Source organism: Phenylobacterium sp. (genome assembly GCF_013911965.1).
Taxonomy (GTDB): Bacteria; Pseudomonadota; Alphaproteobacteria; order Caulobacterales; family Caulobacteraceae; genus Phenylobacterium.
Genome location: NZ_JACESE010000011.1, coordinates 55,677 through 109,369 on the forward strand (window position 1 = coordinate 55,677; position 53,693 = coordinate 109,369).

Below are 53,693 nucleotides of genomic sequence, written 5' to 3' on the forward strand. Positions count from 1 at the left end.
CTGGCGGTTCTCGCGAGCTGTCCGGCCTCGAGCTGCGCCCGCAGGTCGCCGAACAGCGCCACGCCGCTCACCCGGGTGCCGTGGCCCCACTCGTCGGCTGTGCCTAGGCTCGCCGGCGCACCAATGGCTCCCACGATCGCGTCGGCCAGCAGCGGGTGATCATTCACCCCGCTGTCGATGACGCCGATGACGGGCGCGTCGTCCGGCAAGGGGGCGAGGGCCGGAAGCTCTTCCAGCGTGAGGTTCAACGCCTCGCCGATGGCCACGTCCGGCTCAGGCGGGAGATCGAGAGCCGCAACCTCCTCCACATCGAGCAGCGTCCTGACGACCGCCCCGTCGGCGCGCAGCCTCAACATCGTGATCGATGGGCCGACATAGCGGTCCAGGACCTCCCCTTCCCGCCTCTCGATATAGTCGGCGATCTGGTCGAGCTTGCGCGTTCGCGCCTCACGGCGCCCGAAGTCCCAGAGCTCCAGGTCCAGGACGAACTCGCGACCATCGGCGAAGTCTGCAGGCGCGGAGAAGCCCTCCTCGCGCAGGCGGATCCCGATGCGGTCCCGAGGGGTCACCGCGGCGATCTCTTCGACCCGATTGATGAACCCGCTGTACGCTGGTGAGGCCTGCCCGTCTGGGACGCCCCGCGCATAGGCGGCGAGGCGCTCGCGGAAGCCGCGCAGGTCATCTTCGGAAGCGAACAGGACGAGCGTCTTGTCCTCATCGGTGGAGAGCACCGTCAGGCCGAGCCGCTCCCAGTCTTCCTCCAGCGTCATGCCGTTCATGCGCACACGCAGGATCAGGGACGGATCGACGAACTCCGGTCGACGGCGGCGCTGCTGTTCTTCGACCGCCGCCGTGAGCTCGGCCTCGAGCCGGCCGCTGTGGTGACCCGGATCCCGCGCGGGCGCGCCGCCGCCGCCAGGCCGCTTGCGGCGCTCCAGCTGCTCAGGCAGGCGGACGAGCCGCAAGTGGTCGTGTCGCGGCATGCCGGGTTGTTCAGTCCGAGGCCTTCAGGCGAGCCCTTCCGGATCGGCGGCGAACCTCATCGGCGATGGCGCGGCGGAGGTCCTGCTCGCGGACAGTCTTGCGCCGATGGATGACGGCCGACTTGATGGCCTGGACGCAGACGCGCTCGATCTCGGCATAGGAATAGCCTTCGAGCTTGCCGGCTTGGGCGAGCGGGTCGAAGTCGAGGGCCACGTTCTTGAACTTCAGCTTCAGGAACCGCTCGATCATCTGCCGGTCGGGCTTGTCGAACCAGATCACCTCGTCGAAGCGGCGCCAGATCGCCGGGTCGAGCGACTGGTCGAGGTTTGTCGCGGCGATCATGAAGCCCTTGGGACGAATGCGGTCGATGAACAGCAGCAGGCTGTTGACCACGCGCCGCAGCTCATTGTGCTCGCTGGTGTCGTCGCGCGACCGCGCCAGGGCGTCGAACTCGTCGAGGAACAGGACGCAGGGCTGTTTCCGAGCGAACTCGAAGATCTTGCGGATATTGGCCGCCGTCTCGCCAAGGTAGGACGAGATCAGCCGATCGATCTTGACCACGTAGAGGGGTAGCCCGAGCTCGGCTGCGAACACCTCCGCGCAGAGGGTCTTGCCGCACCCGGGAGGCCCGCAGAACAGCAGCTTCGAGCGAACCTCGAGGCCGCGCCGACGGATTTCGTCCCCTCGGCGGAACTCGTGGATCAGGTCGACGAACACGCGCACGTTCTCATCGCTGAGCACGATGTCGTTCTTATTGTGCTCCGGCTCGACCCGCTCGACGAAGTCGCTGGCGGCGTCCGGGAACGGGATCAGGGGCGCCAGGGCCCTCGGGGCGGGCGTCCCAGGCTGGGCGTTATCCAGGGTCTTGCGAAGCGAGCGGGCGAGCACGCGGTTGTTCTTTTGTTCCTCTTCGAGGATGATCTGCTCGGCGACGGCCCGGAACTCGTCGTCCCGGCCGTAGCTCGCCAGCAGTTTCTTCATCAGCTCGCCGCGCGCCATGACGATTCGTCTTCGATGCCCCGCGGGACGTTAGTGGAATTCCGAGGCCCCGACCATTCGGCGCCAGGGCTTAAGATGGCGTCAACCATGCCGCTGCGCGAGGGGGCGGATGGCCGCGACCGTACGCCCGTCGAGCGATAGCGCCGCAAACGCCGAAGGGACTACGCCCTGGGCCGCGGGGCTACTTGCGCCGCCAGACGCCGTCGACGTCCCTGTAGTAGTCACCCGGCTTGAGCTTGGTGTCTCGCAGCGCCTTGGCCGCGGCGACGCCGGCGACCTCGGGCGTCACGCCGTTGCGCTTGGCCGTTTCCTCATAGACACGCCGCCGCCCGGCGTTGATCTCCTCGACGGCGGCTTGCAGCGCCGCATCGGCCGGCGTCGTGACGAAGCCGAGAAAGCCATCCGCCTGTTCGCCGACTTTCCCTGCGGCTTTCGCCGCGTCGACCAACACCTTGGCCGACGGCGCCTGCGCCAAGGCGAACCCCGGTCCGAGGCCGGCGACAACGGCGATCGACGCGACCGCAGCCCGTCTCGTCGGGCAGTAGCGACCTTCCATCGTCCACCCCGGCGCTAGTGCGAGAGCAGCAGGGGAATGGGCGAATCGTCCAGCATCTCGCGGCTGACCCCGCCCAGGATGAACTCCCGAATCCGCGAATGGCCGTAGAGGCCCATGACGATCAGATCCGCCTGGGCGACGTGGGCGGCGTGCTGCAGGATCACCTCGCTGGCCGGGCGGCCGCCCTCGGGCAGGCGCTGGAGGTTCACGGACCGGCAGCCGTGGCGCTGCAGGAGGGCCTGAAGCGTCTGCTCGGCGTCACGGGCGGCCGCTGGATGGTCCACGATCACCGCCGAGACCTGATCGGCCTTGCTCAGCAGAGGCAGGGCGTCTCTCAGGGCCCGGGCCGACTCCCGGCTGCCGTTCCAGGCTACGAGGATGTTGCGGCCAACACGGGTGGCGTTGCTGGTGTCTGGAACGGCGATGACGGGTCCGCCGGCGTTCAGCGCCACCGTGTCGGCCGGGGCGAAGACGCCTTCGCGGGTGTTCTCGGGCGGCCCGGGCATGATGAGGAGGTCAGCCCCCCGCGCGGCTTCGATGAGCTCGTTGGGCGCGCCGCCATCCAGTTCACGCCAGGCGATCGCTTTCCCGCTCGCTGCGCCTTCCAGCGTGGCCTTCGCAGCCTTGGCGTTCGCCAGCACAGTCCGATTGTGGGCCTCGGTGAGGTCTTTCATCACCGAGGCTGGCGGGGTGACTTCCGCGCTGGCCCCGAGATAGACCGAGGGCGCGGCGGGGGAGAGGAATACGCTCGCAAGGTCGGCGTCGAAACGGCTCGCCAGGTCGGCGGCGATCGCCGCGCGCCGCCCAGCCCCTTCGTCCACGCCCGCTTGCACCAGTATCTGCTTCAAGCTCATCTAAGTCTGCTCCCAACCATCCGTCGGTCCCGCCTGCGCCGGCTCCGACGTAAGAGGAGGAGCGCGGGGCGCGACCCATCTTGACCTTGGTCAAGAAAGGGCGGGCGGGGGCCCGTTCAATCCCCTCAGCGCGATCTGGAGTTGACCCGGGCGCGTCACGCCGGATGCGGCGGCGAGCCCTCCAACTTGACGCCGGTCAAGCTGCGCCCTCCGGGAGCGGCGACAGTCGGGCGCGTTTTCGTGACCCCGCGCCCAGCCAGCTGGGCCGGCCTCAGGAGGAGAACATGCGCTCGAAGCGAGTTTGGATCGTACTTGGCGTCATCCTGGTCTTGGTCGTGGTTGCACTGCTGGTCTGGAGGCCATGGCGTGACAGTCCCGCAGCTCCGGCGGCGACGGGCGCGCCAGCGGCGGCGCCGGCCGGCTCCCGCGCGGGCCCTTACGAGCGCCAGCGCGCCGAGGCCGAGACCGCGGCCGAGGGCGCCTTGGATGCGGAGGCCATCGCCGTCCTCGCCGAGACCGACCGCGCCATAGCGCGCATTGCGGCCGGAGACCGCCCCGGCGCGCTTGCCGCCCTGGAGGCGGCGGCGGGCAAGGCGCAGATCCTGGTCGGCCGCAATCCGGCCAATGCGCTGATCCCCGCCTCCGCGGAGGTCCATGTGATCGACTCCGCGCCCGCGGACGAGGATCGGATCGAGCGGATGCGGCGTAGCCTCCAGTTGTCGGTGATCGCCGACGACTTGCCCAAGGCGCGGCTGATCCTCGACTCGCTGAGAAGCGAAATCCGCGTCCGCACCTACCACATCCCGCTCGGGACCTATCCGGCCGCCCTGGCCCAGGCCGCCGCGTTGCTCGACCAGCAGAAGAACGCCGAGGCCGCCGACGTGCTGGCTCGGGCGCGCTCGACCCTGGTGATGATCGACGAAGTGACGCCCCTCCCCCTGGTCGTCGCTCAGACTGCCGTGGACGCGGCGAAGGCCGACAAGGATGCGCAACGCCGGGCGCAGCATCTCACGGCGGCGCGCGAGGCCTTGGAACGGACGGAAGATCTTGGCTACGGCGACAAGGACACCCGCAAAGCGCTGCTGGCGGAGATCCGAAGCCTGGAGGGCGGGGCCAAGTCCGGGTCGGACATCGAGGCGGCGCTCGAACGGATGCAGACCCGCCTCAAAGACGTGGTGGCGAGGCTGAAGGGCGAGCAGAAGCAGGCGGAGTCCTAGAAGACGCGCGGCGAGCTTCGGGGCCCGCTCCTCGCCCCGGAGCTCGCTGGCGGCGGGCTCGCGCCCCGCCGTTCACGTGGTCGCATCGCGCCGTTCGCCACGTCTGGCGCGCCGGAGCGAGCGCCCTAACTCAACACCGAAGAAGCGGCAGGAGAGAGTCTCATGAACCTCGAGAAATTCACCGACCGCGCTAAGGGCATGCTGCAGGCCGCCCAGAGCGTGGCTGTCCGCCTCAACCATCAGCGGATCGCGCCGGAGCACATCCTGAAGGCCCTGCTCGAGGACCCGGAAGGCATGGCCGCCGGCCTGATCCGCTCGGCAGGCGGCACTCCGGAGCTGGCTGGACGCGAGGTCGACGCGGCCCTCGCGAAGATCCCCGCCGTCACCGGCGCGGGCGCCTCCCAGCCGCCAGGCCTCGACAATGAAGCGATCCGGCTCCTCGACCAGGCCGAACAGGTCGCACAGAAAGCCGGCGACAGCTTCGTCACCGTGGAGCGCCTGTTGCTGGCGATGGCCATCGCGGCAAGTTCCCCGGCCGGACGGGTCCTGTCGGCGGCCGGCGTGAAGCCGGAGGCGCTGTCCAAGGCGATCGATGCGCTGCGCGGCGGCCGGCTGGCGGACACCGCCAGCGCCGAAGACCGCTACGAGGCGCTGAAGAAGTACGCCCGCGACCTCACCGAGGCGGCCCGCGCCGGCAAGCTCGACCCGGTGATCGGCCGGGACGAGGAGATCCGGCGCACGGTGCAGATCCTGGCGCGGCGGACCAAGAACAACCCGGTGCTGATCGGCGATCCAGGGGTGGGCAAGACCGCGATCGTGGAAGGCCTCGCCATCCGGATCGCCAACGGGGACGTGCCGGACACCCTGCGTGACCGCAAGCTGATGGCCCTCGACATGGGCGCACTGATCGCCGGCGCGAAATACCGCGGTGAGTTCGAGGAGCGCCTGAAGGGCGTCCTAGACGAGGTCAAGGGGGCCGAAGGCGGCATCATCCTCTTCATCGACGAGATGCACACCTTGATCGGCGCCGGCAAATCGGAAGGGGCGATGGACGCCGGCAACCTGCTGAAGCCCGCCCTGGCCCGGGGCGAGCTGCACTGCATCGGCGCCACGACGCTGGACGAATACCGCAAGCACGTCGAGAAAGACGCCGCCCTGCAGCGCCGCTTCCAGCCGGTCTATGTGGACGAGCCCACGGTCGAGGACACCATCTCGATCCTGCGCGGGCTGAAGGAGAAGTACGAGCTGCACCACGGGGTGCGGATCACCGATGCGGCCATCGTCGCCGCCGCGACCCTCAGCCATCGCTACATCAGCGACCGCTTCCTGCCGGACAAGGCGATCGACCTCATGGACGAGGCCGCGTCGCGCCTGCGGATGGAGGTGGAGTCCAAACCTGAGGAGATCGAGGCCCTCGATCGGCGCATCATCCAGCTGAAGATCGAGCGCGAAGCTCTCAAGAAGGAAACCGACGCCGCCTCCAGGGACCGGCTCGCCACCCTCGAAAAGGAGCTCGCCGAGATCGAGGAGGAAGCCGCCGCCCTCACCCAGCGCTGGCAGGCCGAGAAGGAAAAGATCCAGGCCGAAGCCAAGCTCAAGGAACAGCTCGACCAAGCGCGCCTCGAGCTCGAGCAGGCGCAGCGGCGCAGCGACCTCGGCCGGGCGGGCGAGCTCAGCTACGGGGTGATCCCGCAGCTGGAGCGGCAGCTCGCCGACGCCCAGGCCGCGAGCCAAGGCGCCATGCTGCGCGAAGAGGTCACCGCGCAGGACATCGCGGGCGTGGTCTCCCGCTGGACCGGCATCCCGGTGGACAAGATGCTGGAAGGCGAGCGCGAGAAGCTCATCCACATGGAAGACGCGCTCGGCAAACGGGTGATCGGGCAGTCGCACGCGATTTCCGCCGTCAGCAAGGCGGTCCGCCGCGCCCGCGCGGGCTTGAAGGACCCGCAGCGGCCGCTCGGCTCGTTCCTGTTCCTCGGCCCGACGGGCGTGGGCAAGACCGAGCTCACCAAGGCGCTGGCCGGCTTCCTGTTCGACGACGACACGGCCATGGTCCGCATCGACATGTCGGAGTTCATGGAGAAGCACGCCGTCGCCCGCCTGATCGGCGCGCCGCCCGGCTATGTCGGCTACGAGGAAGGCGGCGTGCTGACCGAAGCCGTGCGGCGTCGGCCGTACCAGGTCGTGCTCTTCGACGAGGTGGAGAAGGCGCACAACGACGTCTTCAATGTCCTCTTGCAGGTGCTCGACGATGGGCGGCTGACCGACGGCCAGGGCCACACGGTCGATTTCTCCAACACCCTCATCATCCTGACCTCCAACCTCGGCAGCCATTTCCTGTCGAACCTGCCGGAGGGCCAGGACGTCGAGAGCGTCGAGCCTCAGGTGATGGAGGTCGTGCGCGCGCACTTCAGGCCAGAGTTCCTGAACCGTCTGGACGAGATCATCCTCTTCCACCGGCTGGCCGCCGAGCACATGGGACCGATCGTCGACATCCAGGTGGAGCGGCTGCAGAAGCTGCTGGCGGACCGGAAGATCACCCTCGAGCTCACCGACGAGGCGCGCGCCTGGCTCGGCCGCGTGGGCTACGATCCGGTCTACGGTGCGCGTCCGCTCAAGCGGGCGGTGCAGCGCTACCTGCAGGATCCGCTCGCCGACATGATCCTGAAGGGCGAGGTGCGAGACGGCGCGAGCGTTCGGGTGACGCAGGGCGACGGCGAGCTGACCTTGACGCCGAACGGCCCGGAGTTGGCCCAGCAAGCCGCCTGACCCGGGGCCGCCGCACTCGGCCGATGGGTGCGGCGGCCGCCGTCGGGCTCGAGACCAAGCTGCCGCCGCTCAGGCCGCGCGCAGTTCGAACCGCTCGGGACGGACCGCCCTGAAGAGGGCCTCCGCGTCTTGGGCCGGATCGAGCCAGGCGCTCCATTCTTCCGGCTCCAGGATCACCGGCGCGCGGTCGTGGTACTGCGAGAGCCAGCCCGCCGAAGGGCCGGTCAGGATGGTGAAGCTGCGGATCTCGCCGGCGTCAGGGGTGGCGCAGCGATCCCAGAGGCCCGCGAACCAGATCGCCCGGCCGTCGGCGCGGGCGAAACGGTGCTTCACCTTGGCGCCCTTCTCCCCGGTCCACTCGTACCAGGCGCTGGCGGGCACGATGCAGCGGCGCTTGGCGAAGGCGTCGCGGAAAGTGCTGGCGCTGTGGCAGGTCTCGACCTTGCAGTTGAACGTCGTCAGCTTGAAGCCGTCGTCAGCCCCTTTGACGGTGTCCTTCAGCGGCTTGCCGTTGCGCCAGAACGGGACCAGGCCCCAGCGCATCTTCTCGAGCTGCCAGCCCTCGCCGTCCCAGCGCGCGGTGAGCTGCGGCGTCGTCGGGCGCACGTCCGGATCGGGCTGGAGGTTCAGGGGCTCGGTCTTCACCGTTCCGAAGCCCGAGAGCTGCTCATGAATGTCTCGCCAGTAGAGGTGCGAGGTGTCGAACCTTCCGCACATCAGCGTCTCCATGCGTCGCGGGGCAAGCCGTCCCCTTGGTCTCCGATCGCCGGCCGGCTAGCCGCCATCCCGTAGTCGAACGCCTGGACCCGCGCCGGTCGCCGCGTCCGCGGTGATGAAGGCCACGCCGGCCGCCTCCAGCGCCCGTTGGACAGCGTCCACGTTCGCCGCAGCGCTTCGGCCGGGCCCTTGGCGACCCTCCATTCTGACGATGGTCGGCAGCGAGAGCCCGGACGCTGCGGCCAAGGCCGGCTGGCTCCAGCCGAGCAGAGCCCGGGCCGCGCGGATCTGCGCAGCCGTCAGCATGGCGTGATCAGAATATTATCTCCCGTGAGCATTTTAATTTGACAGCCTGCCGCCCGGAGTATGATCATAAACTAATCTCTCGTGATTAGCAGGTTCAGGTCATGGGCTCACGTCGTCAGGCGGAGAGCGGCGGCGCGTCCGTGCGCGCGGTGTCGCGCCGCACGCTCCTGGCGGGCGCTTCGGCCGTCGCCGTCCCGGTCGCCGCACCGATCGCCGGCCCAGCGGGCCTCCCGCCGGCCGCGCCCGAACTTCGGAGCCCGACCGGCGGCCATCTCGTCCGGAGCTGGTTGCGCATCGACGCCCAGATCGAGCGCCTGCAGACGCGCTGGGCCCGACTCGAGGCCTGGCTGGTGCGAGAGCATCGATGGTGCGAGTTGTCGCCGGCCGAACAGCAGGCGCTGCCCTGGGCGCGGGAGCTGCGCGATATCGACGGTTGTCTGGAGGTCCTCTTCGAGAAGCGGGACGCCCTTATCGGGCGCCTGCCCGTCGACGGGGCGGCGGACCTGACAGAGCTGGCCGAGCGGCTCGAGGTGGTGGAGCGCCTCATCGTCGCCGACGAGCACCCTGAGGCGAACGCACTCGTCAGGGGGGTGAGAAGCGACCTTCAGGCCTGGACTGCGAGCGGCATGCCCTCGTCGGGGCTGAAGGACGTCTCGGGACAGGTCTGACGCGCGAAGCCGCACCATTTGCGCTGGGCGTCGCGTCGGCCGTCTGGAGCTGGCGCAGCCTGCGCGCGGCGCCGAGCAGGCCCGGATCGGGATGGGTCACCAGGAAGGTGGGGATTTTCTGCGGGTAGGCGGTGAGCCGCCCCTTGCCTTCGAACGCCGTCCGAAAGGCGCCGGTGTTCAGCCACTCATAGATCTTCGGGGCGATGCCGCCGGAGAGATAGACCCCGCCCGACGCGCCGAAGGTGAGCGCAAGGTCGCCGGCGACCTGTCCATAGATCCTGACGAACCGCTCCAGCGCCTCGCACGCTGCAGCGTTCCCCTCCCCGGCCGCGGCCACCACTTGCGCGGGCTGGGTGGCTGCCGGGCGGGCGCCGCTGGCCTCGCAGAAGCGCTCATAGATCGCGACCAGCCCCGGTCCTGAAAGGACCCGCTCGATCGATACCCGGCCATGACGCGCCTTCAGGCCAGAGGTCCAGCTCCACCTCGTCCGTCGGCGCGAAGCCGGTGTGGCCGGCCTCGGACGCGATGGGGATGTCGCCGTCACGGCCGGGGACCAAGACGGCCGCGCCGAAGCCGGTGCCGGCGCCGATCACCGCGACCACCCCAGGCTGGCGCGAGCGCGGCGGACCCAGCGGCCGCAAGTCCTGGTCCGCCAACTCCGGCACGGCCAGAGCCTGGGCCACGAAGTCGTTGATGAGCTCCAGGGTCCTGAACCCAAAGGTCTCGCGGAGCGCGCGCGCATCCACCTCCCAATCGAGGTTCGTGAACCGAGCCCGCCCGTCCGCCACCTGACCGGCGACGCCAAGCACGGCGGCCGACGGGAAGCCCGGGACGGCGGCGTCTTCGCGGTAGCGCCCGAGGACGGCTTCGACCGATGTAAACTCGGTGGCGCGGTAGGCCCGCCGCGCGTGCACGCGCCCGCTGCGGTCCACCAAGGCGAGCCGCGCGTTGGTGCCGCCGAGATCGGCTATCAGGCCCGAATAGGCATGGTCGAACTCACGCGCCGCCGACACCTAGTTCGCCTGGATGCTCACCAGCCTCCCTTCCGACTCGCACCAGGCCGCGAGCCCGATGGCGATCTGGATCGCCTCCGCCTTGTCGGACACACGACCGAGCACGCCGCGGTTATGCTTGATCAGCCAGGAACGCCCCTCCGGCGCCACCTCGAACAGCGTGACGTCCGGCTGGCCTGCGCTCCTCGCGGGGTTTTCGGCCGGCCGGTCTGAGGACTCCACCGCGGCGTCGCTCGCCGCCGCGGTGTCGGTTGCCTGCAGCATGGTCATCATCGGCTCCATCCCCACGGATGCTGCCGCGGTCGCCCGGCTTGGACTTGATGGAGATCAAGTGCAGCGATGCGACGAGCTCGCGAAGCTTTCACCGGGACGAGCCTCCGCCCGCCGAACGCAGGATCGCGTGCTTGACCGTGTCCGGCTGGGCTTCCACGGCGCGCGCCAGCCGCCGGAGCTCCTGGCGCAGCCCATAGACCTGGTCCATCAGCGAGAGCACGATCGGCACGGCGTCAGCGCCGATCTTCATGTCCCGCTGCAGGTGCAGGATGAGCCGGGCCCGCGCGACGTCGATCTCGCTGAAGCTTGCGCCCCGCTCGCCCCGCGCAGGCAGCACCCAGCCGGCCTGCACCCACTGCCTGAGCCGGCGGCGGCTGAGACCCTGGATCAGCCTGATCACTTCGGTTTCGCCCAACATCACGCTGCTCCCTTCATCGGCCGGCGCGGGTCGTAGCGGTGCTGCTCGCGCCAGCGCCGCATGAAGTCTTCCAGTTCCGGATCGATGCGTTCAGGCAGAACGACGCTGAGGTGGACCAGCTCGTCGCCCTTGGTCCGGCCCTGGACGCCCTTCCCCCGGAGCCGCAGCGTTCGCCCGCTGCTGGCGCCGGCGGGCACCGTCATGGTCACGTTTCCGGTGGGCGTCGGCACCTCCACCTTGCCGCCCAGCACCGCCTCGTCGATCGAGATCGGGAGGTCGACGTGGATGTCCCGGCCCTCCCGCCGGAACACTGGGTGCTCGCCGATCTCCATTTCGATCAAGGCGTCTCCCGGCTCGCCGCCGTTCAGGCCCGGCGCGCCCTTGCCGCGGACCCGCAGCACCTGGCCGTCCTCGACGCCGGCCGGGATTTCGATGTCCATCGGTGATCCGTCGGGAAGGGTAAGGGTGCGACGTGCGCCGCGCACGGCGTCGAGGAAATCGACCCGCAGGTGGTAGCGGATGTCGCCCCCGCGCATCCGGACATTGCGGAACCGGTCTCCGCCGCCCCGCGTGAAGAACTGCGAGAAGATGTCGTCGCTGTCGGCGAAGTCGTCGAAGCCCGCGCGGCTCGCGTAGGGGTGGTCTGCGGCGGCGTCGGCGTACTCGCGATAGTAGCGGTGCTGCGGCCGCTCCATGCCCTGGGCGTCGATCTCGCCGCGGTCGAACCGGCGGCGCTTTTCTTCGTCGCCCAGCAGGTCATAGGCCTGGGATACCTGCTTGAATTTCTCTTCCGCCGAGCGATCCCCCGGGTTGAGGTCCGGGTGATGCTTCTTGGCGAGCTTGCGATAGGCCTTCTGAATATCGTCCTGCGAAGCCTGACGGTTCAGGCCCAGGACCTTGTATGGATCGTCACTCAAGTCCCATCCCCTGAAGCCAAGTCTCAAGAGGGCGCCGACTTCAGAAATAGAGCGGCCGGACGCCTGCGCCAGGGCGCCGATCACCAGGACCGATCCACCGCGTTTCGCACGGCCTGAGGAACGGCCGGCGCCTTTGGGACGTTGCAATATAATGCACGGGGCAGGAGGTGGTCTTCTTCCCGGGAGTCCGTGGAGGAAGGACGCTCATGGTTGCCTCGACGGCCGCAGCCCGGGCGCTTGCCGCCGATCGCTCAGACGGCCCCTCGTCCGTCGCCATCCCGCTGTGGCCGGAATCCCGAAGCTTCAGCGCAGATCCCCTGGGCGCTAGCGCGCGCGACGTGGTCGGCTGGCGCGTGCGACGCTGTCGAGGGCAGACGGTGTACCAGGAAGGCGAGGCCGCCACGACGTTCTACCGTGTGGAGGCGGGCTGCGTGCGCCTCCTACTCTACTCGAGCGACGGCCGCAGGCAGATCGTCGGCTTCTGCTTCCCAGGCGACCTGTTCGGCTTCGCGCTCGACGTCCGGGACTGCACCGCCGAGGCGAGCACGGACCTCGAACTCATGGCCTATTCGAGCGCCGCCTTCGTCCGTTCGACGAAGGGACAGCCTGATCCGCTGATGCAGGTCGCCCAGCGCTGCCTGGGCCACTATCGCGCTTTCGCCCAGCACGTGCTCTGCATCCGCAGCCTGCCCGCCGCCGAGAGGATCGCCGCCTGTTTGGACGCCTTTTCGCAGCGGCTGGTGGCGGGCGCGGCGCCCTGCCCCCTCCCCCTGAGCCAGATCGAGCTCAGCGACTTCCTCGGCCTGTCGCCCGAGACCACAAGCCGAGAGGTGCGCAAGCTCTGCGAGGCGGGGCGGCTGGCGCGGGCGGGTCGCAAGCTGCTCCTGCTTCCAGCCGGCCGGAGCGGCGCCTCGAACCCTGCCTCGGCCGAGGCGCGCCCTATATCCTGATCGTCAGACACTATCCTTGGGAGCGAACGATGCCCGACATCGAAAAACCCGAGATCGAAATCCTCAAGAGCTTCGAAGCGCCCATCGGCGCGATCCCTGAGCGTCCCGTGGATGCGCCACGGGATCTGCCGCTCGACGAACTGGTCGTCGTCGCGGAGGAGGCCTATCGCGCCCTCGACGCCTGACGGCCGCGTCTGCGGACAGGGCTGGACGCCGGCGCCGTCAGCCAAGTAGCGGCTATCGAGACGGCGGGTCTACAGCGCCAGGATCGCCTCCACCCCGAAGTAGCCGAGACTGGCCATCACCGATGGCCAGAGTATGCAGGTCGCGGCGTTCGCCAGCAGGAAACGGGAGCGGCGCATGGCGCTCCAGCCGGCCGCGAACGGCGCGACCGAGGCCGCCGGGCCAAGGAAGCGGCCGACGATGATCGCCGCGGGGCCGTAGCGCGCGAAGAGGCCCTCCGTCACCTGGCCGACCTGATCCCCCAGTCGGCTGGGGAGACGCAGGTTTCGCCGGCGCGCGGCGGCTCCCAATTCGAACGAGGTCCAGTTGCCCGCAAAGGCGCCGGCGGCCGCCCAGGCGAGCAGGGTCGGCGGCGCATGCCCTGCGGCCATCACCCCGCCGATGGCCACCAGCACCGGGGTCGCAGGCACGACGGCGCCCACCACCACGAGCGATTCCAGGAGCGCGGCGATCGCCAGTGCGGGTCCGGCCCAGCCGACCCCCGCCCGCAGCCACTGCTCGATGTCGATGAGCACGTCCTCCATGGGAGCTCTCCGCCCTAAGAGCTAGGGCGGCGGCGGCGCCTTTCCAGACCTCTTGACCGAGCCGCGGCTTGACCCATTTCGCATCTGCGAAATCGAGGTGAACCGTGGCTTTCGATGCTTCCTCTCAAGAGGCGGCCGACAAGGTCGCCGACTCTCAGTCGCCGACCTGGCCGGAAGCGCTGCGGCAGGCGCTGGCCTGCGCGACCGGCGGTGTGGATCCCGCGCCTACTATGGCGGCCTTCTGCAATTGGGCGCAGCAGGTCTGCCGACATCCCGAGCGCCTTGGCGAACTCGGCGCGACGCTGGCCAGCGGCGCAGCCGCCATTGCGACCGCCCCGTCGGCGCGCAGCCAGTGGGCGTTCCAGCCCGATCGCGACGACAAGCGGTTCGCTGGCGCCGGATGGGAGGCGCCGCCTTTCTCAGCCCTGGCCCAGACACAGCTCCTTCTCGAGCGCCTCTGGCGGACTGGATGCGCGCCTTTGCCCGGCCTTGCCGAACAGGATCGCCGCCGCGTCGAGCACCTGGGCCTGCTGAGCCTTGGGGCGATGTCCCCCAGCAACCAACCGTGGGCCAGCCCAGAGGTGCTGGCCGCCGCGGCGCGGAGCGGCGGCCGCACGCTCCTGGATGGCGCCGCGCTCTGGCTCGAGGACGCCGGCAGGCTTCTGGAGGGCAAGCCGCTCGCCGGCGAGGATGTGCTGAAGGTCGGAAAAGACCTGGCGGCCACGCCGGGCAAGGTCGTCTTCCGCAACCGCATCATGGAGCTCATCCAGTACGATCCGGTCACCGCGAGCGTGCGGCCGGAGCCGGTCCTGCTCGTGCCGGCGTGGATCATGAAGTTCTACATTCTGGATTTGACGCCGGAGACGTCCCTCGTCCGTCACCTCCTCGAGCAAGGCTTCTCCGTCTTCGCCATCTCGTGGCGCAACCCCAGCGCCGACGACCGCGAGCTCGCCCTGGACGACTACCGGCGCGAGGGCGTGGAGACCGCCATCGCGCTTGCCCGATCGATCTGCGGCGCGCCCGTACATGCGGTCGGCTACTGCCTGGGCGGGACGCTGCTGGCCATCGAGGCCGCCCGGCGCGGCCGGCTCGGCGATCTGGCGCTGGCTTCCGTGAGCCTGCTGGCCGCGCAGACCGACTTCGAGGAGGCCGGCGACTACCGCAAGCTCCTCACCCAAGCTGACGTGGCCGCCTTGGAGGCCGCGATGCAGGCGCACGGCGTGCTCCAGGGCTGGCAGATGGCGCTGTCCTTCTACGGCCTGCGCGCCAACGACATGCTGTGGCCGCGGATCGTGAACCGCTATCTCAAGGGTGAGGCGGCCGCGGCGGGTCCCCTGGAGACCTGGCTGGCGGACACGACCCGCATGCCGGCGCGCATGCACGCCGAATATCTGCGCGGCTGCTATCTGGAGAACCGCCTCGCGCGCGGCGAGATGATCGTCGACGGCGGCCAAATCGGCCTGAAGGATCTTCGGGCGCCCTTGTTCGTGCTGGGCGCCGAGCTCGACCACATTGCGCCCTGGCGCTCGGTGCATCGCCTCGAGCTCCACGCTTCGGGCGAGCGCACCTTCGTCCTCACCGGCGGCGGACACAACACCAGCGTCGTCAGCCCGCCGGGCAAGCCGAAGGCCTACTACCGCATCGTGACCGCCGCGGCCGGATCGCCCTACATGCCGCCTCAGGCGGTGGAGAGCGCGCCGCGGCAGGAGGGCTCCTGGTGGCCGGCCTGGACCGGCTGGCTCGCCGATCGGTCCGAGCCTGCGACCCGCCCGCCCGCCAAGGCCAGGCCGCTCGGCGGCCTCGCCGAGGTGGAGGCCGCGCCCGGGCGGTATGTCATGGAGCGCTGACCATGGGCCGCGTGGCGCTCGTGACCGGCGCCGGCCGGGGCATCGGCCGCGCCATCTGCGAACGGCTGGCGGCCGAGGGGCATCGCGTGGCCGGCCTCAACGTCCGGCCAGCCGGAGACCCCAGGCCCGATCTGGCCATGCCGCTGGTGGCCTGCGACGTCACCGATCGGGAGGCCTGCGCCCGCGCCGTCGCCCAGGTGGAGGCGCAGCTGGGACCGGTCGACATCCTGGTCAACAACGCCGGCGTCACCCGTGACGCCATGCTGCACAAGATGGAGCCGGACGCCTGGGACGCCGTGCTCGCGGTGGACCTGACCGGCCTCTACAACGTCACGCGTCAAGTGCTCCCCGGAATGAGGGACCGCGGCTACGGCCGGATCGTCAACATCGCGTCGGTCAACGGGCAGAAGGGCCAGATCGGCCAGACCAACTATGCGGCGGCCAAGGCCGGCGTCCTCGGCTTCACCAAGGCCCTGGCCCTGGAATGCGCGCGCAAGGGCGTCACGGCGAACGCCGTCTCCCCCGGCTACACGGACACGGAGATGGTGGCGGCCGTGCCGAAGGCCGTCCTCGAGGAGATCGTGGCGCAGATCCCCGTGGGACGCCTGGCGCGGCCGGAAGAGATCGCCCGCTGCGTCGCCTTCCTTGCGGCCGACGAGTCAGGGTTCATCACCGGAGAGACGCTGAACGTGAACGGCGGGCAATACCTCGCCTGAAGCGTGGTCTTGTGCGTCCGCGGGCCCGTCCTAGATTCAAAAAGCTGGAGGAAGACCTCTTCAATCTAGGGACCTTCAGCAATGAGCGATCTTTATCGAAGCCAATACGGATCGATACCCGCTCAGCGCGCCGACATGGCCGTGGATGCGGGCCTTCGATCCTTCATGATCGGGGTCTACAACAAGGTGGCCCTGGGCCTGGTCGTCTCGGCCGCCCTCGCCTACTTGACGTCGAGCGTTGCGCCGATCCGCGACCTTATGTTCGTGGTGGGCGCCGATAGCCGTCTGGCCGGCATGACGCCGCTGGGCTGGATCGTCGCCTTCGCCCCGCTGGGCATCCTGCTGGTTTCGGGGTTTGCGATGCGAAACCCCACCAGCGGCTCGGCGAGCGCCCTTTACTGGACCATCGTGGCCTTGATCGGGGCCTCCCTGGGCGTGGTGGGGCTGATGTACACCGGCGCCTCCATCGCCTCGATGTTCTTGATCACCGCCACCGCCTTCGGGGCGCTGAGCCTCGTGGGCTACACGACCAAGAAGGACCTCACCGGTTTCGGCTCCTTCCTGATCGTCGGCGTGATCGGCCTGATCATCGCGAGCCTGGTGAACCTGTTCCTGCGATCGGAAGCCGTGCAGTTCGCGGTCAGCGTAATTGGCGTGTTCGTGTTCGCGGGCCTGATCGCCTACGACACCCAGCGCCTCAAGCTGAGCTACTACGAACTCGGCGGGAACGAGGCCGCGCGCGGGGTGGCCACCAGCTACGGCGCGCTCAGCCTCTACATCAACTTCATCAACCTCTTCCAATTCCTACTGTCCCTGTTCGGCCAGCGGCGGGACTGAGGTGACCCATAACCGGCACGGAAAGGAGGTGAGACCGGATGGCTGAGACCAAGACCCGCTCGACGACGTCGGGCATGTCGAAGGAGGAGGAGATCCTGGCCTACAGCGCGATCGCCGTCCTCATCGCCGCCATAGGCTTCGTCGTCGGAGCGATCTTCATGGGCGCCTGACCAGGCGCCCTTCTTTTTGCACGCTCGGACGCCGGGCCACGCCCAACAAAAATAAGGCCCCGGGAGAGGGCGGAACTGGCGAGAACCGCTCTCCCGGGGCTGTCCGGAGCGCTGAACGGCGCCCCGCCCGATCAGTGGACCGTCTGGCCCGTGCTGATCGGGATTCGCTTGGCCTGAGCCTCGGCCTTGGGCGACTTCGGCGCGGTGATGGTCAGCACGCCATTGTCGAAGCTGGCGGTGATCTTCTCCTCGTCGAGCTCGCCCAGGGACAGGCGGCGCTCGAAGCGGCCGTAGTAGCGTTCGCTGTACTGCCGCTCCTTGTCCTCGGTCTCCGCCTTCTTCTCGCCGCGGATGGTCAGCACGCCGTCCTGCAGCGAGACCTCGACGTCCTTCTCGTCAAGGCCCGGCAGCTCGGCGCTGATCCGGTAGGCGCCGTCCTTGTCCTGCACCTCGATGCTCGGCCAGCTCACGGCCGAGCTCTGGGCGGTGAGGTCCTTGAAGACGGAATCGAAGAGCCGGTTCATCTGGTCGCGCAGACCCACCAGCGGACCGAATCCGCCGAAGGCGGGCCCGAGCCAGTCCTGACGCGACTGAGGGGCGGGACTGCGGTCGTTCGCCCCTTGCGTGGCGAGATCCTTACGATCCATCGCTTGCCTCCTTGCTGGGACAATTCGCGAGGAGTCCGCGGCGCGGGGAGCGGGCGTCCGCCGGCTGGGGGACGTAAGCTTCGGCGCCCGCCTGACCGGCTGTCCATGACACCGGACCGTGCCGCGTCGCCACGTGCGGCGCGCCGGCCAGGTCCCCGGCCGACGAACTCCTCGGCCGCCACATCGGCGGCATAGGGTGAACTAGGTCAAAGCCCTGGCCGCACAAGGGCCAATCTCGCTTCTTGGGTTCAGCCGGCGAAGACCGGGAGCGGCAGACCGGGCGTCTCGACGCGGAGCTGCAGCAGGCGGCCGTCGAAGGGGCCCGCCAACGCTGCGTCCAGGCCGTGCCGGGCGGTCGTCACGTAGAGGGTTTTCATGTCCTCGCCCCCGAACGCGCAGCTGGAGGGCTGGCGCGCCGGCACGTCGATGATCCTGTCCGCTCGGCCGTCGGGCGCATAGCGGATCAGGCAAGCGGCGCCCCAGCGCGCGTTCCACAGGAAGCCGTCCGCGTCCATGGCCGAGCCGTCCGGAACGCCTGGGCCGCCCTCGACGAACACCTCCTGGTCGTGCAGCGTCGGTCCTTCCGGATCGTAGCGGAAGCGCCAGATCAGCTTGCGGCGGCTGTCGGCGAAATGGAGCCGCTCGCCCTCGGGGCTCCAGGCCAGGGTGTTGGCGACGCCGATGTCGCCCAGAAGGCGACGGCTGCGGCCGTCCGGCCCCACGACAAAGAGGCCGCCGGTGAACCGGGTGACCGGGCGTGGGGCGCCGTCAGGAGCGATGTTGTTCTGCATGGTCCCGAGCCAGAGGCGGCCTTGCGGGTCGCAGCGGCACTCGTTGGACCGGTTCTCCGGATCGGCGTCGGCGCGGCAGAACAGCCGCAGCGTTTCCTGCTCGGGATCGAAGCGATAGACGCCGTCCTGCATCGCCAGCATCAGCGCGCCGGAGCGCGCGGGGACGGCGGCCGAGACGAGCTTGGGCGTCGCCCACTGCCGGGTCAGTCCTGTCTTCGAATCCAGCGCGTGAACCTGCCGGCCGACGATGTCGACCCACAGGAGCCGGCCTGCGCCCGCGTCCCAAAAGGGCCCCTCCCCGAGGATGCAAGATGGCGCCTGCTGGATGGCCGTGACCTGGACCGTCATCGGAAGGCCCGATGAAGGCTAGGAGGCGAGCCGGATCTGGTCGCGCTCAGGGGGGAAGTAAGGCAGCAGCTCGACCTCATCTGGCCGTACGCGCGAAGCGGTCAGGTGCGAGAGGAGCTCGGCCCCGCGTTGCAGCAGCTGCGCGCGATCGGTGCTCTCCGGCAGGATGATGCCGGAGACGTCCTGCGAGCCCCGAAGCTTGGCGACCACAAAGCGGCGGTTCATGCCCGGAAAATGCGCTGGCCGCAAAACTGTTGCAGAGCGCCATAGCGGCGCTTCAAGCTGTGGCGCCGACGCCATCCTCGAGCGCGCGGCGCACCCGCTGGGCGAGCTCCGCTTCCGAGAACGGCTTGGTGAGAACCTGTTCGGCGGCAAGGTGCTGGATCGCGCTGTGGTCGGCGAAACCTGTGGCCATGAGGATCGGCAGCTGGGGCCGCTTGGCGGCGGCGAGCTTGGCGAGCTCGACGCCGTTCATGCCCGGCATGGCGAAATCGACGATCAGAAGGTCGAGCTTGCGGCGGCTGTCGAGGATCTCGAGCGCCGCGCCGCCGCTGCCGGCCTGGACGACGCGGTAGCCGAGCTGCTCCAGCATGTGCGCCGTGGTCTCGCGGACGAGCTCGTCGTCGTCGACGATCATCACCGTCCCGCCCTTGCCGGTGGCCCTGAGCCCGTCGGCCAGGAGGGACGCCGAGGCGTCCTGCTGCACGCCCTTGGCGCGGGGCAGGAACACCTTCACCGTCGTGCCCTTGCCCGGCTCGGTCTCGATGGAGACGCCGCCGCCCGACTGCTTAGCGAAGCCGAGCACCTGGCTGAGCCCCAGGCCGGAGCCCTTACCGACCCCCTTGGTGGTGAAGAAGGGTTCGAACACGCGTTCCAACACCTCCGGCGGCATGCCGGACCCGGTGTCGCTGACGGCCACCATCACATAGTCGCCGGGCTCGGGCTCTTCGGGCCGCGCGCGCGCGCCGCTGATGGTGACGTTGCGGGTCAGCACGGTCAGGCGCCCCCCTACGTCCATGGCGTCACGGGCGTTGATCGCCAGGTTGAGGACGATCATCTCGATCTGGGTCGGGTCGACCAGAGCCGGCCAGAGCGATGTCCCGAGCTTCAACTCGAGCGCCATGCTGCCGCCGATCGCGCCCTGCAGCAGCCCTTGCATGCCCTCCAGCGCCTCGTTGAGGTTCACCGACTGGGGCGCGAGCTTCTGCCGGCGCGAGAAGGCGAGCAGTTGCTTGGTGAGCGTGGCGCCGCGCTGGGCGGCCTGCCGCATCATCTGGATACGCGACTGGACCCTGGCGGGGTCGCCGCCCTTCTCAACCATGCTGAGCCCGCCGACGATGACCTGCAGCAGGTTGTTGAAGTCGTGGGCGATGCCGGCGGTGAGCTGGCCGACCGCCTCCAGCCGCTGCATCTTCAGCAGGGTCGCTTCCATCTTCTCGCGCTCGGCGATCTCCGTCAGGAGCTGGCGGTTCGCCGCGGCGAGCTCAGCGGTTCGTTCCTCGACGCGCCGCTCCAGCTGCTCGGCCGAGAGCTTCACGTCCGTCACGTCTGTCGCCGAGGCCACGTGGCCGATGTAGGCGCCGTCGCTTCCCCGCGGCGCCGCCTCGCAGTGCAGCCAGCGGAGCTGTCCGTCGCGGTCGAGAACCCGGTATTCGAAGCTCGCGCTCTCCCGGGCCACGCAGGCCTCCCGCCAGGCGGCCTGCACCGCCTCTCGGTCGTCCTCGACGACAACGCTCAGCCACCCTGCCCCCGCGAAGGTGTCGGCCGGCCGCCCGAAGACGTCGGCATGCCGCCGGTTGGCGTAGATCACCTGGCCGTCGGCGTCGGACATCCAGATCAGGGCTGGCGCGCTGTCGGCGAGGTTGCGGAACCGGCCTTCCGTTTCGCGCAGGGCCTCGCTGGCCCGCAGGCGCTCGAGTAGATAGGCCTCAGCCTCGCGCTGGCGCAGCCGCGCGCGCAGGGCCGCGCTGGCCGCGCTCACCAGGCTGGTCGGGTGCAGCGGCCGCTCGAGGATGGTCACGTTGCCAAGGCGGTTGAAGCGGGCCTCGACCTGCGGGGTGACGCCGCTGTCGCGGTTTCGCAGCAGGATGATGGGGTAGTCCGACCAGGGCGGCTGGCTCTTCAGCCAGGCGAACAGCGGCTCCGGATCGGCCCGTTCGAAGGCCTCCTCAGCGACCAGCAAGCCCCCGGTGTCCGTGTAGCCGCCCGGAGGATCGAAGCTGTCGATGACGCGCGCCGGCAGGCCGCCTTTGCGGAGCAGCTCGACTCCGACCCGGCCGTCGCGGCCGATCGGGCAGAAGACCAGCAGCGGATCCTGGACCGGATCAGGCCTCATCCGCTTTCGGCTCCAGGAGGGTCGAGGTCGGGCCCGAGAACGCCGGGACGCCCGTCAGCACGCCGTGGAACTGCTCCAGGGCGGGTCCGACGCGCAAGCCCTCCGAACCGATGCGGAACTCGCGAATGGTCTCCTCGTGTGGTCCCGTACGCTTCTTCATCACCGACAAGGCCCGTCTGATCCGGCCGCCGGCCTCGAAGAAGCGCAGCAGCAGCACCGTGTCGCTGATGTAGGTAAGGTCGACGGGGCTTTGCATAGGCCCGACGAGGCCGTGTTGGGCCAGCACCAGCAGGGTGACCACGCCCTTCTGGCCGAGGTAGCTCAGAAGCTCGTGCATATGGAGGATGAGATAGCTCTCCTCCGGCATGGCGTTCTGGTAGCCGGTGAGCGAGTCCAGGACGACCATCTGCGCGCCGGCCTCGACGTGCTGGCGGATCATCCCCATCATCTCGCCCGGCGACAGCTCGGCGGGATCGATATGCTCCAGCGCCAGGCGGCCCTCGGCGGCGGCGGCCTCGAGGTCGATGGAGAGGCCCTGGGCGCGGGCGAGCAGGACGCGGCGCGTCTCGTCGAAGGAGACCACAAGGACGCGCTCTCCGCGCTCAAGCGCGGCCGCCACGACGTGCAGGGTGAGAGAGGACTTGCCGGTCCCGGACGGGCCCATGACCAGGGTGCTGGTGCCGCGCGACAGGCCGCCGCCGAGCAGCGCGTCCAGCTCCACGATCCCGGTCGTCACCGGCGGCGTCGCCGCGGCGTCCTTGTCGTGCTCGGCGGCGATGAGACGCGGAAACACCCGCAGGCCGCCCTTGCGGATGACGAAGTCGTGGAAGCCGCCCTTGTACTCCCGGCCGCGCAGCTTGGAGATCTGCAGTCGCCGACGGTCGCCGCCGAACTGCAGGGCCGTCTGATGCAGCCGCACGACGCCATGGACCATGCTGTGCAGGCTGGTCTCCTCGGCCTGCTGCGTCAGATCGTCGAGAAACAGCGTCGTGCAGTTCTGGAGCGACAGGAAGTTCTTCAGCGCCAGCACTTGGCGGCGGTAGCGCAACGAGCCCTGAGACAGGAGCCGGATCTCCGAGACGCTGTCGAAGATCACCCGGTCGGGCTTCACTCGCTCGACCTCCTTGCGCACCATCGCCACGGTCTCGCCCAGCTCCAGGTCCGAGGCGTAGACCAGCGTCTGTTCCTGCTCGGGATCGAGCGTCAGCTCTGGCGGAACCAGTTCGAAGATGTCGATCCCGTCCAGGCTCCAGCCATGGGTCCGCGCCGAGCGCATCAGCTCGCGCTTGGTCTCCGACAGGGTGACATAGAGGCCCCGCTCGCCGCGCTCGCGGCCGTCGAGCAAGAACTGCAGGCCCAAGGTCGTCTTGCCGGTGCCGGGCGCGCCTTCGACGAGGTGCACGCTCCCGCGGGAAAATCCCCCCGCCAGGATCTCGTCTAGTCCGGCGATCCCCGAGGGCACCGGGCGATCGTCTTCGAGCTCCTGCGAAACAGCATCCATCATTCCTGAACCCCTACGGGGTGCAGGCGTGGCCCCCGATACGATTTAGCGGCTGAACTTCCGTGCACTATAGACCACATGGGAATAGGCCGCGCCAGCCGGCGCGACCTCCCGAAATCCTGCTACCGCGTTGTTTCCGCCTGCGGAAGCGCCTCACCCAGCAGAGGTTGGATGGCCCCGAGAGGCACGTCCTCGCGGGTCCGCCGGATGTCGATCTCGTGCACGTGCACGTTGTCGGCGCCGACATCGCGCATGATCTTCAGCGCCTGGGTTTCCTCGTCCGGGGTGTCGACCCGCACGAACACCACCAGGCCGCCGCTCGTCAGGTCATCCTCCAGGCGCGCAGCGTCACGCGGGTTGACCACCTTGTCGCGGATGATGCGGGCCAGGGCGCCGGCCGCCGCGCCGCCGCCAATCGCGGCCGCCACAGCCGCCGCCAGCGCGCCGCCCGAGGCGACGATCGGCAGGGCCGCGCCGAAGCTGCCGACGGTCAGCAGGGTGCCGAAGACGAGCGGCGTGGCGACGAACACGTCGTCGCGGGTGACCAACGCCCGGCGCGGCACGTCCGGCAGGTCCGCCACCTCGTCAGGCCGGCGATAGACCTTCTTCAGCTTGTGGAAGACCGCCGAGAAGGAGCCCATGAGGCTGATGTCGGTGCGGTCCACCCCGTGGGTGGTCAGCTGGTTCACCAGCTCCTCCAGCTCCTCGAGGCTGTCCACCACGCCGACCGCCTCGCGCACGTGGGTCGCAAGGATGGCGGGGTCCTTCACGCCGGGCTCGGCGAAGGACCGCGGCTCCTCCGGCGCGCGAACGGACGGGTCCGGCGCGGACGACGGCGCGGCCTGAGGTTCTGCGGGTCGCTCTTCGACGCGCAGCTGGTTCTGGAGGTCCTTCACCCCCTTCAGACGGCGAACGACGCGCGCCGCGGCGAGGCGCTGGGCCGGGCTGTCGACCGTCCCGTCCAGGGTCAGCACGCCGTCCTTCACGCGAACGAAAACCCGCTCGGCGACGCCGAGGTCCTCGGCTTCCAGCGCCTTCAGCGCCGCGCGGGCGATGTCCGGGTCGCTGCGGCGGTCGAGCAGCGGCAGGCGAACCTCGATCTCATTGGCGACGCCGCGCGCGCCGGCCTTGCGCACGGCGTGCTCGGCGATGCAGGCGTCCGAATAGCGCCTTACGAAGCCGCTCAGGGTGGCGACGGAATCCTTCACAGCGACCCCGAGATCGCACGCGTCGTCGCCGAGGGCCGCAGCGATCTCCGCCTCGGCCCGCTGTTTCAACTCCACATCCGAGATCATGGCCTTTCCTCGCTTCCGATTTCAGGTCTCATGGCGGCGATTTAGGGCGGGCGCCGACGAGGGGAAGACGTGCGAAACCGAACCTGCGCCTTGGTCGTTTGCTGGGCCGACGCGGCGGCGCAGGCGCGCGTCGCCTCAACCTTGATCGACCACGAGACGGAGCATGTCGCCTCGGGCTTGGCGGATATTGACCTTGGCGCTCGCCTTGCTGGCGGCCGCGCTGGGCGGCGCGCTGATCGCCACCCACTGGCCGTCGAACGGACGGGTCAATACGGCCGTGGCGCCGCTCGCCCGGGGCGGGGCGCCGGACAGCTTCTCGCCCGTCATCGAGCGGGTCGCGCCCGCCGTGGTGTCGATCTACGCCGAGGGCGCTCCCTCGCCGCCGATGCTGGTTCTGCCGGACCTGCCCTTCCTGAGCCCGGAGCTCGTCCCCCCCACCCGGCGGATGTCCTCCGGGTCGGGCTTCTTCATCACCGAGGACGGCTATGTGCTCACCAATCATCACGTGGTGGAGGGCGCCGAACGGATCGAAGTCGTCCTGCACAACGAGCGCCGCCTGCGGGCGCGGCTGATCGGCAGCGATCCCGCCACCGACCTGGCCGTCCTGAAGGTGTCGGGCGGACGCTTCAGCTATGTCGACCTGAAGCGGGCCGGCTCGCCGAAGGTGGGCGACTGGGTGATCGCCATCGGCAATCCCTTCGGCTTGGGCGCGACGGCCACCGCCGGCATCGTCTCGGCCTACGGACGGGACCTGGGCTCCTCCTTCGTGGACTATGTGCAGATCGACGCGCCCATAAACCGCGGCAACTCGGGCGGCCCGAGCTTCGATGCGCAAGGCCAGCTCGTGGGCGTCAACACCGCCATCCTCTCTCCGTCCGGCGGCAACGTCGGCATCGGCTTCGCCATCCCGGCCGACACCGCCCGCTCCATCGCCGAGCGGCTGATCGCGCGGCGACCGATCGAACGGGGCTACATGGGCGCGGCCCTGCAGGACATCAGCCCCGACGCGGCCGCGGCGCTGGGCCTGTCCGAACCCAAGGGCGCGCTGGTGGCGAGCGTCACGCCCGGCGGGCCCGCGGCGGTCGCCGGCCTCAAGCCGGGCGACGCCATCCTCAAGGTCGACGGCCGCGACATGGAGGATGCCGAAGCCGTCACCCGCGCCGTCACCGGCAAGCGGCCGGGCGACCGCATCGCGCTCGAGCTGTTCCGCACCGGTCAGCGCCTGCGCCTGGAGCTCACCCTGGTCGCCCGGCCGCCGGAGGACATGCTGCAGCGCCTGGCCGAATAGCGCGCCTTGCGCGCCCCCTGCCCCGCTCTAAATCGCCTCTCGAGAGATTGTTGTGTCGAGACGGGATGTTAGGCGTGTCGAGGGTCAACCGAGCTGAACAGCAGGTCGCGGAGGTCGCCCGGCCGATGGCTGCAGCGGCCTTCGCCGACGCGCTCATCGACCCGGCCTCGTCCTTCACCCGACCGGCCGACGTGATCGCGCACCCGGGCCTGCGCGACGACCAGAAGCGCATCATCCTGCTCGCCTGGGCCAACGACGCCTTGGGCCTGGAGTGGGCCGACGCGCGCGACCTCACCGACTTCGAGGCCGTCTCGCACCTCGATGCGCTGATCGACGCCCTCGAACAATTCGATCCGAACGCCGCCGCCGACTACCGCGCCGTGCGCAAGCAGGTGCGCAGCCCCTCGGCGCGGCGGGAGCGTAAGAAGAGATGATCTGGACCGCCGAATTCCTCGACAAGCCCCTCTGGCTCTGGGCGATCTTCGTGACCGTGGTCATCGGGCTGCTCGCCTTCGACCTCGGCGTGCTGCACCGCAAGAGCCGCGAGATCCCCCTCAAGGAGAGCCTCCTCCTCAGCGGCGCCTACATCCTGGTGGCCGTGGCCTTCGGCGTCTGGACCTGGGCGACGCTCGGGTCGGACGCCGGCGCGGCCTTCTTCAGCGGCTATCTGCTGGAGAAGAGCCTCTCCCTCGACAACGTCTTCGTCATCTCGGCCATCTTCGGCATGTTGCTGGTCCCGCGCGAGCTCCAGCACCGCGTGCTGTTCTGGGGGATCCTGAGCGTCCTCGTCCTGAGAGCGCTGCTGATCGGGCTCGGCGCTGCGCTCGTGCACGAGTTCGCCTGGGTGCTGCCGGTGTTCGGGGCCTTCCTGCTCTATGCGGGCTGGCGCCTCAGCCGCCCGCACAGCGCGGCCGCCGACGCGCTCAACAATCCCCTCTATCGGTTCATGATCGGACGCCTGCCGGTGACGAAGGAGTTGCACGGCAGCCGCTTCTTCGTACGGGCCGACACCGGCCGGTTGACGGCCACGCCGCTCTTCCTGGCCCTGGTGCTGGTCGAGCTCAGCGATGTGATGTTCGCGATCGACAGCGTGCCGGCGATCTTCGCCATCACCACGGACCCCTACGTGGTCTACACCTCGAACATCTTCGCGGTGCTGGGCCTGCGGGCGCTCTATTTCGCCTTGGCCGACGTGATCAACCGGTTCGAGCACCTCAAGGCCGCCATGGGCCTGCTGCTGGCCCTGGCCGGCGCGAAGATCTTCTACAACGTCATCTTCGGGAAGATCGACCCGATGATCTCGCTGGCGGTCACCCTGAGCGTGCTGATCGGCGGAGTGTCCTACTCGCTCTGGCGCACCCGCAAGGCCGCCAAGCCGGACGCGGCGGCGCCGGCGTCGGAGCGGCTGGCCCAGTGACGCGAGGATCTGCGGCGGGCGGCTTCGAAGACGATTGCGGGCGGCCCGCCGCGCCCTAGATCAGACTCTGAGCGGCGAGAGCCGCGAGGCCCGACAAGGGCCATCCATACCCATGTGCTCACGGAGGATGTGGCTATGGCAAAGCTGAACCCATGGACCCGCGCCGGCTGGCGCCGCGTCCGCCTGGCCCTGCGGCGGCTCGGCCGCGAGCTTGGCCGATCGCTGGAGCGGATGGACCAGAACGGCGGGTTCATGACCCCGTAACCGCCCGCCGCGGCGGCGCCGACCAAGGGCCGCCGCGGCGGCAATCTTGGAGGACAAGCATGCTGACTCAAGAGACGCCCAAGACGAGCTCGCCGGCGGCTCCGGCGCCCGCGGCCGGGGCCAACCAGGTCGCGCTGGCGCTCGGCAAGCTGCTCGCCGACACGCACGCGCTCTACCTGAAAACCCACGGTTACCATTGGAACGTCCGCGGGCCGCAGTTCCCGGCGCTGCATCATCTGTTCGAGGAACAGTACAAGTCGCTTTGGGCCTCCCTCGACGAGATCGCCGAGCGGATCCGCGCGCTGGGCGCGCTTGCGCCCCAGGGCTACGCCTCGATGGCGAACCTGACCGGGGTCAAGGACGGCGATCCGCACTGGAGCGCTCAGGAGATGCTGCGCGACCTGCTGACCGACCACGAGCAGGTGTGCGGCACGGTCAAGGCGGCGATCCAGGCGGCGGAGGCGGCTGGCGACGCCGCGACGGTCGACCTGCTGAACGACCGGCTGGCCGCCCACGAAAAGCACGCCTGGATGCTGCGCGCGACCCTCGCGCCCAACTGATCTGCGGCGTTGCGCGCCGGTCTGCGCGCCCTAAATCGCCTATTGCCGGGCGCCGCCATGGGCCCGGCAGACGGTCGCGGGACCCATCCCCGCGACCCTCTCGTCACCATGTTGCTTTTCGGAGGATGTGGTCATGAGAAACCTGTTCCGCGATGTCCGGCGCTGGCTGTCGGCCGAAGGCACAGACCTGCGTCGGCGGGAGGCCGAGGCCATCCACGCCCTGGAGACCGCGGCCTTCCCGAAGCTGGAGCGGACTGTCGATCGCGTCGGCATGATCGGCCTGCTTACGTTGGGCCTGCTCGCCGCCGCGGCGATGCTGATCGCTCCCAACTTCAAGTAGCCAAGGCAGCCGCGCGCCCGCCCGGGCCGCGGCTGTTCCCTTATCCTCACCCGCTGTTGCGCAGGCCTGAGGCGATCCCGTTCAGGGTCATCAGCAGGGCTTCCTTGAGCTTGGGGTCCTCCTCGCCCGCACGGCGGCGGCGGATCAGCTCGATCTGCAGGTGGTTGAGCGGATCGATATACGGGAGCCGTCCCTTGATCGCCTCGGCGAGCTGGGGCTCGCGCTCCAGCAGCTGCGATTGGCCGGTGATCTGCAACAGCCTGTCGACCGTGCGATCCCACTCCCCACGGATGCGCCCGAACACGTGGTCGCGAAGATCGGCGTCCGGCACGAGATCGGCGTAGCGCGCGCCGATCGCCAGGTCGGCCTTGGCCAGCACCATCTCCATGTTGCGCAAGGTGGCGCGGAAGAACGGCCATTCGGCCCACCACGCCTTGAGCCGCGCCAGATCGGCCTGCGCCGTGGCCGCGCCGAACCCATACCAGCCGGGCAGCATCACGCGCGCCTGCGACCAGGAGAACACCCAGGGTATCGCCCGCAGGCCCTCGATGGTCCGCGTGGCCTGGCGCGACACCGGGCGGCTGGCGATGTTGAGTTCGCCCAGTTCGGCGATCGGCGTGGCCGCAAAGAAGAAGTCGGCGAAGCCCTCGGTCTCGTAGACGAGCGCGCGGTACGCCTGTCGCGAGGCCTCGGCGATGGCGTCCATGGCCTCAGCGTCGGCGGCGGGCGTATCCCGAGCGGCGGGCTTCAAGGAGGCGCTGATCACGCCGCAGGCCAGGGCTTCTAAGCTGCGGCGGGCGAGCGCAGCGTCGCCATACTTGTTCGCGATCACCTCGCCCTGCTCGGTCAACCGCATGCGGCCGCGCAGCACCCCCGGCGGCTGGGCGAGGATGGCCTCGAAGCTCGAGCCGCCGCCACGGCCAACCGCTCCGCCCCGGCCGTGGAAGAGCTGCAGGCGGACCCCCTTGGCGTCGGCCAGGGCGGACAGCGCGGCGGAGGTGCGGTGGAGCTGCCAACTGGAGGTCAGATAACTGCCGTCCTTGCTGGAGTCGGAATAGCCGATCATCACCTCCTGGCGCGGCTCGGCGCGCAGCAGCGACGCCACGGCCTGGGTCTCCAGATAGGCGGCCAGCACCTCGGGCGCGGCCCGCAGGTCGGTGATGGTTTCGAAGAGCGGCTCCACACGCAGAGCCGCCGACGGTCCGCCCGGATCGAAGAGGCCGACCTCCTTCATCAGGACGTAGGGCTCCAGCAGGTCGGACACCGAACCGGCGTTGGAGACGATGTAGGCGCCGAGCGCCTCGGCGCCGAAGCGGGCCCTCGCGTCGGCGGCGGCCTTGAAGACGGCGTGCTCGCGCAGGGTCTCTTCGGAATAGCGGGCGAGCGGGGAGAACAGCGGACGCCGATGCGACAGTTCCTCCAGGAGGAGCCGTTGGCGGCCGCGCTCGTCGAGGGCGAGGTAATCGCGGCAGGCCCCCGCCTCGGCCAGGAGCTCGGCCACCACCCGTTCGTGCACCGCCGCGTTCTGGCGAAGGTCGAGGCTGGCCAGGTGGAAGCCGAACACACGCACCGCGCGGATGAGGTTCGGCAGCGGGCCGTGGGCGAAGGCCTGGGCGTGCGTCTTCAGAAGCGACGCCTGCAGGATCTCCAGATCGGCGATGAGTTCGTCCGGCGCGGCGTACGCCCGGGCTGCGGCGGCCGCCGGCCGGGGCGGCGCGCGCCCGGTGAGCGCCTGGAAGGTGGCCGCGAGCCGGGCGTACACGGCGGTCAGCGCGCGGCGGTAGGGCTCTCCGGCGCTGGTGGCAAGGACGTCCCCGAGGCTCTCGGCCAGGGCGGTCAGCTCGGGCGGCGGCGGAGCGAGGTCCTCGGACAGCGAAAGGCTCACGCCCAGCCGGCGGACCTCCTCGAGGTAGTGGCCGAGCACCGCCTCGGCCTGGCGGGCGAGCGCGCGCAGCAGCACCTCGCCGGTGACATAGGGGTTGCCGTCGCGGTCGCCGCCGACCCAGCTGCCCAGGCGCAGGAAGCTCGCCAGCCCGGCTCCCAGCCGCCGCTCCCAAGCCTCGTAGAGCTGAGGCACGGCCGAGAGCAGGCTCGTGCGCATCACCGCCACGGCGTTCTCGACCTCGTCCAGCGGCGACGGCCTGGCGCTTCGCAGCAGCCGCGTGCCCCAAAGCAGCGCGACTTCGCGCAGCAAGGCTTCCGACAGCGCGGCCTCCCCGGGTCCGCAGTCAGGACGCGCCAGCGCCTGCAGCGTCTCGCGCAGGACGCGGGCGTGTTCGAGGACGCTGCGGCGGCGCACCTCGCTCGGGTGGGCGGTGAAGACCGGAACGACAAGGCTCTCCTCGAGCAAGGCGCGCACCTGATCCTTGTCGATCCCGGCCTCGGAGAGGCGCGCCAGCACGTCGTCGAGGCGCACGGCGTCCTCGCCCAGGCTCGCGCACCGCACCTGCATCGCGTCCTCGGCCGCGTTGGCCGCCTGGAGGAAGCAAGCGAAGCCGTGCACGACCTTGAAGGCTTCGTCGGCGCTCAGACCGTCGAGCAGCGCCGGCAGCTCCCCGGCCGCGCCCTGGAAGTGGCGGGCCACGGCGAGCCGACGCACCGCTTCGATGCGCGCGAAGGCGGCCGGGTCCTCCTCGCGGATGATCTGACCGAGCAGCGCCCCCACCTCCTGGGTGGCCGATCGAACGTCGCCCGGCGGGGTTGCGCTCATGGTCCGTAGGCTCCGACGGCCGCGGAGAACCTTCACGGCAAGGCCGTGTTTGTTTTCCCGGAGGCTTTCAGGATGGACCGATGACGCTCTTCATGTTCGCCACGGGGATCGAGAATTCCTACCCCACCATCCACCAGGGCCGCACGCGGGTCGACGAGATGGACGCCTGCCGCCACTACGCGCGCTGGCAGGAGGACTTCGCCCTCGTCCAGGATCTCGGCATCCACTTCCTGCGCTACGGGCCGCCGCTGCACCGGGTCTGGCTGGGGGACGGGCGATACGACTGGGAATTCACCGACCTGGCGTTCGCCGAGCTGAGACGGCGCGACATCGTCCCGATCGCCGACCTCTGCCACTTCGGCGTGCCGGATTGGATCGGCAACTTCCAGAACCCCGACTTCCCCGCCCTCTTCGCCCGTTACGCCGGCGACTTCGCACGGCGCTTTCCCTGGGTGCAGCTCTACACCCCGATCAACGAGATGTTCATCTGCGCCACCTTCTCGGCCAGGTACGGCTGGTGGAACGAGCAGATGACGACCGACCGCGGCTTCGTCACCGCCCTCAAGCACATCGCCCGGGCCAATGTGTTGGCCATGCAGGCGATCCTGGACGTGCGTCCCGACGCGCTCTTCGTACAGAGCGAGTCCTCCGAATACTTCCATGCCGACAGTCCCGCGGCCATCGGCCCGGCGGAGTTCATGAACGCCGTGCGCTTCCTGGCGCTCGACCTGAACTACGGGATCCGGGTCAATTCCGAGATGTACCGCTACCTGATGGACAACGGGATGACGGCGGCGGAGTACGACTTCTTCATGCACGCGCGGCTGAAGTCGCACTGCATCCTCGGCAATGACTACTACGTCACCAACGAGCACCGGATCTGGCCGGACGGCCACACCCGCGCCGCCGGGGAGGTGTTCGGCTACGACGAGATCACGCGGCAGTACTACGCCCGCTATCACCTGCCGGTGATGCACACCGAGACCAACTACCTTCAGGGCGAACGGGGCGACGAGGCGGTCCTGTGGCTCTGGAAGGAGTGGGCCAACGTCCTGCGCATCCGCAACGACGGCGTGCCGATCGTCGGCTTCACCTGGTATTCGCTGACCGATCAGGTCGATTGGGACACGGCGCTTCGCGAAAAGAACGGGCGGGTGAACGCGCTTGGGCTCTATGACCTCGACCGGCGAATCCGGCCCGTAGGCCAGGCCTACAAGGAGCTGATCGCCGCCTGGCGCGACGTCCTTCCCACCCAGAGCATCTGCCTGCAGGTCCCGGTCATCCTGCCCAGCGAGTTCGAGGAGGGCTTCGTGCAGCGCCGGATGGCCGAAGCGCGCGAGCGCCGGCTCGCGCGGGGTTCGGCCGGGACGCTTCCTGGCGCGGGTCGAAGCGACTGAAAGGAAGCTCCTGGTCACGGCGGCGGCCTGACGGCCTCAGAGCATCGGCCGGCCGCCGGTGACGGCCACCGTTGCGCCCGAGACGTAGCTCGCCTCGTCCGAGGCCAGGAGCACATAGACCGGTGCGACTTCCTTGGGCTGGCCCGGCCGCTTCATCGGGGTGTTGGCCCCGAACTGCCTCACCTTCTCGGGCGGCATGGTGGCCGGGATCAGCGGGGTCCAGATCGGACCCGGCGCGACGCAGTTCACCCGCACCCCCTTCTCGGCGAGCATCTGCGCCAGACCTGCGGTGAAGTTCTGGATGGCGCCCTTGGTGGTCGCATAAGGCAGCAGGGAGGGATTGGGATCGTCCGCGTTGATGGAGGTGGTGTTGATGATCGCCGACCCCGGCTTCAGGTGCGGCAGGGCCGCCTTGGCCAGGTGGAACATGGCGTGGATGTTGACCTGGAAGGTCCGCGCCCAGGCCTCCTCGCTGATCTCGTCGAGGCTCTTGTAGGTCGCCTGCTCGGCGGCGTTGTCGACCAGCACGTCGAGCCGACCGAATTCGCTGACGGTCTTCTCCACCAAGGCGCGGCAATGCGCCGGGTCGGCAAGGTCGCCGGGCAGCAAGAGGCAGCGACGTCCCGCCGTCTCCACCCAGCGCCGGGTCTCCTCGGCGTCGTCGTGCTCGTTGAGATAGCCGATCGCGACGTCTGCGCCCTCCCGCGCGAACGCGATGGCCACGGCCCGCCCAATGCCGCTGTCCCCGCCGGTGATCAGGGCTGCCTTGCCTGCCAGGCGGCCCGATCCCTTGTAGGACTGCTCGCCGTGGTCGGGCTTGGGCTCCATCTGTGACGTCGTCCCCGGCGGGGTTTGGCTCTGGTCGGGGAACGGCGGCTGGGGCTCGGTCATCTTGGCCTCCGAGTGGAACGGACCAGCGCAAAACGTAGGGCTGGGCGACGGGGTTTCGCGGAACTCCACTTGGCCTGCACTGTCTAGACGGTGCACTGTGGTGCACCATCGGAGCCCGCCGCAAGCAACGTCACCGCACGAGTACTTCCTTTTGCGGAACTTTGCCGCTTCGCCGACGTTTCGCGCGCGAGGGGCCGGCCGGGCTGACATGGCGCAGCTGGCGCGCCGCCCTTTCGGCTGAACTTTAAGAGGATGAAGGGGCTGGGCCCCTGGGCCCGGCGGAGGAACGGAGGCTGGAATGACGTTTCGACCCCTCGGGGACCGGATCCTCGTCCGGCGCGTCGAAGAAGACGCCAAAACGCCGGGCGGGATCATCATCCCCGACACCGCAAAGGAAAAACCGCAGCAGGGCGAGGTGCTCGCCGTCGGCCCCGGCGCCCGGGACAAGGACGGCCGGCGTCTCGAACCCGAACTGAAGGCCGGGCAGAAGGTGCTGTTCGGCAAGTGGTCCGGCTCGGAGGTCCGCATCGACGGCGAAGACCTCCTGATCATGAAGGAAAGCGACGTCCTGGGCGTCCTGGACGCCGCCTGACGCAGGAGTGCTGAACATGGCAGCGAAAGAGATCCACTTCTCCACCGACGCCCGCGACCGCATGCTGCGCGGCGTCAACATCCTGGCGAACGCCGTGCGGGTGACCCTGGGCCCCAAGGGCCGCAACGTGGTCATCGAGAAGTCCTTCGGCGCGCCGCGCACCACCAAGGACGGCGTCAGCGTCGCCAAGGAGATCGAGCTGGAGGACAAGTTCGAGAACCTCGGCGCCCAGCTGCTGCGCGAGGTCGCCTCCAAGACCAACGACCAGGCCGGCGACGGCACGACTACGGCCACCGTCCTCGCGCAGGCCATCGTCCAGGAAGGCCTGAAGTCGGTGGCGGCCGGCATGAACCCGATGGACCTGAAGCGCGGCGTCGACAAGGCCGTCGCCGCCGTCGTGGAGGAGATCCGTTCCACCTCCAAGAAGGTGTCCTCCAACGAGGAGATCGCCCAGATCGGCACCATCTCGGCCAACGGCGAGCGCGAGATCGGCGCCATGATCGCCCAGGCCATGGAGCGGGTGGGCAACGAGGGGGTGATCACGGTCGAGGAAGCCAAGGGCCTCGAGATGGAGCTCGAGGTGGTCGAGGGCATGCAGTTCGATCGGGGCTATGTCTCCCCCTACTTCGTCACCAATCCCGACCGGATGGAGACCGTGCTCGAAGACGCCCTGGTGCTGATCTTCGAGAAGAAGCTGACGACCCTGCAGCCGCTCATCCCGCTGCTCGAGCAGGTGGTGCAATCCGGCAAACCGCTCCTGGTCATCGCCGAGGACATCGAAGGCGAAGTGCTGGCCACCCTCGTGGTCAACAAGCTGCGTGGCGGCCTGCGCGTCGCCGCCGTGAAGGCGCCCGGCTTCGGCGATCGTCGCAAGGCGATGCTGGAGGACATCGCGATCCTGACCGGCGGCCAGTTCATCAGCGAGGACCTCGGCGTCAAGCTGGAGAACGTGACCATCGACCAGCTCGGCCGCGCCAAGAAGGTCATCATCACCAAGGACGACACCACCATCGTCGAAGGCGCCGGCGACAAGGCCGACATCCAGGGCCGTATCGGCCAGATCCGGCGTCAGATCGAGGAGACGACTTCCGACTACGACCGCGAGAAGCTGCAGGAACGGCTGGCCAAGCTCGCCGGCGGCGTCGCCGTGGTGCGGGTCGGCGGCTCGACCGAGGTGGAGGTCAAGGAGAAGAAGGACCGCGTCGACGACGCCATGCACGCCACGCGAGCGGCTGTCGAGGAAGGGATCGTCCCGGGCGGCGGGGTAGCGCTCCTGCGCGCCAGCAAGGTGCTGGAGGGCCTGAACGGCGCCAACGACGACCAGAACGCCGGCATCGCCATCGTGCGGCGTGCGCTGCAGGCGCCGATCCGCCAGATCGCGGAAAACGCCGGCGTCGAGGGCTCCATCGTCGTCGGCAAGATTCTGGAGAACGCCTCGCCGACCTTCGGCTTCAACGCCCAGACAGAGGAATATGTCGACCTGGTGCAGGCCGGCGTGATCGATCCCGCCAAGGTCGTGCGCACCGCCCTTCAGGACGCCGCCTCCGTGGCCGGACTGCTGATCACGACCGAGGCTGCGGTGGCCGAGGCGCCGAAGAAGCCCGAGGCCGGCGCGAACGCCGCCATGGCGGCTTAAGCAAACCCACTAGCACGACGCCGGCCGCCCCTCTCAGCGGCCGGCGTTCTTTCTCTGACACTATATATACGTGTCGCTGCGAGCGCCTTCTGCGCGGGGCGCTCAGGGCGAACGCGCCACCGCCTCCAGGCCTTGTTCCGGCTGAGGCGGCAGCAGGATGCCGGCCTCGCTGAGATCGGCCAGCATGGTGCGGGCGATCTCGCTCTCCCCCATCACCACCCGGTCCGCGCCGCTCGCCAGGAGACGGTCGGTCTGCTCCTCCGAATGGGCCCTGGCCACGATGCGAAGCTGAGGATTGAGGGCGCGGGCGCGGGTGACGATCTCGCCGCTCTCGAATCCGTCGGGGATCGCCAGGACGAGGCAGACGGCGGTCTTGGCGCCGGCCGCCAGTAGCACCTCCTCACGCGTCGCGTTCCCCAGGATCGCAATCTCAGCGTTGCGACGCAGGGCTTCGACCCGCTCGATGTCGGTCTCGATGACCGCCGCCTTCACGCCGTCCCGGTCGAGGGCCTCCTTGATCCGCCGGCCGACGCGGCCGTAGCCCACCACGATCACATGTCCGGCCAGTTCGCTCTGGTGAGGGGCGGCGATATCGATCTTGAGCGGCTGGTCGCCCAGGTCCCGAATCGGGGTGCGCCCGAGCCGCCTCGCCCGCATTTCCGTGGCCAGCGAGAAGACCGCGGGGTTGAGCAGGATCGAGCCGATGGCGCCTGCCAGCACAAGGTCGCGCGCCTCCTCCGGCAGCAGGCCGAGGTTCTGGGACATGGAGGTGAGGATGAAGGAGAACTCGCCGATCTGGGCGAGGCTCGCGGCGATGAGCACCGCCGTGTCCTGCGGGTGGCGGAAGGCGCGCACGATCAGGAAGGCGGCGACCGACTTGCCCACGACGATGGTGAGCACCGTCGCCAGCACTGCAAGCGGCCGCTCGAGCAGGGTCCGGGGGTCGAACAGCATGCCGACCGAGACGAAGAACAGCACCGCAAAGGCGTCGCGGAGCGGAAGGATGTTGTCGCCCGCCTTATGGCTGAGTTCCGACTCCTTGAGGATCATGCCGGCGGCGAAGGCCCCGAGGGCGAAGGAGACGTCGAACAGCTTGGCGGCGCCATAGGCGACGCCCACCGCCATGCTGAGGACGGTCAGGGTGAAGAGTTCACGCGACCCGAGGCTGGCGACCTTGGCCAGCGACCAGGGGATCACTCGGCGGCCGACGAGGATCATCAGGGCGACGAAGGCGGCCAGCTTGCCGAAGGTCGCGGCGAGCGACAGCCCCACGCCGCCATGCTCGGCGAACACGTCGGGGCGGCCGCCCGGCAAGGCCCCGGCGATCACGGGAAGGAACACCAGGGCGGCCACCATGACCAGGTCCTCGATGACCAGCCAGCCGACCGCGATGTGGCCGCTTCGGGTGTCCAGCAGCTGGCGCTCCTCGAGCGCGCGGACGAGGACGACCGTGCTCGCCACCGAAAGGGCGAGGCCGAATGTGAGGCCGCTGGCGAGCGGCCAGCCCATCCCCAGCGCCAGTCCTGCGCCGAGCAGGGTCGCGACGACAATCTGAGCGATCGCGCCCGGCAGCGCGATGCTCTGGACCTTGACGAGATCGCGATAGGAGAAGTGCAGCCCCACCCCGAACATCAGCAGGATGACGCCGATCTCGGCTAGTTCGGAGGCCAGCTCCGGATTGGCCGTGAAGCCGGGGGTGGACGGGCCCAGCGCGACGCCGGCCAGCAGATATCCCAGGATCGGCGGCAGGCGCAGCCGGCCGGCGATGAGTCCCAACACCGACGCCCCGACGAAAGCCAGGGTAAGGGTGGCGATCAGGGGCGTCTCGTGCAGCATGCGGACCCGTCCTCGGCTGGGCGCGCCGGCGGTCGGATCTGGTGTCCGCCGCCGGCGACGCCGTGTCGCCTCAGCTCGTCAGCCGCAGCGGCACGAACAGGCTCCGCCCCTCACGCCACACGCGCACCAGCACCGAAGGCCGGCCTTGGCGCCGCGCCGCATCGATCGCCTCGCGGACATCGGCCGGCGCTGCGACGCTGCGCTCGCCCACACGGTCGATCACGTCGCCGGCGCGGAGCCCCTTCTCAGCGGCGTCCGAGCCTGGCGAGACCGCGTCGATGACGACGCCGCGCGCCGTCGCCGGCAGCCGGTATTGCGTGCGGGCCGCCTGGTCGAGCGGGCGCAGGGTCAGGCCGAGGCTCGCCGCGTCCGCCGGATTGACCACGCCGGGCGCATCATCGGCGGGCCGGCGCCCGGCCCGCAGCTCCAGGGTCTGGCGACGGCCTTCGCGCCAGATCTCCAGCCGCAGCCGGTCGCCCTCGCGGGCGGCGCCGACGCGCCGGGTCAGGTCGGACGACGAGGTCAGCTCCTGGCCGTTCAGGCTGAGGATCGCATCGCCCGCGCGCAGGCCGGCCAGGTCGCCGGGCCCGCCCGGGGTCACCTCGGCCACCAGGGCGCCCTTGCGGCCTGGAATGCCGAGGCTCTCGGCGATCTCCGGCGTGAGGTTCTGCACCATGGCGCCGATGTAGCCGCGGACGATCGAACCGCCGGAGATGAGCTGCTTGGTGATGCGGTCGGCGATCTCGGCGGGAATGGCGAAGCCGATGCCGACCGAGCCGCCCGAGGGCGAGAAGATGGCCGTGTTGACGCCGATCACCCGGCCGTAGACGTCGAAGGTCGGACCGCCGGAGTTGCCTCGGTTGATGGGGGCGTCGATTTGCAGGTAGTCCACATAGGCCTCGCCGATGTCGCGGCCATAGGCCGAGACGATGCCCGAGGTGGCGGTGCCGCCGAGGCCGAAGGGATTGCCCATGGCGATCACCCAGTCGCCGACCCGCGGCCGCGCGTTGGTCTCGAACGTCACATAGGGGAAGTTCGAGCCCTCGACCTTCAGCACCGCCAGGTCCGTCAGCGGATCGCGGCCAATCACGCGCGCCTCGAGCTCGCGCCCCTCGTTGGTGCGCACGCTCACCTTGGTGGCGTTCTCCACCACATGGTTGTTGGTGACGATGTAGCCGGTCGGCGTGATGAAGAAGCCCGAGCCCGACACCCGCGCATTCGGCAGCGACGGCGTCCCGTTGTTGCCGTCCGGCGCCCCGGGGAATCCGAAGAAGAACGGGAAGCCGGGGAACAGCTGCGGCAGGTTCGGGCGGGCCGGAGCGCTGCGGGTCACGTCGATGGAGACCACGGCGGGCGCGACGCGCTGGACGATATCGGCAAAGCTCGACGGGACGCCGGCCGGCAGATTGCGCGCCGGTTGGGCCGCGGCCGCCGGGGCGGTCAGCGGACCCACGCCGCCTGCGGCCAGCGCGGCGGCGAGGGCGACAGAACAAAGCAGGCGCGATTGGCGCTTAAGCATGTCTCTCCTCTCCTCGGACTAAGAAAAGGAGACCGGCGGGAGCGGCCCCGCCGGTCTCCGGTTCAGGCCGCGCGGGGCGGCTCCCAGCGGTAGCAGTCGGCGTCCGCCGCCTCGTGGGCGTCGAGACGGGCGAGCGCCGAGCGCACCTCAGCCAGCCGCGAGACGTGCTCGCGGACCGGGGCTTCGCCCGCTTCCACCTCGAGCAGGTACTCGTCCCATTCCCAGGAGCGCAGGATGGCGCGCTTCTGCTCCGGCGAGAGCGAGGAATCGGCGAGCACGGCGTCGGGCGAGGCGTAGACCGCCTCCGGGCTGAGATAGAGCCGGTCGGCCTCGGCCGCGCCGAGGCGGTCGGAGGGCGGCTGCGGACGGTTCTCGTTGTCGGCGCTGAGGGGCCGCTCGGCGCCCCTGCCCTCGCCATACGGCGGCGCGCCGGCGCCGCCCTGGATCTCGAAGGCCAGGCCCTGGCGCTGGCAGTAGCCGATCGCCGCCTCCGCCGTCGGGAACGACAGGCGCACCTGCTGGAGGGTGTCGGTGGATTCGGTCCAGCCCATCAGCGGCTCGATCCGCGGCGCGCTACGCGGCTTGAACGTCAGGGTCCAGCCCCTGGCCGTGGCGAGGCCGCTGCTCATGGCCGACCGCTCGTTCGGCCGGATCACGGCCACGGCGTCGGCGGGCAGGGCCGAGGCGTGACGGCGGGCGGCGACCGACGGGGTCGTGGTCCCAAGGTTGAAATCTGTCGAATCGAACATGGCTCAACTCCGATCAGTTCTGGGCGCGCCCTGCCTCCCGATCGGGCGACAGCGTTGCGAACGCCCCTTCGAACTCGTCGGCCGCCGCAGGATCGAACCGGGCCAGGGCGCCCAGCACGGCCTCGCAGGCCGCGGTCTGCGCGGTCCCGTCGCGGGCTTCGCGCAGAAGGTCCCGGGCCCAGCTCCAAAGGATCAGGCGCTTCTCCTCGCGGGACAGCCAGGCGTGGTTGGCCACCACGTCGGGCGAGGCGAAGGCCGTTCTCGGATCCAGCAGAGCGTCGACGAAGGGGCGACCGACGATGGCGATCCCGGCGGGCGCGGACACGCCCTGGCTTTGGGTTGTCATGGCGTAGCTCCGGAAAGGATTCCGCGCCGCCCGCGCCTGGCGCGGACGGCGCGGCGCTCAGTTAGCCCTTGCTGATCGGGATCCTCCGGACGCCCTCCTGCTGGGCCTTGGACTTCGGAAGGGTGACCGTCAGGACGCCCTTCTTGAAGTTGGCCTTGATCGCATCCTCGTCGATGGCGACAGGCACCGGCACCACCCGCTCGAAGCGGCCATAGTAGTGCTCGCTGTAGTGCCGATCCTTGTCCTCGACATCGGAGCGCTTCTCGCCCCGCAGGACCAGGACGCCGTCTTCGAACACCACGTCGACGTCGTTTTCATCCATGCCCGGCAGCTCGGCCGAAACGCGGATGGTCTTGGCGTCCTCGGCCACCTCGACGCTGGGCCAACTGGCGGAGCGGCCCAGGATGGAGCCCCCGAAGTCGCGGAAGACGTCGTCGAAGAGGCGGTTCACCTCTCGATGAAGGGTGAGGAACGGATGGGTTTCCTCGTCGCGACGAGAGGTCGTGGTGAGCGCGCCCTCGTGCGGACGATGGTCATGCTCATGCCGTCCCCAAGGGATCAGATCACGAAGTTGCATCGTCAGCTCTCCTCTACGAGGCGGCCTGACGCCGCGAACCTGCGCGGCGCCGGCCGCCGGCCATCACGGTCGCTCAGTGGGTCTTCTGCTCCGTCTCGCCGGAGCCGATGGCGGACTGGCCCGAACCGGTGATCTCGATCCTCTTCGGCTTCAGGGCCTCCGGGATCTCCCGCACCAGCTCGAGGGTCAGCAGGCCGTTCTCCAGGCGCGCGTTCTGCACGCGCACATGGTCGGCGAGCTCGAAGGTCCGACGGAACGGCTGCTGGGCGATGCCGCGATAGACGACCTCGCCGTCCTCCTGCACCTCCTGCGGCCGGCCGCTGACGGTCAGCCGGTTGGGTTCGGAGACGATCTCCAGATCGCCGTCGCGGAAGCCCGGCACCGCCAGAACGATGCGGTAGTGATCGCCGTCGGCCTGCACGACATTGTAGGGAGGCCAGTTCAGGCCAGGGACCGAGCCGCTCATCGCACGGTCCATCAGGCTCAGCGCGCTGTCGACGCTCGGCATGGGCCGATAGCCGGACATCGGCGTCATAGTGTTCATCCTCATGGTCCAAGTCCTCCGTTGAGCAACATGGGTTTGAGGAGCGCCGGACACCGCCGGCGCCCGCCGCCGGACCTTCATCAGCGTCCGGCAAGACTTGAGGTAGGGCGCTCGCCACGCCCTGCAAGACCAATTTTCTGCATGTTTTCAGAGGCGCGCGGCGGCGCGCGAGCGCACGCGGGGGTCCTACGGACGCCCGCGAAAAACGCGCCTCAGAACAGCGGCCCTTCGAACTCCAGGAGCTTCGAGGGCCGGATCTTCAACGCCATGGCGGTGTGCCAGATGGTCAGGATGGTCGGGTTGCGGCGGCCCAACTCGAGTCCGCTGACATAGGCCCGGTCCACGCCCATCAGCTCGGCGAGCGCTTCCTGCGAAAGGCCTGCCTCGCCGCGGTATCGCCTGACGTTGGATCCTACGATTGTGCGAACGTCCATGCCGACCTACCAACATGAACGAGGATTTTGATGCTACGCACTTAATTGCACGGTGAAGGCCTGGTTCCCACCTCGTTCAGGAACCCGGCGCGTCTTGTCCGGCGGCTCATCAGGCGCTCAGCACCGCCCGAGCAGTCGGGCTCGCCGCCTCGGCGTATTCGCGCAGGATGTACGGCCAGCCGTCGGGCGAAGCCATGCCCCCGCGCAGCAAGTCTGCGCCCGCGCCGTGACGAGCGAAACCGCGATGCTCGACCTCCACGCGCGTCAGCTTGGAGCCCAGCGGGAGGAAGCGAACCTCGACCTCGCTCGCGCGCTCCGGCGGCTCCTGCCCCCGGTCGGCCGAAACCGCCCAGCTCAGCACCAGGCGCCGGTCAGGCTCGAACGCGCGCACTTCCCCCCAGTCAAGGCGACGGCCGCGCCGGTCGACCTCATACCAGCGACCGCCGGCGCGAGGCTCTATGGCGACGCCGGCGAGGTCGTCACGCGAGAAGGTGTAGGCCCTGGGCCACCAATCGCCGATCCGCTCGGCGAACACTCGAAAGGAATGCTGAACGGGCGCGCTGAGGGTGACGCCCGCCTTCACAGGTTCGTCCGTCATGGTGATGCTCCGAAGCGCCGCCGCGCCCCCTCCGGCGCTGCGGCCTGAGTGAACGCAGACGCCGGGCCTCCAGTTTCCGTCTCACGCGGCGGAAGACCTACGAGCCTCGCCGTCCGGCGCGCCGGCGAGCTCCGCAAGCTCGGCTTCATCCAAGGTCTCCTTTTCGAGCAGCAGCCGGGCGCCGCGCTCGAGCGCGCCGCGGCGGCTTTCGAGAATCTCCACCGTGCGCGCGAACGCCGCCTCGACGAGGGCGCGCACCTCCTCGTCGATCGCGTCGGAGGTCGCCTCGCCGAAGTCCTTGTCCCGCAGGAAGGGCGCCGGCGCGTCGCCGGTGGCGAGGAACGAGCGCGGCTCCCGGTCGTAGGAGACCGGGCCCAGCCGATTCGACATGCCGTAGCGCGTGACCATGCTGCGGGCGATGTCGGTGACCTTGCGCAGGTCGTCGGCCGCTCCGGTCGAGAGATGGCCGTAGATGATCCACTCCGCGGCGCGGCCGCCGAGCAGGGCGCACATCTTGTTCTCGAGCTCCTCGCGGGTCATCAGGAACCGGTCCTCGGTCGGGCGCTGGATGGTGTATCCGAGCGCCCCCACCCCGCGCGGAATGATCGAGACCTTATGCACCTGCTCGACGCCAGGCAGCGCGAGGCCGACGAGGGCGTGACCCATCTCATGATGGGCCACCACCTCCCGTTCCTTCGGATTGAGGATGCGGTTGCGCTTCTCCAGGCCGGCGATGATCCGCTCCACCGCCTCATTGAAGTCGGTCATGGTGATCGCGGCCGCGCGGCGGCGGGTGGCCAGCAGGGCCGCCTCATTGACCAGGTTGGCGAGGTCGGCCCCCGTGAAGCCTGGGGTGAGGGCCGCCACCTTTTCGAGGTCCACTTCCGGCGCGAGCTTCACCTTGCGGGTATGCACCTTCAGGACCTCCACCCGGCCCTTCTTGTCGGGCCGGTCCACCAGGACCTGGCGATCGAACCGGCCGGCGCGCAGAAGCGCCGGATCGAGGATCTCGGGCCGGTTGGTGGCGGCGAGCAGCACCAGGCCGGTGCTGGAGTCGAAGCCGTCCATCTCGACCAGCAGCTGATTGAGCGTCTGCTCCTTTTCGTCGTGGCCGCCGTAGGCGTAGAGGCCGCGCGCCCGGCCGAGCGCGTCCAGCTCGTCGATGAAGATGATGGCGGGCGCCTTCTGGCGCGCCTGCTCGAAGAGGTCGCGGACCCGCGCGGCGCCCACGCCCACGAACATCTCCACGAACTCCGAGCCGGAGATGGAGAAGAAGGGAACCTTGGCCTCGCCGGCGACGGCCTTGGCCAGCAGCGTCTTGCCGGTGCCGGGCGGCCCCACCAGCAGCACGCCCTTGGGCATGCGGCCGCCCAGGCGGCCATACTCCTGAGGATTCTTCAGGAAGTCGATGATCTCGCGCAGCTCGTCCTTGGCTTCGTCGACCCCAGCGACGTCGGCGAAGGTGACGCCGGTGTTGGCCTCGACATAAATCTTCGCCCGGCTGCGGCCCACCTGCATGAGGCCGCCCGCGCCGGCCGCCTTCTGCCCCAGGTACATCCACAGGCCGAAGAAGAGCAGCACCGGGATCACCCAGGAGAGCAGGTCCCGGAGGAAGGTGTTCTCAATCTGGCCGGTATAGGTGACGCCGTGCTGCTGGAGTTCGCGCGCGAGCTCCGGCTCGACCCGTGTGGTGACGAAGGCCTTCTTGCCTTCGAGGGGCTCTTTCAGGCGACCCTGCACGAAGCGGTCGGAGACCCCGACCTCGGCCACCTTGCCGTCCCGCAGCAGCTGCTGGAACTGGCTGTAGGGGATTTGCGCGACCTGGGTTGCGGCCGCGATGTAGTGCTGGATCGCGATCACGCCGAAGAAGGCGATGATCCAGTAGATGACGTGGAAGCGGGTCTGCTTGTTCATGGACGCCTCGCGCGATCAGGAGCGGGCCCCAAGGCGCGCCTCAGGGCTTCGCGCCCTTTGGGAGCGCGGCCACCTCCGTGGGGCTCAGTTTGCGCACGTTGCGGACCATGCATTTCTGCGGACCGATGGCGGAGGGCGTCACGATCTCAGCGTCCAAGCCCGAGCAGATGGTGGAGCCGCCGCGGGATATCAGGGCGATCTTCTGCGTCCAGTCCACGTCGGGACAAGGCCCGAAGAGCTCCAGCTGATAGTAGTCCTTGACGCCCACTCGCAGGTTCACCGTGCGGTCGCCCTGCGCGGCGAAGCTGTTCACCTGATGGTTCCAGAAGCATTGCCGCGGCTGACTCGGCTTGTCGGCTGAGACGGCCGGCGCGGCGCCGACCCCGATCAACAGGGCCGTCGCGGCGGCCAAGACCCTTGTCCTCATTTCAAAGATCCTCCTTCCAAAGGATCCCCCGACGCGGGCGATATAGAGCGGGGCGCCCGGCGCGGAAGACGGCGCGGCGGCCGGCCCGCTCAGGCGGAAACCAGAGCGCCGTGGCGGGCATATCGCCGGACCTCGTGCTCGGCGGTGATCGCGGGATGCTCGCGGGCGGCGCGCCAGAGGTCTGAGGATCCGATGCTGCCGTGGGGACCATGGCGGCCGATGGTCAACGCCGTCCGGTGCGCCTCCGCGCTCGTCCATTCGGCAAGATTGTAGACGGACGCGCCGTCGCGGCCGGCGAAGAAGTTGGCCGTCAGCAGACCTTCCGGCGGCGTCGCATCGCCGTCGAGGGCCCGCAGCACCGTGGACACCCAGTCCCGCTGGGCGGCGGGATCCGGGGCCTTCAGCGGCTGGCGAACGACCACCAGGCAGCCGGGCGCTTCGCTCCGCTCCGCCCGCCACGAGGCGATCCGTTGCGCATCGGCGGACCAGGCCAGCTCGGCGTTGTGGACATGCGGCGCTTCGGGACAAGGCTCCCAGGCGATCGCCAGCAAGGCGGGCGCATCGAGGTCGTCGAAGAGCTGCAGCCGAGAGTCTGTTCCGATGACATTCCGCGCCGCCGCCGAGCGGTTGGCGGCGTTCGGGAACACCCAGCGCCAGATGCGAACGGTTTCGGCATCGCTGGCGCCGATGAGGCCGGTCATCTCGATCCTCCTTGAGATAGCGCGAGCCGCGCAGGGGCCCGCGATACGGCGCCTTGCAGCGCCCTTGACAGCCATCAGCTAGGGCGCGGCAAACGCGGTGCAACACGGCCCGTCTTGAAGGCCGGCCGGCGCGCGATACCTCGTCCTTCAGCCGCGCTTTTGCGGCGGCCGAAAAACATCTCGAGAGGTGAGACGATGAAGCGTCTGGCTGCGGCCCTGGCCGCGGTGCTGGCGTTCGGCGCCTCCGTGGCGTCGGCGCACCCGCACCGGGAGGGCTACTGGGTCTATCACGGCCGGCACTGGCCGGTTTACCGCGAAGTCTATGTCCCGCCGCCCGGCTGGATCGAGCGGCGCTGGATCGTCGGCGAGCGACTGCCGCCGGCCTACTACGGCCCACCCTATGTGATCGTGGACTGGCGCGCGCGGCATCTGCGCAAGCCGCCGCGGGGCCACCACTGGGTTCGGGTCGGCGACGACGTCGTGCTGGCGGCGATCGCCAGCGGCCTGATCACCGAGGTGATCCGGGGCGTCTACGCCCGCTAGCCGCCTCCGAGGCGCCGCAGGCGAGCGCCTGCGGCGCCTGTCGTGCTTTGTTGGATGGAGTGATGCGATGACCGACAGAATTGAGACCCTCGTCATCCTGGCCGACGGCGTTCAGGCCCGCGGCCTTGCCGAGCGCCGGCGCCACGGCCCCCTGGCCGAGCTTGCGAGCTGGTCGCTCAAGGCCGACGAGCACGACCGGCACTGGGCGCGCACGCATGGGGGGACGGTGAACGACCGCATGGGCTACGGCCGCGACAATGTCCTGGAGGCGCCGCCGGCCGAGGCGGCCGAGAAGCGCTTCCTCGAAGGCGTGGCCGAACGGCTCAACCGCAGCGCCGCGGCCGGCCAGTTCGAGAAGCTCGTGCTGATGGCGCCGCCCCGCGCCCTGGGCGTGCTTCGCCATGCGCTCAAGCCCGCCGTCGCGCGGCGGATCGAGGTGACGGACGACCACGAGCGCATCAAAGCAAGCGCTGAGGACGTGCGGCTGATCCTGCGCGATCTTCGCATCCCGGAGCGCTGACCGAGCGCCTCTGTATGGAGATGAGGCGGCGCTCAACGGCGGCCTCGCCGCCCCTGTTCCGACGCTCGCGCGGTCTTGGAACCGGCCTCGGAACAGAGTCGTTCAACGCGCGCCTCCCAAGGCAGAGGATCCTTCTTGAGCAAGCCGGCGCAGGCTGCGTAGCAAAGCGCCTGCGCCGGAACATGCCGCCTCCCCTCCCCCGCCTGTCCTCTCCAGAATTGGGATTGTGCGGGCCCCGCCTCGACCTAAATCCAGCTCAAGGCCGCGGCGCCTCTGCTGGGTCGCGGCCCGTCGCCAAGTCGGCGTCAGATCCACGTTGCTTCGAGGAGGACTGGAGATGAGAGCCCTGAACCTTTCGCCGCTCTACGGTTCCATGGTCGGAGCCGAGCGCCTGGTCGGCGCTTTGGAGAACGCCCTGCGCATGCCGGACGAGACGAGCTATCCGCCCTACGACATCGAGAAGCTTGCCGACGACCAGTACCGCATCTCTTTCGCCGTGGCCGGCTTCGGCCCCGACGAGCTCGAGATCGTCGCCGAGCCCAACCAGCTGACCGTCAGCGGCCGCAAGGCGAGCTCGGACGAGCCGCGACAGTATCTGCACCGCGGCATCGCCACTCGGGCGTTCGACCGGCGGTTTGAATTGGCTGACTACGTCGTGGTCAGCCGGGCGACCTACGACAACGGCATGCTGAACATCGAGCTGAAGCGCGAACTGCCCGAGGCGGTGAAGCCCCGCCGGATCGGCATCCGCACGCCGGAGGTGGTCTCGAACGCGAGGCCGCAGCCCGCCGGCGAGGCCGCCGCATCCGGCGCGCCGGCCAACGACGCGTCCCAGGAGAAACCGAAGCGCGCCCGGCGCAAGGCCGCCTGACCTTCCCGGCGGGCAGCGGGCCGGCGCCGCCGAGCCCGCTCCTGCGCCGGGGCCTGACATGTGTCGAACCATGCGATCCGTCACACCCGACGACATCCGCCGCGAACACGACGCGGCGATCGCCTCCCTCACAAGCGACCAGCGGCACAGCCTCTGGCGGCAACGTCACGCGCGCCAGATGATGAATTTCAACGGCCTCAGCGAACGCCAGAACCTCGAGGTGCTTTTCGAACGGGAGGCCGCGCAACGCAACGCCGACGCCGAACTCCTGGACGCCGAAACGCGCGAGCGCCAAGCCAACGACAATGCGGTCCTCGGGCGCCAGAGCGCAGGAGGGGCCGGGTCGTGAGACGCGTGGAGATCGCCGCCCACGACCAGCCCGACGGCGGCGCGGCGTGGCTGATGATCCGCCGCTACCGACGTCAGAGCGGCTATGACTACTACGTCACCGCGTCACCAGGGCTGGAGGCGCGCCTGCCGCGGCCTTTGCCGATCGGCGGCCTCGGCTTTGCGACCTATGAGGCCGCCCACCTCTTCAGCCAGGGCCTCGCGGCCGCTCAGGCTGTGGACACGCTCTATGTGACCTTCTCGCCGCCGGAACACGCCGGCCACTGGCCCGCGCTGGCTCTCAGCCCGATCCATCCCTGCGAGGCCGACAACCTCTTCGAGGCGGACGCCGAGGCGGAGACCGAGGCCGTACAGCCGCCGCCCGGCGAATGGCTCGATGCGCTGCTGGAGCGCTGCGCCGGGAAGCCGCCTGTCCCCACAGCGGTCGCGCACCCCTGCGATGCGGCCGCGCTGGGCGCCGCCATGGAGGCGGCCCAGCGAGGCTTCATCACCCCGCTGCTGGTGGGACCCGAGGCCAAGATCCGCCGCGCCGCCGAGGCGGCCGGCGTGGATTTGCGCGGGGTGCAGATCATCCCGGAGCCGCATAGCCATGCGGCGGCGGCCCAGGCCGTCGCCCTGGTCCGGGCCGGCCAGGCCCAGCTGCTGATGAAGGGGTCGCTGCATACGGACGAGCTGATGCACGCGGTCCTCGACACCGCGCGCGGCCTGCGCACGGAACGGCGCGTGAGCCATGTCTATATCGTCGAGGCGCCCGCCTATCCGCGGCCGTTGCTCATCACCGACGCGGCGATCAACATCAGCCCCTCGCTCGAGGACAAGCGCGACATCCTGCAGAACGCCATCGACCTGGCGCATGTGATGGGCATCCGCACGCCCCGGGTGGCGGTGCTCTCCGCAGTGGAGACCGTCAACGCCAAGATCCAGTCCACCCTCGACGCCGCCGCGCTCTGCAAGATGGCGGACCGCGGTCAAATCTCCGGCGCGCTGATCGACGGGCCGCTCGCCTTCGACAACGCCATCAGCCCGCAAGCGGCGCAGGACAAGGGCATCCGTTCGGCGGTCGCCGGGCGCGCCGACATCCTCGTCACACCCGACCTGGTCTCCGGCAACGTGCTGGCCAAGCAGCTCACCTTCCTGGCCGCCGCCGAGGCGGCCGGCGTGGCGCTCGGCGCGCGAGTCCCCATCATCCTCACCAGCCGCGCCGATGCGGAGCGCACACGGGTCGCCTCCTGCGCGGTGGCGGCGCTGATGGCGAGTGAAGGAGCCCAGCCGTGAGCGAGCTGATCCTGTCCCTCAACGCCGGGTCCTCAAGCCTGAAGTTCGGCCTCTATCGGCGCGACGTCGGCGAACTGGTGGAAACGATGCGTGGCCTCGCCGAGGGCCTTGGCGGCCAGGCGCGGCTGTCGGTGCAGAACGCCGGCGGGGAGACCCTGCTCAAAGAGTGCTGGTCGGCCGCGGGCGACGCGCTGGAGCACGCCTCAGCCCTGGCGCGCGTCCTTGCCTGGCTGGACGGCCAAACCGAGGGCGAGCCAATCGCGATCGTCGCGCACCGCATCGTGCATGGCGGCGATCACGCCTCGGCGGAGGTCTTCTCAGCGGACCTCGATGCCGAGCTGCAGGCCCTGGCGCCGCTTGCGCCCCTGCATCAACCGATCGGACTGGCGCTCTACCGCCAGGCGCGGGCGCGCCTGCCCGCCGCGACCCACGTCGCCTGCTTCGACACCGCCTTCCACAGCCGCATGCCCGAGACCGCGCGGCGCTTCGCCCTGCCGCGCGACCTCACCGCGCAGGGTGTTCGCCGCTACGGGTTCCACGGCCTGTCCTACGCCCACACGCTGCGCCGGCTGCGCAGCGTCGATCCGGACCTCGCCGCCTGCCGCCTCGTGGCCGCCCACCTGGGCGCGGGCGCGAGCCTTTGCGCGCTGGAGCACGAGACGAGCCAGGACACGACGATGGGCTTCAGCGCGCTCGACGGCCTGATGATGGCCACCCGGTGCGGCAGCCTGGATCCCGGCGTCGTCCTCCATCTGCTCGAGCGCAACAAGATGAGCCCTGGCGAGGTCGAGGACCTGCTCTACCGGCGGTCCGGCCTGCTCGGCGTCTCGGGCCTGAGCGGCGATCTGCGCGAACTGGTGGCCGCCGACAGCGAGGACGCCAAGGCCGCCGTCGACCTCTTCGTCTATCGAACGGTCCAGGGGATCGGCGCCATGGCGGCCACACTCGGCGGTATGGACGGCCTGGTCTTCACCGGCGGCGTGGGCGAGCATAACGCCGAGGTGCGGGGGCGAATCTGCCGGCGTCTTGCCTGGCTGGGGGTGGACATCGACCCCAGAGCCAACGCCGGCGCCGGCGAGGGCCGCATCGACGCCCCGACCAGCTGCGTCTCGGTGTGGGTGATCCCCGCCAACGAAGAAGCCGAGATGGCGCACGAGGCGGCCGACCTTGTCTGGCCCCGGGCGCGGCCCAACGATCCGCCGAGCTCTGGCCCCTCCGGCGATCACGTCGACGCCTTGCTGGATGAGGCGCTGGAGGAGACCTTCCCGGCCAGCGACCCGCCGTCCCTCGTGCGGCCGCACGATCCGGACGACCTGGAGCCGGCGGCCGCGGCGGACCGCGAGTAGCGGCGACACTCAGTAAGGTCGTCCCCGCGCTGTCGACGCAATTGAGTTCAGAGCCGGGCGAGGCGGCCGCCGTCCACGGCCAGGGCTGCGCCCGTGACGAAGGCGGCGTCATTCGAGCACAGGAAGGCGACGGCGCCGGCCACATCCTCGGGGCAGCCCACCTCGGCGGGGTCCAATCGCTCCGCCCCGCTCTTCAGATTGGGATTGTCGCGCAGCATGGCCGTGTCGACGGCGCCCGGCACGACGGCGTTGGCGCGCAAGCCCTTCGGCTTGCCTTCGATCGCCGCCGATCGGGTCAGCGACAGCAGCGCCGCCTTGGCGGCGGCGTAGGGCGCCACCAGCGGCGTGGTCTCGAAGGCGTGCACGCTGGCGACGTTGACGATCGCGCCGCCCGGCCGCATCGCGCGGAAGGCCTCGCGGGTGAGCCGCACCGCGCCGAGCAGGTCGACGTCCAGGACGGCGCGCCACTCCTCGTCGCTGATCTCCTCGAAGGGCTTGAAGGTCATCACCCCGGCGTTGTTCACGACCAGGTCGAGACCGCCCCAGGCCTCCTTCGCCTGGCGTACGGCCGCGGCGACCGAGGCCGGGTCGCGGACGTCGCAGATCGTGGCGGCCGCGCGGCTCCCCGGCTCGCGAAGGAGCTCGGCCGCCACGGCCTCGGCGCGCTCGAGGTGCGGGCCGGTGACGAGGACGGCGGCCCCTTCCTTCGCCAGTCTCAGGCAGATCGCCCGACCGATGCCGCCCGCCGCACCGGTGACGAGGGCCACCTTGTCGGCCAGCCTGCCAGGCTTGGCCATGAGCGTCAGGCGTTCCCGAGCTGGCGCTGCGCGGCGTCGATGAGGCGGACCGCCCGGTCAGGCGACAGGTTCATGACCGACGAGATCTCGACGACGCTCAGCCGGTGCTCGACGCTGAGGACGAGGGCCTGCCGCTCCTCGTTGGTGAGCTGGTAGGTCCGGTCATCGCTGAGGTCGTCAGCCTGGACGTCCTCGGCCGGGATGATGTCCTCCCAGCGCGTGATGTCGTCGGGCTGATACCATTCCCAGAATTCCTCGTCTGTCGCCTCGGCCGCCGCCGCTTCATCCTCCACCGGCGCCTCGAGGGAGACGCCGGCGAGCCGGCGGGCGCGCCGCTCGCTGCGGACGATCGATTCCAGCACCTTGAACATCAGGCCGAGCAGCCAGGGCCGGACATCCAGGTTCTGGGGCTTGCGGGCCCGATCCCGCCAGCCCCGCGCCAAGGTCTCGCCCACCAGCTCGTCGGCGGAGAGGTCCTGCGGGCGCAGGTCGCCGACCGCGCGCCGGTAGCGCAGCTCGCGGGCGGCGGCGGCCATCAGCTCCGGCAGGTAAGGCTCGATCAGATGCCGAAAGCCGTCCTTGTCGCCGGCGAGGACCTTGCGCCAGGCTTCGTCGCGCGCCGGCGCCATCTCCTGGGCGGGCAGCGCGCTCATGGTCGCACCGTCTCCGGCGCCGGAAGGCTGAGGGGCTGGCGGAAGCGAACGATGTGGCGCTCGCCGGACGCGCTTTCCACCGCCAGGCTTTCGACCACGGCGCCTTCGCGCTGCACGATCAGGGCGGCGGGTTCGCGGACGATGTGGTCCAAGCCCTCCACGGCGATTTCGACGATGTCGTCCTTCGGATCATAGGTGACGCCCAGAAGGGGCACCCACTCCGCCTGGATCTGGTCGCCGATGTTCAGGCTCGCGACCTCTATCTCCGCCTGGGCGCCTTCCAGCTGCCGGGAGAGCCGATCGCAGAAGAACTCCCACTGGCCCTTGTCGATGACCTCGTCAGACATGCTCCATCCTCACGAACTTCAAACTGCACAAGGAGAATTTCGGATCGGGAGCCGCCTGGGGCGACGGCGCGCCCGGTCGCTGGAAAAACGTCCGGCCCCGCCCTACAGTTTCGGGCGTGCACTCAAATTCACGCCCGATGACCGCCGATAAGTACCCGACGCGTTCTGCCCCTGGTCAATACAGTTCAGCGACGGTGATCGGACCTTGCCTTTACTGCGGCGCGCCGGCCGGGAGGCTGGCCCTGCGGATCGGCGCCGAGCCGCCCCCGCCGGCCCTTATCCGGGCCCTGGGCGAGGTCCGGGCTGCGGCCGCGCAGGCCAACCGCGACTGCGGCGCGCTCGATCAGGCGCGCAGCGAAGCGCTCGCCAGGGCCGCGCTTCAGGTCTCTGTTCAGCCGCCGGACGCCTGGGGCCGATCGCTCTGGCAGGATGGCGGCGGGGCGGGCCTGGCCTATCCGCTCGACCTGGCGATCCTCGAGGCCGCGGAGGGCCACGCAGACGTTGGGCCCGACGACGTGCGCCGCCACCAATGCGTCGATGCGGTGCAGACCGCCCTCCACGTGGCCGCCCTGCGGCTGTGGGAAACGGGGCTCTCCCCGGCGCTGGCGCACCTGACGGGGCTCCTCGAGCAGAAGGCGACCGCCTGGTCCGGCCTCATCAAGATCGGCCGCACCCATCTGCAAGACGCCGCTCCCCTGACGCTGGGCCAGGAGGTCTCGGGCTGGCTGCAGCAGGTGCGCAACGGCCGGACCCGGCTGAGCGCCGCCGCCGAAGACCTCCTGGCCGTTCCGTTCGGCCGGGGTTGCATCGGCACGGGGGCCGGCGTCCCGGCGGGCTTCGCGGCGAGCGCCGTTCGACGGCTGGCCGAGCTCACGGGCCTTGCCCTACGCGCATCGCCCGACGCCCTCGCGGACCTGGCCGGACCCGGGCGCATCGCCTTCTTCCACGCGGCGCTCGCGACGCTGGCGGCGGCGCTCTTCAAGATCGCAAGCGACGTTCGCCTCCTCGCCAGCGGACCGGCGGCCGGGTTCAACGAGCTGCGGCTGCCGGAAACCGGTCTTCCGTGCAGCAGCCTTCCCGGCAAGACCAACCCCGACGCGGCTGAGGCCTTGGCTCAGGTGTGCGTCCAGGTGATGGGCGCAGACGGCGCCGTGTCGCTCGCCGCCTCCCAGGGGCAGTTCGAGTTCAACGGCTTCCTGCCGCTTCTGGCCTTCAACGTCCTGCGCTCGGCGACCTTGCTTTCGGACGCGATCCGGGTGTTCGCCGACCAGGGTGTGGCCGGTCTGGAGCCCCGCGAGGACGTGCTGGCCCTCAACGTCGCGCAGTCGGTGATGCTGGTGACGGCGCTCGCACCGCAGATCGGCTACGACGCCGCGGCGAAGATCGCGCGCGACGCCCATCAGCGGAAGGTCAGCCTGCGGGAGGCGGCGCTAGCCTCGGGCGAGGTAGACGCCGAGACCTACGAGCGGCTCGTCCGGCCCGAGCGCATGCTCGGGCCGGACGGCGGCTAGGATCAGGTCCAGGCCTCGCGGCGGCGGCTCGCGGCGAAGGCCAGCAGCGCCAGGCCGGAGAACATCAGATCGATCCCGACGAGGTAGCCGACGAACAGCGGCGCTGCGACCGGGGCGATGAACACGGCCAGCACGCCCAGCGCGAGGTCGACGGCGGCCGGGGCCAGGAGCCAGTACCAGCCGGGCGCCTGGAGGCGCTTCAGCTTCACCGAGACCATGGCCACCGCGACGCCGGTCACGAAGAAGTAAGCGGCGGCCAGCAGCGCCAGGGTCCACGCCCCGACCCACGGATAGACCAGGGCCAGGACGCCGGCGACGATGGCGGCGATCGCCGACACCAGGCGCCAGGCGACGTTCGCGTGGCGGCGGGTGCGGACCAGCGCGATGAGGCTGACTCCGCCGCCGAGGATCAGCAACCAGCCGAACACCAGGGCCGCGGCGAGGCCCGCGGCGAGCGGCAGCGCGAAGGCGAGGACGCCCAGCAACGTCAGGGCCACGCCCTCGAGGATGAACCAGGTCCTGGGGCTCGCCCGCCATTTGGGCAGGGCGAAGCCGTGGGATCGTTCGATAGGGATGTGACGGGCGACCATCGGAATGCTCCTTCCTCAGGCCGCCTGGCTGGCGAAGGGCCAGGGATCGATGGTCAGTTCGTTGCGCACCTCCGTCACGCCGGGCGCCGACCAGGCCTGGCGCTCGGCCTCCTGGCGTTCCGCCCAGGACCGGACATGGCCCTTCAGGGTCACCTGGCTGCCGTCCGCCTCGACGATCACATGGTGCGCGTCCACCTGGGCGCTGCGGACGAAGGCGTCCTCGATCTTCTTCTTGAGTTCGATCGGTTCGACCTTCG

Annotated in this window: 58 protein-coding genes and 1 pseudogene (2 of these 59 cut by a window edge); 25 read left to right on the top strand and 34 right to left on the bottom strand. The window is 69.7% G+C overall.

Going from position 1 to position 53,693, the window contains the following annotated elements:
• From H2041_RS12395 to H2041_RS12410, 4 genes are all read right to left on the bottom strand, one after another.
• Window positions 1–983, bottom strand: partial view of a S8 family peptidase gene (locus H2041_RS12395; RefSeq protein ID WP_293413060.1) — the 5' end (the start) only. It extends 1,357 nt beyond the left edge of the window; only the first 983 of its 2,340 coding nucleotides appear in the window; its start codon is at window positions 981–983; its stop codon lies beyond the left edge, outside the window.
• A gap of 10 nt (window positions 984–993) precedes the next feature.
• The gene (locus H2041_RS12400) at window positions 994–1,983 is read right to left on the bottom strand and encodes an ATP-binding protein (RefSeq protein WP_293413062.1); all 990 of its coding nucleotides are present in this window, start codon (window positions 1,981–1,983) and stop codon (window positions 994–996) included.
• A 181-nt stretch (window positions 1,984–2,164) separates the two neighbouring features.
• Window positions 2,165–2,539: a YdbL family protein gene (locus H2041_RS12405; RefSeq protein WP_293413064.1), complete on the bottom strand. Its 375-nt coding sequence runs from the start codon at window positions 2,537–2,539 to the stop codon at window positions 2,165–2,167.
• A 14-nt stretch (window positions 2,540–2,553) separates the two neighbouring features.
• Window positions 2,554–3,393 carry a universal stress protein gene (locus tag H2041_RS12410; protein ID WP_293413066.1) on the bottom strand — a complete coding sequence of 280 codons (840 nt, stop codon included), beginning with the start codon at window positions 3,391–3,393 and terminating at the stop codon, window positions 2,554–2,556.
• Between the two features lie 284 nt (window positions 3,394–3,677).
• On the opposite strand from H2041_RS12410, the gene H2041_RS12415 reads away from it, so the two are divergent.
• Together H2041_RS12415 and clpB are read left to right on the top strand one after the other, a co-directional pair.
• Window positions 3,678–4,610 (top strand): YfdX family protein, encoded by a 933-nt coding sequence (locus H2041_RS12415; RefSeq protein WP_293413068.1) that lies wholly within the window; start codon window positions 3,678–3,680, stop codon window positions 4,608–4,610.
• Between the two features lie 162 nt (window positions 4,611–4,772).
• Window positions 4,773–7,379, top strand: a complete 2,607-nt coding sequence (clpB, locus tag H2041_RS12420; RefSeq protein ID WP_293413070.1) for an ATP-dependent chaperone ClpB — start codon at window positions 4,773–4,775, stop codon at window positions 7,377–7,379.
• A 69-nt stretch (window positions 7,380–7,448) separates the two neighbouring features.
• On the opposite strand, the gene H2041_RS12425 is transcribed toward clpB, so the two are convergent.
• Window positions 7,449–8,096, bottom strand: a complete 648-nt coding sequence (locus tag H2041_RS12425) for an SOS response-associated peptidase (protein ID WP_293413072.1) — start codon at window positions 8,094–8,096, stop codon at window positions 7,449–7,451.
• 407 nt (window positions 8,097–8,503) lie between these two features.
• On the opposite strand from H2041_RS12425, the gene H2041_RS12430 reads away from it, so the two are divergent.
• Window positions 8,504–9,070, top strand: coding sequence for a helicase (locus H2041_RS12430; protein WP_293413074.1), 567 nt, complete (start codon window positions 8,504–8,506; stop codon window positions 9,068–9,070).
• Here the strand turns inward: H2041_RS12430 and glk are convergent.
• The 4 genes and pseudogenes from glk to H2041_RS12450 form a co-directional block, all read right to left on the bottom strand.
• Window positions 8,985–10,083 (bottom strand): annotated as a pseudogene (glk, locus tag H2041_RS19110) (glucokinase). The gene H2041_RS12430 and the pseudogene glk overlap by 86 nt on opposite strands.
• The gene (locus tag H2041_RS12440) at window positions 10,084–10,353 is read right to left on the bottom strand and encodes a hypothetical protein (RefSeq protein ID WP_293413078.1); all 270 of its coding nucleotides are present in this window, start codon (window positions 10,351–10,353) and stop codon (window positions 10,084–10,086) included.
• A gap of 91 nt (window positions 10,354–10,444) precedes the next feature.
• On the bottom strand, window positions 10,445–10,774 hold the full coding sequence (locus H2041_RS12445) for a chaperone modulator CbpM (RefSeq protein WP_293391498.1): 330 nt from the start codon (window positions 10,772–10,774) through the stop codon (window positions 10,445–10,447).
• The gene (locus H2041_RS12450) at window positions 10,774–11,775 is read right to left on the bottom strand and encodes a DnaJ C-terminal domain-containing protein (RefSeq protein WP_293413080.1); all 1,002 of its coding nucleotides are present in this window, start codon (window positions 11,773–11,775) and stop codon (window positions 10,774–10,776) included. Before H2041_RS12450 ends, H2041_RS12445 begins: the two co-directional genes overlap by 1 nt.
• A gap of 122 nt (window positions 11,776–11,897) precedes the next feature.
• Between H2041_RS12450 and H2041_RS12455 the strand changes: the two genes are divergently transcribed.
• Complete coding sequence (locus tag H2041_RS12455) at window positions 11,898–12,641, top strand: Crp/Fnr family transcriptional regulator (RefSeq protein ID WP_293413082.1); 744 nt, start codon at window positions 11,898–11,900, stop codon at window positions 12,639–12,641.
• 29 nt (window positions 12,642–12,670) lie between these two features.
• Entirely contained in the window at window positions 12,671–12,826 is a 156-nt protein-coding gene (locus H2041_RS12460; RefSeq protein ID WP_293413084.1) for a hypothetical protein, read from the top strand.
• 69 nt (window positions 12,827–12,895) lie between these two features.
• Here the strand turns inward: H2041_RS12460 and H2041_RS12465 are convergent, their stop codons facing one another.
• Window positions 12,896–13,408, bottom strand: a complete 513-nt coding sequence (locus H2041_RS12465; RefSeq protein ID WP_293413086.1) for a VTT domain-containing protein — start codon at window positions 13,406–13,408, stop codon at window positions 12,896–12,898.
• 104 nt (window positions 13,409–13,512) lie between these two features.
• Between H2041_RS12465 and H2041_RS12470 the strand changes: the two genes are divergently transcribed.
• The 4 genes from H2041_RS12470 (at window position 13,513) to H2041_RS12485 (ending at window position 16,978) form a co-directional block, all read left to right on the top strand.
• Window positions 13,513–15,255: an alpha/beta fold hydrolase gene (locus H2041_RS12470; RefSeq protein ID WP_293413088.1), complete on the top strand. Its 1,743-nt coding sequence runs from the start codon at window positions 13,513–13,515 to the stop codon at window positions 15,253–15,255.
• Window positions 15,256–15,257: 2 nt separating this feature from the next.
• Window positions 15,258–15,971 (top strand): acetoacetyl-CoA reductase, encoded by a 714-nt coding sequence (phbB, locus tag H2041_RS12475; RefSeq protein WP_293413090.1) that lies wholly within the window; start codon window positions 15,258–15,260, stop codon window positions 15,969–15,971.
• Window positions 15,972–16,052: 81 nt separating this feature from the next.
• Window positions 16,053–16,808, top strand: a complete 756-nt coding sequence (locus H2041_RS12480) for a Bax inhibitor-1/YccA family protein (RefSeq protein ID WP_293413092.1) — start codon at window positions 16,053–16,055, stop codon at window positions 16,806–16,808.
• 38 nt (window positions 16,809–16,846) lie between these two features.
• Window positions 16,847–16,978 (top strand): hypothetical protein, encoded by a 132-nt coding sequence (locus tag H2041_RS12485; RefSeq protein WP_293413094.1) that lies wholly within the window; start codon window positions 16,847–16,849, stop codon window positions 16,976–16,978.
• A gap of 131 nt (window positions 16,979–17,109) precedes the next feature.
• Here the strand turns inward: H2041_RS12485 and H2041_RS12490 are convergent, their stop codons facing one another.
• The 6 genes from H2041_RS12490 to H2041_RS12515 form a co-directional block, all read right to left on the bottom strand.
• Window positions 17,110–17,625 carry an Hsp20/alpha crystallin family protein gene (locus H2041_RS12490; protein WP_293413096.1) on the bottom strand — a complete coding sequence of 172 codons (516 nt, stop codon included), beginning with the start codon at window positions 17,623–17,625 and terminating at the stop codon, window positions 17,110–17,112.
• Between the two features lie 248 nt (window positions 17,626–17,873).
• A complete protein-coding gene (locus tag H2041_RS12495; RefSeq protein ID WP_293413098.1) occupies window positions 17,874–18,764 on the bottom strand; it encodes an SMP-30/gluconolactonase/LRE family protein in 891 nt (296 codons plus the stop codon).
• Between the two features lie 18 nt (window positions 18,765–18,782).
• The gene (locus H2041_RS12500; RefSeq protein WP_293392661.1) at window positions 18,783–18,989 is read right to left on the bottom strand and encodes a hypothetical protein; all 207 of its coding nucleotides are present in this window, start codon (window positions 18,987–18,989) and stop codon (window positions 18,783–18,785) included.
• A gap of 52 nt (window positions 18,990–19,041) precedes the next feature.
• On the bottom strand, window positions 19,042–21,099 hold the full coding sequence (locus H2041_RS12505) for a PAS domain-containing sensor histidine kinase (protein ID WP_293413100.1): 2,058 nt from the start codon (window positions 21,097–21,099) through the stop codon (window positions 19,042–19,044).
• Window positions 21,089–22,603 (bottom strand): ATPase domain-containing protein, encoded by a 1,515-nt coding sequence (locus H2041_RS12510; protein ID WP_293413102.1) that lies wholly within the window; start codon window positions 22,601–22,603, stop codon window positions 21,089–21,091. The genes H2041_RS12505 and H2041_RS12510 overlap by 11 nt, the downstream gene beginning before the upstream one ends.
• A gap of 119 nt (window positions 22,604–22,722) precedes the next feature.
• On the bottom strand, window positions 22,723–23,895 hold the full coding sequence (locus H2041_RS12515; protein ID WP_293413104.1) for a BON domain-containing protein: 1,173 nt from the start codon (window positions 23,893–23,895) through the stop codon (window positions 22,723–22,725).
• 193 nt (window positions 23,896–24,088) lie between these two features.
• On the opposite strand from H2041_RS12515, the gene H2041_RS12520 reads away from it, so the two are divergent.
• The 6 genes from H2041_RS12520 (at window position 24,089) to H2041_RS12545 (ending at window position 27,764) form a co-directional block, all read left to right on the top strand.
• A complete protein-coding gene (locus H2041_RS12520) occupies window positions 24,089–25,183 on the top strand; it encodes a trypsin-like peptidase domain-containing protein (protein WP_293413106.1) in 1,095 nt (364 codons plus the stop codon).
• A 74-nt stretch (window positions 25,184–25,257) separates the two neighbouring features.
• Complete coding sequence (locus H2041_RS12525) at window positions 25,258–25,617, top strand: hypothetical protein (protein ID WP_293413108.1); 360 nt, start codon at window positions 25,258–25,260, stop codon at window positions 25,615–25,617.
• On the top strand, window positions 25,614–26,600 hold the full coding sequence (locus tag H2041_RS12530; RefSeq protein WP_293413110.1) for a TerC/Alx family metal homeostasis membrane protein: 987 nt from the start codon (window positions 25,614–25,616) through the stop codon (window positions 26,598–26,600). Before H2041_RS12525 ends, H2041_RS12530 begins: the two co-directional genes overlap by 4 nt.
• A 135-nt stretch (window positions 26,601–26,735) precedes the next feature.
• Window positions 26,736–26,864, top strand: coding sequence for a hypothetical protein (locus H2041_RS12535; protein WP_293413112.1), 129 nt, complete (start codon window positions 26,736–26,738; stop codon window positions 26,862–26,864).
• A 59-nt stretch (window positions 26,865–26,923) separates the two neighbouring features.
• On the top strand, window positions 26,924–27,424 hold the full coding sequence (locus tag H2041_RS12540; RefSeq protein ID WP_293413114.1) for a DNA starvation/stationary phase protection protein: 501 nt from the start codon (window positions 26,924–26,926) through the stop codon (window positions 27,422–27,424).
• Window positions 27,425–27,557: 133 nt separating this feature from the next.
• Window positions 27,558–27,764: a hypothetical protein gene (locus H2041_RS12545; protein ID WP_293392635.1), complete on the top strand. Its 207-nt coding sequence runs from the start codon at window positions 27,558–27,560 to the stop codon at window positions 27,762–27,764.
• Window positions 27,765–27,810: 46 nt separating this feature from the next.
• Here the strand turns inward: H2041_RS12545 and ppc are convergent, their stop codons facing one another.
• Window positions 27,811–30,474 carry a phosphoenolpyruvate carboxylase gene (ppc, locus tag H2041_RS12550; protein WP_293413116.1) on the bottom strand — a complete coding sequence of 888 codons (2,664 nt, stop codon included), beginning with the start codon at window positions 30,472–30,474 and terminating at the stop codon, window positions 27,811–27,813.
• 80 nt (window positions 30,475–30,554) lie between these two features.
• Here ppc and H2041_RS12555 point away from each other — a divergent pair, with 80 nt between their 5' ends.
• The gene (locus H2041_RS12555) at window positions 30,555–31,871 is read left to right on the top strand and encodes a family 1 glycosylhydrolase (protein ID WP_293413118.1); all 1,317 of its coding nucleotides are present in this window, start codon (window positions 30,555–30,557) and stop codon (window positions 31,869–31,871) included.
• A 36-nt stretch (window positions 31,872–31,907) separates the two neighbouring features.
• Here the strand turns inward: H2041_RS12555 and H2041_RS12560 are convergent, their stop codons facing one another.
• A complete protein-coding gene (locus H2041_RS12560; protein ID WP_293392625.1) occupies window positions 31,908–32,762 on the bottom strand; it encodes an SDR family oxidoreductase in 855 nt (284 codons plus the stop codon).
• A 298-nt stretch (window positions 32,763–33,060) separates the two neighbouring features.
• Between H2041_RS12560 and H2041_RS12565 the strand changes: the two genes are divergently transcribed.
• Complete coding sequence (locus tag H2041_RS12565; RefSeq protein ID WP_012520339.1) at window positions 33,061–33,354, top strand: co-chaperone GroES; 294 nt, start codon at window positions 33,061–33,063, stop codon at window positions 33,352–33,354.
• 16 nt (window positions 33,355–33,370) lie between these two features.
• A complete protein-coding gene (gene groL, locus H2041_RS12570; protein ID WP_293392618.1) occupies window positions 33,371–34,990 on the top strand; it encodes a chaperonin GroEL in 1,620 nt (539 codons plus the stop codon).
• 102 nt (window positions 34,991–35,092) lie between these two features.
• On the opposite strand, the gene ybaL is transcribed toward groL, so the two are convergent.
• The 11 genes from ybaL to H2041_RS12625 form a co-directional block, all read right to left on the bottom strand.
• Window positions 35,093–36,826 carry a YbaL family putative K(+) efflux transporter gene (gene ybaL / locus H2041_RS12575; protein ID WP_293413120.1) on the bottom strand — a complete coding sequence of 578 codons (1,734 nt, stop codon included), beginning with the start codon at window positions 36,824–36,826 and terminating at the stop codon, window positions 35,093–35,095.
• Between the two features lie 70 nt (window positions 36,827–36,896).
• A complete protein-coding gene (locus tag H2041_RS12580; RefSeq protein WP_293413122.1) occupies window positions 36,897–38,345 on the bottom strand; it encodes a Do family serine endopeptidase in 1,449 nt (482 codons plus the stop codon).
• A gap of 62 nt (window positions 38,346–38,407) precedes the next feature.
• Entirely contained in the window at window positions 38,408–39,094 is a 687-nt protein-coding gene (locus tag H2041_RS12585) for an NADH dehydrogenase ubiquinone Fe-S protein 4 (RefSeq protein WP_293413124.1), read from the bottom strand.
• 13 nt (window positions 39,095–39,107) lie between these two features.
• Window positions 39,108–39,440, bottom strand: coding sequence for a hypothetical protein (locus H2041_RS12590; RefSeq protein ID WP_293413126.1), 333 nt, complete (start codon window positions 39,438–39,440; stop codon window positions 39,108–39,110).
• A 61-nt stretch (window positions 39,441–39,501) separates the two neighbouring features.
• On the bottom strand, window positions 39,502–40,017 hold the full coding sequence (locus H2041_RS12595; protein WP_293413128.1) for an Hsp20/alpha crystallin family protein: 516 nt from the start codon (window positions 40,015–40,017) through the stop codon (window positions 39,502–39,504).
• 73 nt (window positions 40,018–40,090) lie between these two features.
• A complete protein-coding gene (locus tag H2041_RS12600; RefSeq protein WP_293413130.1) occupies window positions 40,091–40,567 on the bottom strand; it encodes an Hsp20 family protein in 477 nt (158 codons plus the stop codon).
• A 206-nt stretch (window positions 40,568–40,773) separates the two neighbouring features.
• Entirely contained in the window at window positions 40,774–40,995 is a 222-nt protein-coding gene (locus tag H2041_RS12605) for a helix-turn-helix transcriptional regulator (protein ID WP_293396561.1), read from the bottom strand.
• 109 nt (window positions 40,996–41,104) lie between these two features.
• Window positions 41,105–41,593, bottom strand: coding sequence for an SRPBCC family protein (locus H2041_RS12610; protein ID WP_293413132.1), 489 nt, complete (start codon window positions 41,591–41,593; stop codon window positions 41,105–41,107).
• Window positions 41,594–41,674: 81 nt separating this feature from the next.
• A complete protein-coding gene (gene ftsH, locus H2041_RS12615; protein WP_293396565.1) occupies window positions 41,675–43,507 on the bottom strand; it encodes an ATP-dependent zinc metalloprotease FtsH in 1,833 nt (610 codons plus the stop codon).
• A 40-nt stretch (window positions 43,508–43,547) separates the two neighbouring features.
• Window positions 43,548–43,919: a DUF6491 family protein gene (locus tag H2041_RS12620; protein ID WP_293413134.1), complete on the bottom strand. Its 372-nt coding sequence runs from the start codon at window positions 43,917–43,919 to the stop codon at window positions 43,548–43,550.
• A gap of 104 nt (window positions 43,920–44,023) precedes the next feature.
• Window positions 44,024–44,635, bottom strand: a complete 612-nt coding sequence (locus H2041_RS12625; protein WP_293413136.1) for a hypothetical protein — start codon at window positions 44,633–44,635, stop codon at window positions 44,024–44,026.
• A 195-nt stretch (window positions 44,636–44,830) separates the two neighbouring features.
• Here H2041_RS12625 and H2041_RS12630 point away from each other — a divergent pair, with 195 nt between their 5' ends.
• The 6 genes from H2041_RS12630 to H2041_RS12655 all read left to right on the top strand — a co-directional run bounded on the left by H2041_RS12630 (window position 44,831) and on the right by H2041_RS12655 (window position 49,538).
• On the top strand, window positions 44,831–45,178 hold the full coding sequence (locus H2041_RS12630) for an RcnB family protein (RefSeq protein ID WP_293413138.1): 348 nt from the start codon (window positions 44,831–44,833) through the stop codon (window positions 45,176–45,178).
• 67 nt (window positions 45,179–45,245) lie between these two features.
• Complete coding sequence (locus H2041_RS12635) at window positions 45,246–45,698, top strand: host attachment protein (protein WP_293413140.1); 453 nt, start codon at window positions 45,246–45,248, stop codon at window positions 45,696–45,698.
• Between the two features lie 337 nt (window positions 45,699–46,035).
• Window positions 46,036–46,569, top strand: coding sequence for an Hsp20 family protein (locus tag H2041_RS12640; RefSeq protein WP_293413142.1), 534 nt, complete (start codon window positions 46,036–46,038; stop codon window positions 46,567–46,569).
• 70 nt (window positions 46,570–46,639) lie between these two features.
• A complete protein-coding gene (locus H2041_RS12645) occupies window positions 46,640–46,918 on the top strand; it encodes a hypothetical protein (protein ID WP_293413144.1) in 279 nt (92 codons plus the stop codon).
• Window positions 46,915–48,192, top strand: a complete 1,278-nt coding sequence (locus H2041_RS12650; RefSeq protein WP_293413146.1) for a bifunctional enoyl-CoA hydratase/phosphate acetyltransferase — start codon at window positions 46,915–46,917, stop codon at window positions 48,190–48,192. The genes H2041_RS12645 and H2041_RS12650 overlap by 4 nt, the downstream gene beginning before the upstream one ends.
• Window positions 48,189–49,538, top strand: a complete 1,350-nt coding sequence (locus H2041_RS12655) for an acetate/propionate family kinase (protein WP_293413148.1) — start codon at window positions 48,189–48,191, stop codon at window positions 49,536–49,538. The genes H2041_RS12650 and H2041_RS12655 overlap by 4 nt, the downstream gene beginning before the upstream one ends.
• A 47-nt stretch (window positions 49,539–49,585) precedes the next feature.
• Here H2041_RS12655 and H2041_RS12660 read toward each other — a convergent pair whose 3' ends face one another.
• The 3 genes from H2041_RS12660 to H2041_RS12670 are packed head-to-tail and all read right to left on the bottom strand — an operon-like array spanning window position 49,586 to window position 51,335.
• Window positions 49,586–50,335 (bottom strand): SDR family oxidoreductase, encoded by a 750-nt coding sequence (locus H2041_RS12660; protein WP_293413150.1) that lies wholly within the window; start codon window positions 50,333–50,335, stop codon window positions 49,586–49,588.
• A gap of 5 nt (window positions 50,336–50,340) precedes the next feature.
• Complete coding sequence (locus H2041_RS12665) at window positions 50,341–50,988, bottom strand: RNA polymerase subunit sigma-70 (protein WP_293413151.1); 648 nt, start codon at window positions 50,986–50,988, stop codon at window positions 50,341–50,343.
• A complete protein-coding gene (locus tag H2041_RS12670; RefSeq protein ID WP_293413152.1) occupies window positions 50,985–51,335 on the bottom strand; it encodes a DUF5335 domain-containing protein in 351 nt (116 codons plus the stop codon). The genes H2041_RS12665 and H2041_RS12670 overlap by 4 nt, the downstream gene beginning before the upstream one ends.
• Window positions 51,336–51,529: 194 nt before the next feature.
• Here H2041_RS12670 and H2041_RS12675 point away from each other — a divergent pair, with 194 nt between their 5' ends.
• Window positions 51,530–52,846, top strand: a complete 1,317-nt coding sequence (locus H2041_RS12675; RefSeq protein ID WP_293413153.1) for a lyase family protein — start codon at window positions 51,530–51,532, stop codon at window positions 52,844–52,846.
• A 2-nt stretch (window positions 52,847–52,848) separates the two neighbouring features.
• Here the strand turns inward: H2041_RS12675 and H2041_RS12680 are convergent, their stop codons facing one another.
• Both H2041_RS12680 and H2041_RS12685 read right to left on the bottom strand, forming a co-directional pair.
• Entirely contained in the window at window positions 52,849–53,436 is a 588-nt protein-coding gene (locus tag H2041_RS12680; protein ID WP_293413154.1) for an HdeD family acid-resistance protein, read from the bottom strand.
• A 15-nt stretch (window positions 53,437–53,451) separates the two neighbouring features.
• On the bottom strand, window positions 53,452–53,693 hold the 3' end of the coding sequence (locus tag H2041_RS12685) for a BON domain-containing protein (RefSeq protein ID WP_293413156.1). The gene runs 436 nt beyond the window's last position; only the last 242 of its 678 coding nucleotides appear in the window; its start codon lies beyond the right edge, outside the window; its stop codon occupies window positions 53,452–53,454.

Bases quoted from the DNA above. Each gene is read 5' to 3' on its own strand.
- H2041_RS12455 (WP_293413082.1), top strand. From the start codon at position 11,898: ATGGTTGCCTCGACGGCCGCAGCCCGGGCGCTTGCCGCCGATCGCTCA.
- H2041_RS12585 (WP_293413124.1), bottom strand. From the start codon at position 39,094: ATGTTCGATTCGACAGATTTCAACCTTGGGACCACGACCCCGTCGGTC.
- H2041_RS12595 (WP_293413128.1), bottom strand. From the start codon at position 40,017: ATGCAACTTCGTGATCTGATCCCTTGGGGACGGCATGAGCATGACCAT.
- H2041_RS12415 (WP_293413068.1), top strand. From the start codon at position 3,678: ATGCGCTCGAAGCGAGTTTGGATCGTACTTGGCGTCATCCTGGTCTTG.
- H2041_RS12545 (WP_293392635.1), top strand. From the start codon at position 27,558: ATGAGAAACCTGTTCCGCGATGTCCGGCGCTGGCTGTCGGCCGAAGGC.
- H2041_RS12630 (WP_293413138.1), top strand. From the start codon at position 44,831: ATGAAGCGTCTGGCTGCGGCCCTGGCCGCGGTGCTGGCGTTCGGCGCC.
- H2041_RS12405 (WP_293413064.1), bottom strand. From the start codon at position 2,539: ATGGAAGGTCGCTACTGCCCGACGAGACGGGCTGCGGTCGCGTCGATC.
- ybaL (WP_293413120.1), bottom strand. From the start codon at position 36,826: ATGCTGCACGAGACGCCCCTGATCGCCACCCTTACCCTGGCTTTCGTC.
- H2041_RS12430 (WP_293413074.1), top strand. From the start codon at position 8,504: ATGGGCTCACGTCGTCAGGCGGAGAGCGGCGGCGCGTCCGTGCGCGCG.
- H2041_RS12640 (WP_293413142.1), top strand. From the start codon at position 46,036: ATGAGAGCCCTGAACCTTTCGCCGCTCTACGGTTCCATGGTCGGAGCC.
- H2041_RS12670 (WP_293413152.1), bottom strand. From the start codon at position 51,335: ATGTCTGACGAGGTCATCGACAAGGGCCAGTGGGAGTTCTTCTGCGAT.
- H2041_RS12510 (WP_293413102.1), bottom strand. From the start codon at position 22,603: ATGATGGATGCTGTTTCGCAGGAGCTCGAAGACGATCGCCCGGTGCCC.
- H2041_RS12565 (WP_012520339.1), top strand. From the start codon at position 33,061: ATGACGTTTCGACCCCTCGGGGACCGGATCCTCGTCCGGCGCGTCGAA.
- H2041_RS12505 (WP_293413100.1), bottom strand. From the start codon at position 21,099: ATGAGGCCTGATCCGGTCCAGGATCCGCTGCTGGTCTTCTGCCCGATC.
- H2041_RS12425 (WP_293413072.1), bottom strand. From the start codon at position 8,096: ATGTGCGGAAGGTTCGACACCTCGCACCTCTACTGGCGAGACATTCAT.
- H2041_RS12555 (WP_293413118.1), top strand. From the start codon at position 30,555: ATGACGCTCTTCATGTTCGCCACGGGGATCGAGAATTCCTACCCCACC.
- H2041_RS12600 (WP_293413130.1), bottom strand. From the start codon at position 40,567: ATGAGGATGAACACTATGACGCCGATGTCCGGCTATCGGCCCATGCCG.
- H2041_RS12440 (WP_293413078.1), bottom strand. From the start codon at position 10,353: ATGACCATGCTGCAGGCAACCGACACCGCGGCGGCGAGCGACGCCGCG.
- ppc (WP_293413116.1), bottom strand. From the start codon at position 30,474: ATGAGCGCAACCCCGCCGGGCGACGTTCGATCGGCCACCCAGGAGGTG.
- H2041_RS12460 (WP_293413084.1), top strand. From the start codon at position 12,671: ATGCCCGACATCGAAAAACCCGAGATCGAAATCCTCAAGAGCTTCGAA.
- H2041_RS12485 (WP_293413094.1), top strand. From the start codon at position 16,847: ATGGCTGAGACCAAGACCCGCTCGACGACGTCGGGCATGTCGAAGGAG.
- H2041_RS12490 (WP_293413096.1), bottom strand. From the start codon at position 17,625: ATGGATCGTAAGGATCTCGCCACGCAAGGGGCGAACGACCGCAGTCCC.
- H2041_RS12605 (WP_293396561.1), bottom strand. From the start codon at position 40,995: ATGGACGTTCGCACAATCGTAGGATCCAACGTCAGGCGATACCGCGGC.
- H2041_RS12645 (WP_293413144.1), top strand. From the start codon at position 46,640: ATGCGATCCGTCACACCCGACGACATCCGCCGCGAACACGACGCGGCG.
- H2041_RS12580 (WP_293413122.1), bottom strand. From the start codon at position 38,345: ATGCTTAAGCGCCAATCGCGCCTGCTTTGTTCTGTCGCCCTCGCCGCC.
- H2041_RS12660 (WP_293413150.1), bottom strand. From the start codon at position 50,335: ATGGCCAAGCCTGGCAGGCTGGCCGACAAGGTGGCCCTCGTCACCGGT.
- H2041_RS12560 (WP_293392625.1), bottom strand. From the start codon at position 32,762: ATGACCGAGCCCCAGCCGCCGTTCCCCGACCAGAGCCAAACCCCGCCG.
- H2041_RS12680 (WP_293413154.1), bottom strand. From the start codon at position 53,436: ATGGTCGCCCGTCACATCCCTATCGAACGATCCCACGGCTTCGCCCTG.
- H2041_RS12480 (WP_293413092.1), top strand. From the start codon at position 16,053: ATGAGCGATCTTTATCGAAGCCAATACGGATCGATACCCGCTCAGCGC.
- H2041_RS12500 (WP_293392661.1), bottom strand. From the start codon at position 18,989: ATGAACCGCCGCTTTGTGGTCGCCAAGCTTCGGGGCTCGCAGGACGTC.
- H2041_RS12635 (WP_293413140.1), top strand. From the start codon at position 45,246: ATGACCGACAGAATTGAGACCCTCGTCATCCTGGCCGACGGCGTTCAG.
- clpB (WP_293413070.1), top strand. From the start codon at position 4,773: ATGAACCTCGAGAAATTCACCGACCGCGCTAAGGGCATGCTGCAGGCC.
- H2041_RS12445 (WP_293391498.1), bottom strand. From the start codon at position 10,774: ATGTTGGGCGAAACCGAAGTGATCAGGCTGATCCAGGGTCTCAGCCGC.
- H2041_RS12665 (WP_293413151.1), bottom strand. From the start codon at position 50,988: ATGAGCGCGCTGCCCGCCCAGGAGATGGCGCCGGCGCGCGACGAAGCC.
- H2041_RS12625 (WP_293413136.1), bottom strand. From the start codon at position 44,635: ATGACCGGCCTCATCGGCGCCAGCGATGCCGAAACCGTTCGCATCTGG.
- ftsH (WP_293396565.1), bottom strand. From the start codon at position 43,507: ATGAACAAGCAGACCCGCTTCCACGTCATCTACTGGATCATCGCCTTC.
- H2041_RS12465 (WP_293413086.1), bottom strand. From the start codon at position 13,408: ATGGAGGACGTGCTCATCGACATCGAGCAGTGGCTGCGGGCGGGGGTC.
- H2041_RS12530 (WP_293413110.1), top strand. From the start codon at position 25,614: ATGATCTGGACCGCCGAATTCCTCGACAAGCCCCTCTGGCTCTGGGCG.
- groL (WP_293392618.1), top strand. From the start codon at position 33,371: ATGGCAGCGAAAGAGATCCACTTCTCCACCGACGCCCGCGACCGCATG.
- H2041_RS12495 (WP_293413098.1), bottom strand. From the start codon at position 18,764: ATGACGGTCCAGGTCACGGCCATCCAGCAGGCGCCATCTTGCATCCTC.
- H2041_RS12540 (WP_293413114.1), top strand. From the start codon at position 26,924: ATGCTGACTCAAGAGACGCCCAAGACGAGCTCGCCGGCGGCTCCGGCG.
- H2041_RS12610 (WP_293413132.1), bottom strand. From the start codon at position 41,593: ATGACGGACGAACCTGTGAAGGCGGGCGTCACCCTCAGCGCGCCCGTT.
- H2041_RS12515 (WP_293413104.1), bottom strand. From the start codon at position 23,895: ATGATCTCGGATGTGGAGTTGAAACAGCGGGCCGAGGCGGAGATCGCT.
- H2041_RS12535 (WP_293413112.1), top strand. From the start codon at position 26,736: ATGGCAAAGCTGAACCCATGGACCCGCGCCGGCTGGCGCCGCGTCCGC.
- H2041_RS12400 (WP_293413062.1), bottom strand. From the start codon at position 1,983: ATGGCGCGCGGCGAGCTGATGAAGAAACTGCTGGCGAGCTACGGCCGG.
- H2041_RS12590 (WP_293413126.1), bottom strand. From the start codon at position 39,440: ATGACAACCCAAAGCCAGGGCGTGTCCGCGCCCGCCGGGATCGCCATC.
- H2041_RS12410 (WP_293413066.1), bottom strand. From the start codon at position 3,393: ATGAGCTTGAAGCAGATACTGGTGCAAGCGGGCGTGGACGAAGGGGCT.
- phbB (WP_293413090.1), top strand. From the start codon at position 15,258: ATGGGCCGCGTGGCGCTCGTGACCGGCGCCGGCCGGGGCATCGGCCGC.